At 67.2% G+C, this 55582-nt stretch carries 53 protein-coding genes (2 of these 53 running past the window's edge); 23 read left to right on the top strand and 30 right to left on the bottom strand.

Annotation, left to right across the window (positions count from 1 at the left end; all coding sequences use genetic code 11):
- The 3 genes from C1O66_RS19040 to C1O66_RS19030 form a co-directional block, all read right to left on the bottom strand.
- A protein-coding gene (locus C1O66_RS19040; protein WP_102769339.1) for an ATP-binding response regulator crosses the window boundary here: on the bottom strand, positions 1 to 904 show its 5' end (the start). It extends 923 nt beyond the left edge of the window; the window shows 904 of its 1827 coding nt (coding positions 1-904); the start codon lies at positions 902 to 904; the stop codon falls past the left edge of the window.
- 50 nt (positions 905 to 954) lie between these two features.
- Positions 955 to 1506: a DUF2799 domain-containing protein gene (locus C1O66_RS19035; RefSeq protein WP_102769338.1), complete on the bottom strand. Its 552-nt coding sequence runs from the start codon at positions 1504 to 1506 to the stop codon at positions 955 to 957.
- Between the two features lie 91 nt (positions 1507 to 1597).
- On the bottom strand, positions 1598 to 2185 hold the full coding sequence (locus tag C1O66_RS19030; RefSeq protein ID WP_102769337.1) for an HD domain-containing protein: 588 nt from the start codon (positions 2183 to 2185) through the stop codon (positions 1598 to 1600).
- Positions 2186 to 2414: 229 nt separating this feature from the next.
- On the opposite strand from C1O66_RS19030, the gene C1O66_RS19025 reads away from it, so the two are divergent.
- From C1O66_RS19025 to C1O66_RS19000, 6 genes are all read left to right on the top strand, one after another.
- Positions 2415 to 3005, top strand: a complete 591-nt coding sequence (locus C1O66_RS19025) for a cytochrome b (RefSeq protein ID WP_102769336.1) — start codon at positions 2415 to 2417, stop codon at positions 3003 to 3005.
- A gap of 59 nt (positions 3006 to 3064) precedes the next feature.
- Positions 3065 to 3688 (top strand): YceI family protein, encoded by a 624-nt coding sequence (locus C1O66_RS19020; protein ID WP_102769335.1) that lies wholly within the window; start codon positions 3065 to 3067, stop codon positions 3686 to 3688.
- Between the two features lie 88 nt (positions 3689 to 3776).
- Positions 3777 to 4346: a YceI family protein gene (locus C1O66_RS19015; RefSeq protein ID WP_102769334.1), complete on the top strand. Its 570-nt coding sequence runs from the start codon at positions 3777 to 3779 to the stop codon at positions 4344 to 4346.
- A gap of 285 nt (positions 4347 to 4631) precedes the next feature.
- Positions 4632 to 6071 carry a sensor histidine kinase gene (locus C1O66_RS19010; RefSeq protein ID WP_102769333.1) on the top strand — a complete coding sequence of 480 codons (1440 nt, stop codon included), beginning with the start codon at positions 4632 to 4634 and terminating at the stop codon, positions 6069 to 6071.
- The gene (locus tag C1O66_RS19005) at positions 6068 to 6478 is read left to right on the top strand and encodes a hypothetical protein (protein WP_102769332.1); all 411 of its coding nucleotides are present in this window, start codon (positions 6068 to 6070) and stop codon (positions 6476 to 6478) included. Before C1O66_RS19010 ends, C1O66_RS19005 begins: the two co-directional genes overlap by 4 nt.
- A 30-nt stretch (positions 6479 to 6508) precedes the next feature.
- The gene (locus tag C1O66_RS19000) at positions 6509 to 7348 is read left to right on the top strand and encodes a LytR/AlgR family response regulator transcription factor (protein WP_102769331.1); all 840 of its coding nucleotides are present in this window, start codon (positions 6509 to 6511) and stop codon (positions 7346 to 7348) included.
- Positions 7349 to 7356: 8 nt separating this feature from the next.
- On the opposite strand, the gene C1O66_RS18995 is transcribed toward C1O66_RS19000, so the two are convergent.
- Genes C1O66_RS18995 through C1O66_RS18980 form a run of 4 tightly spaced genes read right to left on the bottom strand, consistent with a single transcriptional unit; the run spans position 7357 to position 11157 of the window.
- Entirely contained in the window at positions 7357 to 8037 is a 681-nt protein-coding gene (locus C1O66_RS18995; protein ID WP_102769330.1) for a CerR family C-terminal domain-containing protein, read from the bottom strand.
- 8 nt (positions 8038 to 8045) lie between these two features.
- Positions 8046 to 8765, bottom strand: coding sequence for an ATP-binding cassette domain-containing protein (locus C1O66_RS18990; RefSeq protein WP_102769329.1), 720 nt, complete (start codon positions 8763 to 8765; stop codon positions 8046 to 8048).
- Positions 8766 to 8767: 2 nt separating this feature from the next.
- On the bottom strand, positions 8768 to 9970 hold the full coding sequence (devC, locus tag C1O66_RS18985) for an ABC transporter permease DevC (RefSeq protein WP_102769328.1): 1203 nt from the start codon (positions 9968 to 9970) through the stop codon (positions 8768 to 8770).
- Complete coding sequence (locus C1O66_RS18980; RefSeq protein ID WP_165794688.1) at positions 9967 to 11157, bottom strand: HlyD family efflux transporter periplasmic adaptor subunit; 1191 nt, start codon at positions 11155 to 11157, stop codon at positions 9967 to 9969. Before C1O66_RS18980 ends, devC begins: the two co-directional genes overlap by 4 nt.
- Positions 11158 to 11357: 200 nt before the next feature.
- Between C1O66_RS18980 and C1O66_RS18975 the strand changes: the two genes are divergently transcribed.
- Positions 11358 to 12251 carry an SPFH domain-containing protein gene (locus C1O66_RS18975; protein WP_102769326.1) on the top strand — a complete coding sequence of 298 codons (894 nt, stop codon included), beginning with the start codon at positions 11358 to 11360 and terminating at the stop codon, positions 12249 to 12251.
- 29 nt (positions 12252 to 12280) lie between these two features.
- Positions 12281 to 12523, top strand: a complete 243-nt coding sequence (locus tag C1O66_RS18970; protein ID WP_102769325.1) for a type II toxin-antitoxin system antitoxin — start codon at positions 12281 to 12283, stop codon at positions 12521 to 12523.
- 24 nt (positions 12524 to 12547) lie between these two features.
- Here the strand turns inward: C1O66_RS18970 and C1O66_RS18965 are convergent, their stop codons facing one another.
- Entirely contained in the window at positions 12548 to 14611 is a 2064-nt protein-coding gene (locus C1O66_RS18965; protein ID WP_102769324.1) for an ATP-dependent helicase, read from the bottom strand.
- 91 nt (positions 14612 to 14702) lie between these two features.
- Here C1O66_RS18965 and C1O66_RS18960 point away from each other — a divergent pair, with 91 nt between their 5' ends.
- Together C1O66_RS18960 and C1O66_RS18955 are read left to right on the top strand one after the other, a co-directional pair.
- Positions 14703 to 15455 (top strand): substrate-binding periplasmic protein, encoded by a 753-nt coding sequence (locus tag C1O66_RS18960; RefSeq protein ID WP_165794687.1) that lies wholly within the window; start codon positions 14703 to 14705, stop codon positions 15453 to 15455.
- Positions 15456 to 15516: 61 nt separating this feature from the next.
- A complete protein-coding gene (locus tag C1O66_RS18955) occupies positions 15517 to 17088 on the top strand; it encodes an alkaline phosphatase D family protein (protein WP_102769322.1) in 1572 nt (523 codons plus the stop codon).
- A gap of 22 nt (positions 17089 to 17110) precedes the next feature.
- On the opposite strand, the gene C1O66_RS18950 is transcribed toward C1O66_RS18955, so the two are convergent.
- Positions 17111 to 18175, bottom strand: a complete 1065-nt coding sequence (locus C1O66_RS18950; protein ID WP_102769321.1) for a serine/threonine protein kinase — start codon at positions 18173 to 18175, stop codon at positions 17111 to 17113.
- A gap of 262 nt (positions 18176 to 18437) precedes the next feature.
- Between C1O66_RS18950 and C1O66_RS18945 the strand changes: the two genes are divergently transcribed.
- Together C1O66_RS18945 and ppk2 (C1O66_RS18940) are read left to right on the top strand one after the other, a co-directional pair.
- Complete coding sequence (locus C1O66_RS18945; RefSeq protein WP_102769320.1) at positions 18438 to 19430, top strand: AEC family transporter; 993 nt, start codon at positions 18438 to 18440, stop codon at positions 19428 to 19430.
- A 119-nt stretch (positions 19431 to 19549) separates the two neighbouring features.
- Positions 19550 to 20698: a polyphosphate kinase 2 gene (gene ppk2, locus C1O66_RS18940; RefSeq protein ID WP_102769319.1), complete on the top strand. Its 1149-nt coding sequence runs from the start codon at positions 19550 to 19552 to the stop codon at positions 20696 to 20698.
- A 67-nt stretch (positions 20699 to 20765) separates the two neighbouring features.
- Here the strand turns inward: ppk2 (C1O66_RS18940) and C1O66_RS18935 are convergent, their stop codons facing one another.
- The 3 genes from C1O66_RS18935 to C1O66_RS18925 all read right to left on the bottom strand — a co-directional run bounded on the left by C1O66_RS18935 (position 20766) and on the right by C1O66_RS18925 (position 24556).
- Entirely contained in the window at positions 20766 to 23327 is a 2562-nt protein-coding gene (locus tag C1O66_RS18935) for a PAS domain S-box protein (protein WP_102769318.1), read from the bottom strand.
- A 4-nt stretch (positions 23328 to 23331) separates the two neighbouring features.
- Positions 23332 to 24027, bottom strand: coding sequence for an HD-GYP domain-containing protein (locus tag C1O66_RS18930; RefSeq protein ID WP_102769742.1), 696 nt, complete (start codon positions 24025 to 24027; stop codon positions 23332 to 23334).
- A 157-nt stretch (positions 24028 to 24184) separates the two neighbouring features.
- On the bottom strand, positions 24185 to 24556 hold the full coding sequence (locus C1O66_RS18925; protein ID WP_102769741.1) for a response regulator transcription factor: 372 nt from the start codon (positions 24554 to 24556) through the stop codon (positions 24185 to 24187).
- Positions 24557 to 24664: 108 nt separating this feature from the next.
- Between C1O66_RS18925 and C1O66_RS18920 the strand changes: the two genes are divergently transcribed.
- From C1O66_RS18920 to C1O66_RS18910, 3 genes are read left to right on the top strand one after another with little or no spacing between them, the layout of a single operon-like run.
- The gene (locus tag C1O66_RS18920; RefSeq protein ID WP_102769317.1) at positions 24665 to 25318 is read left to right on the top strand and encodes a helix-turn-helix domain-containing protein; all 654 of its coding nucleotides are present in this window, start codon (positions 24665 to 24667) and stop codon (positions 25316 to 25318) included.
- Positions 25315 to 26103 carry a response regulator gene (locus C1O66_RS18915; protein ID WP_102769316.1) on the top strand — a complete coding sequence of 263 codons (789 nt, stop codon included), beginning with the start codon at positions 25315 to 25317 and terminating at the stop codon, positions 26101 to 26103. The genes C1O66_RS18920 and C1O66_RS18915 overlap by 4 nt, the downstream gene beginning before the upstream one ends.
- A complete protein-coding gene (locus tag C1O66_RS18910; protein WP_102769315.1) occupies positions 26100 to 26672 on the top strand; it encodes an ECF-type sigma factor in 573 nt (190 codons plus the stop codon). Before C1O66_RS18915 ends, C1O66_RS18910 begins: the two co-directional genes overlap by 4 nt.
- On the opposite strand, the gene C1O66_RS18905 is transcribed toward C1O66_RS18910, so the two are convergent.
- The 3 genes from C1O66_RS18905 to C1O66_RS24135 all read right to left on the bottom strand — a co-directional run bounded on the left by C1O66_RS18905 (position 26662) and on the right by C1O66_RS24135 (position 31663).
- Positions 26662 to 28857 (bottom strand): serine/threonine-protein kinase, encoded by a 2196-nt coding sequence (locus C1O66_RS18905; RefSeq protein WP_102769314.1) that lies wholly within the window; start codon positions 28855 to 28857, stop codon positions 26662 to 26664. The two genes, C1O66_RS18910 and C1O66_RS18905, sit on opposite strands and share 11 nt — an antisense overlap.
- Before the next feature lie 42 nt (positions 28858 to 28899).
- On the bottom strand, positions 28900 to 29766 hold the full coding sequence (locus C1O66_RS18900; RefSeq protein WP_165794686.1) for a PEP-CTERM sorting domain-containing protein: 867 nt from the start codon (positions 29764 to 29766) through the stop codon (positions 28900 to 28902).
- 109 nt (positions 29767 to 29875) lie between these two features.
- Positions 29876 to 31663, bottom strand: coding sequence for a LuxR family transcriptional regulator (locus tag C1O66_RS24135; protein WP_207795986.1), 1788 nt, complete (start codon positions 31661 to 31663; stop codon positions 29876 to 29878).
- Positions 31664 to 31962: 299 nt separating this feature from the next.
- Here C1O66_RS24135 and C1O66_RS18890 point away from each other — a divergent pair, with 299 nt between their 5' ends.
- From C1O66_RS18890 to C1O66_RS24655, 5 genes are all read left to right on the top strand, one after another.
- Entirely contained in the window at positions 31963 to 32610 is a 648-nt protein-coding gene (locus C1O66_RS18890) for a hypothetical protein (RefSeq protein ID WP_102769312.1), read from the top strand.
- A complete protein-coding gene (locus tag C1O66_RS18885; RefSeq protein WP_102769311.1) occupies positions 32610 to 35216 on the top strand; it encodes a hypothetical protein in 2607 nt (868 codons plus the stop codon). The genes C1O66_RS18890 and C1O66_RS18885 overlap by 1 nt, the downstream gene beginning before the upstream one ends.
- Before the next feature lie 59 nt (positions 35217 to 35275).
- Positions 35276 to 35989: a PEP-CTERM sorting domain-containing protein gene (locus C1O66_RS18880; protein WP_102769310.1), complete on the top strand. Its 714-nt coding sequence runs from the start codon at positions 35276 to 35278 to the stop codon at positions 35987 to 35989.
- Positions 35990 to 36164: 175 nt separating this feature from the next.
- Complete coding sequence (locus C1O66_RS18875; RefSeq protein ID WP_102769309.1) at positions 36165 to 36713, top strand: chemotaxis protein CheW; 549 nt, start codon at positions 36165 to 36167, stop codon at positions 36711 to 36713.
- A gap of 57 nt (positions 36714 to 36770) precedes the next feature.
- A complete protein-coding gene (locus tag C1O66_RS24655) occupies positions 36771 to 38558 on the top strand; it encodes a methyl-accepting chemotaxis protein (RefSeq protein ID WP_102769308.1) in 1788 nt (595 codons plus the stop codon).
- Positions 38559 to 38577: 19 nt separating this feature from the next.
- Here the strand turns inward: C1O66_RS24655 and C1O66_RS18865 are convergent, their stop codons facing one another.
- On the bottom strand, positions 38578 to 40701 hold the full coding sequence (locus C1O66_RS18865) for a primosomal protein N' (RefSeq protein WP_102769307.1): 2124 nt from the start codon (positions 40699 to 40701) through the stop codon (positions 38578 to 38580).
- Positions 40702 to 41077: 376 nt separating this feature from the next.
- The gene (hemE, locus tag C1O66_RS18860) at positions 41078 to 42169 is read right to left on the bottom strand and encodes a uroporphyrinogen decarboxylase (protein WP_102769306.1); all 1092 of its coding nucleotides are present in this window, start codon (positions 42167 to 42169) and stop codon (positions 41078 to 41080) included.
- Positions 42170 to 42333: 164 nt separating this feature from the next.
- Here hemE and C1O66_RS18855 point away from each other — a divergent pair, with 164 nt between their 5' ends.
- The 3 genes from C1O66_RS18855 to C1O66_RS18845 are packed head-to-tail and all read left to right on the top strand — an operon-like array spanning position 42334 to position 44487.
- Positions 42334 to 42978 (top strand): LemA family protein, encoded by a 645-nt coding sequence (locus C1O66_RS18855; protein WP_102769305.1) that lies wholly within the window; start codon positions 42334 to 42336, stop codon positions 42976 to 42978.
- 7 nt (positions 42979 to 42985) lie between these two features.
- Positions 42986 to 43951: a TPM domain-containing protein gene (locus C1O66_RS18850; RefSeq protein ID WP_102769304.1), complete on the top strand. Its 966-nt coding sequence runs from the start codon at positions 42986 to 42988 to the stop codon at positions 43949 to 43951.
- Complete coding sequence (locus tag C1O66_RS18845) at positions 43951 to 44487, top strand: TPM domain-containing protein (RefSeq protein WP_102769303.1); 537 nt, start codon at positions 43951 to 43953, stop codon at positions 44485 to 44487. Before C1O66_RS18850 ends, C1O66_RS18845 begins: the two co-directional genes overlap by 1 nt.
- Here the strand turns inward: C1O66_RS18845 and ppk2 (C1O66_RS18840) are convergent.
- The 13 genes from ppk2 (C1O66_RS18840) to C1O66_RS18780 all read right to left on the bottom strand — a co-directional run.
- On the bottom strand, positions 44476 to 45336 hold the full coding sequence (gene ppk2 / locus C1O66_RS18840; protein WP_102769302.1) for a polyphosphate kinase 2: 861 nt from the start codon (positions 45334 to 45336) through the stop codon (positions 44476 to 44478). The genes C1O66_RS18845 and ppk2 (C1O66_RS18840) overlap by 12 nt on opposite strands.
- A gap of 45 nt (positions 45337 to 45381) precedes the next feature.
- A complete protein-coding gene (locus C1O66_RS18835; RefSeq protein WP_102769301.1) occupies positions 45382 to 46254 on the bottom strand; it encodes a D-hexose-6-phosphate mutarotase in 873 nt (290 codons plus the stop codon).
- 161 nt (positions 46255 to 46415) lie between these two features.
- Entirely contained in the window at positions 46416 to 46829 is a 414-nt protein-coding gene (locus tag C1O66_RS18830; protein ID WP_102769300.1) for a F0F1 ATP synthase subunit epsilon, read from the bottom strand.
- Between the two features lie 83 nt (positions 46830 to 46912).
- Complete coding sequence (atpD, locus tag C1O66_RS18825; RefSeq protein ID WP_171828713.1) at positions 46913 to 48337, bottom strand: F0F1 ATP synthase subunit beta; 1425 nt, start codon at positions 48335 to 48337, stop codon at positions 46913 to 46915.
- 45 nt (positions 48338 to 48382) lie between these two features.
- Entirely contained in the window at positions 48383 to 49267 is an 885-nt protein-coding gene (atpG, locus tag C1O66_RS18820; protein WP_102769298.1) for a F0F1 ATP synthase subunit gamma, read from the bottom strand.
- A gap of 62 nt (positions 49268 to 49329) precedes the next feature.
- Positions 49330 to 50883 carry a F0F1 ATP synthase subunit alpha gene (atpA, locus tag C1O66_RS18815; protein WP_102769297.1) on the bottom strand — a complete coding sequence of 518 codons (1554 nt, stop codon included), beginning with the start codon at positions 50881 to 50883 and terminating at the stop codon, positions 49330 to 49332.
- A gap of 92 nt (positions 50884 to 50975) precedes the next feature.
- Entirely contained in the window at positions 50976 to 51509 is a 534-nt protein-coding gene (locus C1O66_RS18810; protein ID WP_102769296.1) for a F0F1 ATP synthase subunit delta, read from the bottom strand.
- A gap of 2 nt (positions 51510 to 51511) precedes the next feature.
- Entirely contained in the window at positions 51512 to 51982 is a 471-nt protein-coding gene (locus C1O66_RS18805; protein ID WP_102769295.1) for a F0F1 ATP synthase subunit B, read from the bottom strand.
- 38 nt (positions 51983 to 52020) lie between these two features.
- Positions 52021 to 52266: a F0F1 ATP synthase subunit C gene (gene atpE, locus C1O66_RS18800; RefSeq protein WP_058721792.1), complete on the bottom strand. Its 246-nt coding sequence runs from the start codon at positions 52264 to 52266 to the stop codon at positions 52021 to 52023.
- 75 nt (positions 52267 to 52341) lie between these two features.
- Positions 52342 to 53232, bottom strand: coding sequence for a F0F1 ATP synthase subunit A (gene atpB / locus C1O66_RS18795; protein WP_102769294.1), 891 nt, complete (start codon positions 53230 to 53232; stop codon positions 52342 to 52344).
- A 2-nt stretch (positions 53233 to 53234) separates the two neighbouring features.
- A complete protein-coding gene (locus C1O66_RS18790; protein ID WP_102769293.1) occupies positions 53235 to 53945 on the bottom strand; it encodes an ATP synthase subunit I in 711 nt (236 codons plus the stop codon).
- A gap of 262 nt (positions 53946 to 54207) precedes the next feature.
- Positions 54208 to 55125 (bottom strand): SMP-30/gluconolactonase/LRE family protein, encoded by a 918-nt coding sequence (locus C1O66_RS18785; RefSeq protein ID WP_102769739.1) that lies wholly within the window; start codon positions 55123 to 55125, stop codon positions 54208 to 54210.
- A 99-nt stretch (positions 55126 to 55224) separates the two neighbouring features.
- A protein-coding gene (locus tag C1O66_RS18780) for a GNAT family N-acetyltransferase (RefSeq protein WP_102769292.1) crosses the window boundary here: on the bottom strand, positions 55225 to 55582 show its 3' portion. The gene runs 134 nt beyond the window's last position; 358 of the gene's 492 nt are visible here — the last part of the coding sequence; its start codon lies off the right edge, out of view; the stop codon is at positions 55225 to 55227.

The raw sequence follows: 55582 nt of genomic DNA, 5'->3' as shown, positions 1-55582 counted from the left end.
GCCAGCTGCTCAGGCAGAACACCTGGTTGGCCACCGGCACCACCTGGGCATCGAGTTTGGAGATGTCCAGCAGCCCGTCCATCTGTGAGGCCAGGGACTGCAGGGCCAGATTCATATGGCGGCCGATCTCGGCGCTCTCAGGATCCAGAGGCCGCCGCACCAGGGCCGAACCGAGCAAGGACAGCGTGTGCATGGGCTGACGCAGATCGTGGCTGGCGGAAGCCAGAAAGCGCGTCTTGGCCTCCATGGCCTGCTCGGCCTTTTGCAGGGCCAGGCGCAATTGCTGGTTGGTCTGGGTCTGTTGCTGGCGGATCAGCACCGACTCCACAAACACTCGGTAGGCATCGCGCCCGAGGCTGGCCAGAATCCAGGCAAAGCCCAGGATCAAGGCCCCCAGGGCCACCTCCAGCCAGGTGCTTTCGCGCCCGCCGGCATGCCAACCCAGCCAGGCCAGGCTGTTGCTGAGGCTGACCGGCAGCAAGAAACTCAGCAGCACCGGCGCCGAGCCGGCCGTGGTAGCCACCGAACCGGCACACAAACCCAGCAGCAGCATGGTCTGCACCATGCGCTGGTAGTCGTCGAAATAGGGCACGAACATCAGCGAGGCGCTGAACACCAGGCCATTGAGCAGGCTCAAGCCGGTGGCCGCGCGCAGGCGGCGGCGCAACGAGAGATGGCGCCAGACGGCCAACTTACCCAAGCCCCACCAGCGCAGCGCCAGCACGCCCACCACCAGGGCCAACCAGAGCATGGCGAGCCAGTGCTGGGTGCCCTGCCAAGCCATGATGGCGATCACGGCGGCGCTGAATCCGACCGGGTACGGCATGCGCCGGCCCTGCTGGGCCAGCAGGCGCAGCAGCTCTTCGTCAACACTGGCCTGTTCGGCCGAGATCGCTCGTGTCATGGAGGTGGGAGAAGGACCGGGGCCAGTATCCCCCGGCCGGATGCCCTGTGTCAGCGCGGCGCGGCCAGATGCAAGCCCGCGATCAGCGCACGCAATCGCAGCTGATCCATGTCAAGGCGGCGCATCTGCTCGCGCAGGCGCGCCCGCTCTTCATCGTTCTTGGAGTCGCGCAGAAGGCGCTCGAGGCGCTGCAGCTCAGCATCGTTGCGAACGATTTGCTGCTGCAAGCCATAGAGCTGCTGGCCGATCTGGTAGTAACGCAGGAACTCGTCCTCACCTGCCTGGCCGCGGCAACCTTCCCAGTAGATTTGGTTGCGCATGCCCTCTCGCCAGCCATTGCTGGCGGTGCAATAACTGCGGATGCCACGCTCCCAACCCTCGGTCCAGGCCTTGCTGTCGGGGCTGATGCCGATCTTGCCGCAGGCTTCGACATGGTCTTCGATGCGCTGGGCGCTGCGACCCTCGCGGCCGTCAGCCAGGCCACGGGCCTGCCAGTCGGCCTGACGGCATTGCGATTCGCTCATGCTGGCGCAGCCGCTCAAGACTGCCAGGCTGGCCAGGATGCACAGGGCCACACGTGGGCCGCGATGGTGTTCGATCATGCTGCGATGCTAGCCCATGCCGAGGCAGGCGAGGCCCGCCCCGCTGTGCACTTGTCGCGCGTTTCGCCCCGGTCGATGTGTGCTGGGCGCTTCAGGCCAGGGCCACCCGGCTGGGCTGGCGCGCGTCCTGCAAGACGCCGTCCAGCAAGTCCAGGTAGTAGCCCAGCGGCGGCGTGCGCTTGCCCGGGTGCTTGGCCAGGTCGTCCCAGCGGCGCAGCTGCAGCGCCCGCGCCGCCTGCGGTTGGGCCAGGAAGAGCAGGCGCTCTTCGGCATTCATGCGGCCGCCTTGCAGGGACAGGGAATGCAGGGAGGCTGCCGACAGGCTGTCGGCATAAGCCGGGTCGCTGCCGACCAGAAAACGCTTGGCCTGCACATGCAGACGGATGGGCTCCAGCACATCGGCCGCGAAGCCACCGCTGGCCAGAAAGACCAGGGCGCGGGTCTCGTGCTGGTCGTCCTGCAGCTCGGCCTCGGCCGGCGCATCCATCAGCTGACCCAGGTCGTGCAGAAAGGCGGCCGCCACCAGGGCGTTGTCGGCATGGGCCCATTCGGCCAGCTGGGCGCATTGCAAGGCATGCTCGAGCGCGCTGACGGCCTCGCGCCGCTCCAGGCGCTGGCCGGTGTAGACCAGGGCGCCGCGGCGCTGAAACAGGGCTTCGATCTTGCTGACGATATCCATGGCGGGGCTCCCGAGAAACGGACGATGCGATCCATCGCCCCCGGCATCTTGTGCTGGCGACCGTGACCCGCACATGACGCTCGCATGTGCCCCCCGTGAAGGTGAAGAATGCCCCGGATGGACATTCAAATTCCCTGAACCCTGGCATCAAGCGCCATGAACCGCCAGGCCGGGGCCACGGCGCACACTGCCAACATTGCGACACACCGGCGCCCCGCGCCAGACCGCCATGACCGCTTCAGCCCCAGCCTCCGCCCCCGAGTCCACACCTGAGCCCGCACCCAGCGCCGCCGTGCCGCGCTACAGCCCGGTGGCCATGGCCCTGCACTGGCTGCTGGCCCTGCTGATCATCGCCACCTTTGCCTTCGGCGTGTACATGGCCGACCTGCCCTTCTCGCCCAGCCGCATCAAGCTCTACAGCTGGCACAAATGGGCGGGCGTGACCATCCTGCTGCTGTCCACCCTGCGTCTGCTCTGGCGCCTGGGCCACCGCCCGCCGGCCGATGCCCCCATGCCCGCCTGGCAAGCGCGTGCGGCCCACGCCACCCATCTGCTGCTCTATGTGCTGTTCTTCGCCGTGCCCCTGGCCGGCTGGGCCTACAGCTCGGCGGCCGGCTTCCCCATCGTCTGGTTTGGCGTGCTGCAGCTGCCTGACTTCGTGCCGGTGGACAAGACCCTGGCCGACACCCTCAAGGAAGCGCACAAGCTGCTGGCCTTTGCCATGGCCGGCCTGGTGCTGATGCACATCGCCGCTGCGCTGAAGCACCAGCTGCTGGACCGCGACGGCCTGCTGCTGCGCATGATGCCGGCGCGGCGCTGAAGCCTTCGGCCCCTGCCTGCCTCACCTCTTTTTTCGAAACCGAAGCGAAAGGCTTTGCGATGAAACCGATCCGTTTGATGGTGATGACCGCCCTGCTGGCCAGCCTGAGCAGCAGCTGGGCGCAAACCAAGCCCAGTGCCGCAGCAGCCAAGCCGGCTGCCGCCGCCCCGGCCCCCGCCGCCGCGCCGCAGTTGCAGGCGGCTGGCAGCGAGCTGCTCTTCGTCAGTCGCCAGATGGGCGTGCCGGTGGAAGGCCGCTTCAAGAAATTCGACGCCCAGCTCAGCTTTGACCCCAAGAAACCCGAGGCCGGCCGTGTCGCCTTCACCATCGACCTGGCCAGCGCCAGCCTGGGCGCGCCCGAGTTCGACGCCGAGCTGGGCAAGGCCGCCTGGTTCGACAGCAAGCGCCTGCCGCAGGCCAGTTTTCAGAGCAGCGCCATCAAGGCCTTGGGCGGCGGCAAGTTCGAGGTCAGCGGCAAGCTGAGCCTGAAGGGCCAGACCCGCGACCTGAGCGTGCCCATCAGCTTGAGCCAGGCCGGCGGCATCACCACCGCGAACGGCAGCTTTGTGCTCAAGCGCCTGGAGTTCAAGATCGGTGACGGCGAGTGGGCCGATACCTCCATGGTCGCCAACGAAGTGCAAGTGAAGTTCAAGCTGCTGTTCAGCGGCGTGGCCCCACTCTAAGCCTTTGCGGCAAAGCAGATCGCTGCCCTCCCCCGATTTCCCCCGACCCTTTTTCCAACTTTTTTTGACCCAGCAAGGAAGCCCTGAGATGAACAAGACCCTGATCGCCGCCCTGGCCCTGGCCGCCTCCAGCTTCGCGCAAGCGGAATCGGCCACCTACGCCATCGAGCCGACCCATACCTACGCCACCTTCGAGATCTCGCACTTCGGCGTGTCCACCAACCGCGGCCGCTTCGACAAAAAGGAAGGCACGGTCACCCTGGACCGCGCCGCCAAGACCGGCCGCGTCGAGCTGACCCTGCAAATGGCCAGCATCAACACCGGTTCGGCCGCTTTCGACAAGCATCTGCAAAGCGAAGACATCTTCGACGCTGGCAAGTTCGCCACTGCCAAGTTCGTGGGCGACAAGTTCAGCTTCAGCGGTGACAAGGTCACCGAAGTGGCCGGCGAGCTGACCCTCAAGGGCAAGACCGCCCCGGTCACACTCAAGGCCGTCAACTTCGGCTGCTACCAAAGCCCCATGCTCAAGCGCGAAGTCTGCGGCGGCGACTTCGAAGCCACCCTCGACCGCACCCAGTGGGGCGTGGACTATGGCCTGGCCTGGGGTTTCCCCAAGGCAGTGAAGCTGGTGATCCAGGTCGAAGCCGTCAAGCAGTAAGCCCCCTCGGCCCTGCACCCGCCCTGCCTCCGGCCGGGCTGATCACCCGCCCGCCAGGCCTCACCAGGCCGGCGGGCTTTTTCATGGGCACGGGCGCTTCGTGATGCAGTTCACGCCCGCCATGCAACCGCCGCGCCCTCGTGGCGAGCCCGGCTGAAACCCGGCCGCCGGACTGTCGCTCGTTCCTGCAATTCAGCCCCTTGCCAGCACGGCGCGTCGCGCTGCCGTCGCTCGGCTCGTGCAGCTTGCGTACAGTGCGTGCAAAGACCCAAGGTTTCCTCCGCCATGTCCCCCTCGCCCTCGCTCCCTCCTACCTTGTTGCAGCGCCTGCAGCATTTCTACGCCCAGCTGCTGCGTTGGTTCCATATCTACGCGGGTTGGCTGGTCAGCATCAGCTGGAAGAACTTCATCATCTTCTCGGCAGCGCTGATCATCGGCGCCAATCTGATTTCCAATCTGCCCTTCTTCACCTGGCGCATCACCGAGGAAGTCGAAAGCGGATCGGTGCCCTACAACAAGCTGCCGCGTCTGCCGCCGGCTGAGAAGCCGGAGAAGCGAGAGAGGGCCGAGAAAGCCGAGAAGACCGACAAGAGCGGCAAGGGCATCCACTACGAGATCAGCATCGACGAGCGTGGCGTGCGCGTGCAGCCGCGCGCGGCCTCGGGCGACAAGGCCGCGTCGGAAGCCGGCAGCGAGGGCGCAGGGCCGGGCGTGAACATCCGCTTCCCTGAGTCGGCCGAGCGCGAGGACATCCGGCGCGCCGTCGAAGACGCGCGGACAGCCCTGGAAAAAATCGCCGAGGAAGCGCGCGAAGCCCAGGAGAAGGCCGAACAAGACGCTCAGCAGGCCGAGGAAACCAAGCAGGCCATCGAAGAAGCACGCGCCGAGACCGAGCGACTGATCGAAGAGGCCCGAAGCGGCGGGCCGAGATCCCGCGTGCGCGTCATCCATGCCGGAGACTTCTTGGTTGAATGGGCGGTGTTCTGGGTTGCGGCCTCCCTTTTGATCAAGATCACCTACAAAGGCCGCATCCAGGCCGAGGTGAAAGCCGCCAAGGCGACCGAGACGGCGGAGGCCGAATCGCTCAAGCGCCAGGTCATCGAAGCCCGCATGGCCGCCATGCAGGCCCAGGTGGAGCCGCATTTCCTGTTCAACACCCTGGCCTCCATCGACCACCTGATCGAAACCGACCCGCCGCGTGCCTCGCAGATGCAGAAGAACCTGATCGCCCTGCTGCGCGCCTCCATGCCCACCATGCGCGAGGCCAATGCCAGCGGCGTGCGTGACCTGGGCCGCGAGCTGGCGGTCATCAAGCCTTACCTCGAAATCCTGCAGATGCGCATGGAAGAGCGGCTGCAGACCGAGATCGATGTGCCCGAGGGCCTGCTCTCGGCCGAGTTCCCGCCCATGATGATCCAGAGCCTGGTCGAGAACGCCATCAAGCATGGCCTGGAGCCCAAGGCCGAAGGCGGCCTGCTGCGCGTCAAGGCCGAGGTGCTGCACGGCAAGCTGGCCGTGACCGTGGCCGACACCGGCCTGGGCTTCGGCCGCGCCGCCACCGCCGGCACCGGCGTGGGCCTGGCCAATATCCGCGAGCGCTTGATGATCCTCTACGGCTCACGCGCCAGCGTCACCGTCACCGAGAACCAACCCAGCGGCACCGTGGTGACCATCACCGTGCCTTACCGCAGCCGCGCCGACGAGCACGAAGGAGCCTCCGCATGAAAAGCTTTGCCAAGTTCACCCTGGCCCTGAGCCTGGTTCTGGCCCTGGTGGCCGCCGTGTCCGGCGTCTGGCTCTGGCAGGAAATGTGGAGCCACCCTGGCGTCAGCATCAGCATCAATGGCGAAGACCTGTACCTCGGCGAGATGGCCTCCGGCCATTGGGCCGAGCTGCTGGTCGGCGGCCTGATCACCGGGGTGGTGCTGCTGTTCGTGCTGCCCCTGGTCTTGCTGCTGGGCGTGGGCCTGCCCCTGCTGATCGTCGGCGGCGTGCTGGTCTGCGTGGTGGGCACGGTGCTGGCGGCGCTGTTCAGCGTCGGCGCGGTGCTGGGTTCACCGCTGATCCTGCTGGGCCTGGTGCTCTGGCTGCTGCTGCGCGACCGCCGCCCCAAGCGCAACGCGCAAGCCTGAACACCTCCGAAGCCGACTTAACATCCGCGCATGAACCAGCCCAACACCCCCACCCGCGTGCGCGCCGTTCTGGCAGACGACGAACGCCTGATGCGCGAACAGCTGCGCAGCCGCCTGACCGAGGTCTGGCCCGATCTCGACATCGTTGCCGAGGCCAAAAACGGCCTGGAGGCGGTGGAGCTGGTGCGCGAACACCGGCCCGACCTGGTGTTTCTGGACATCCGCATGCCCGGCCTGACAGGCGTCGATGCCGCCCGCCAGATTGCCCAGCTGCCCGAGGATGATTCCTGGCTGGTGCCCGAGATCGTCTTCATCACCGCCTACGACCAGTACGCGGTCGAAGCCTTCGAGCAGGGCGTGGCCGACTATGTGCTCAAGCCCGCCGAACGCGAGCGCCTGCTGGTGACGGTGCAGCGCATCAAGAAGCGCCTGGCCCAGCGCCAGGACGGCGCCAGCGTGCCCGATGTGGCCGAGCCCGCGGGCGCACCGTTGCAGCAGCTCTTGCACAAGCTCTCCGGCCAACTCAACCCGGGCGCCAAGCCCAACTACCTGCAATGGATCCAGGCCACGGTCGGCCAGGCCATCCAGATGATCCCGGTCGAGGACGTGCTGTTCTTCATCAGCGATGAAAAGTACACCCGCGTGCAGACCGCCCGCATCGAAGCCCTGATCCGCAAGCCGATCAAGGAACTGGTGGACGAGCTCGACCCCAGCCTGTTCTGGCAGATCCACCGCTCCACCCTGGTCAATGCCCGCGCCATCGACGGCATCACCCGCGATTTCCGCGGCCGCCAAATGGTGGGCGTCAAAAGCCTGAGCGAAAAGCTCGAAGTCAGCCGCAGCTACACGCACCTGTTCAAGGGCATGTAAGCCGGCGGCTAGGCCGTGCTCGGCTGCCCCAGGATGGCAGCGAGGTGGCGCCGGATCATGGCTTGCATCTGGGCCTGCTCTTCGGGGCCGACGCTGCGCCATTCCAGGTGCCGCATCACTCCGGCCCGGGCGACACGAAACACCACCATTTGCCCGAGCAGGGCGACCACCGTCAGCCGAGCCTCCAGCGCATCGCGCGTGGGGTCGGCGGTGCGCACCAGCTGGGTCATGGTGGCCAGCACGCGGCGCATGAAGCGCTCGTACACCAAGTCGAAGGCAGCTGTCGGCGCCTGTTGCTCGCGCATGATCAAGGCAGCCCAAGGACCGCTGCCGGGGTCGGCCAGCATGGCCACCATGGCATCGCACAGCTTGCCCAGCGAGGCCATGGCACGCACCGCGGCGTCATTCTTGCCGCCGCGCGAAGCCAGCATCTGCTCGATCTGATCCAGGGCCGGCCCGATGCGCTGCTCCACCGTGGCTGCGATGTGCTCAAAGACGGCCAGGTACAGGCCTTCCTTGCCACCGAAGTGGTAGCCGATCAGGGCCGGGTGCACCTCGGCGGCAGCGGCGATATCGCGGGTGCTGACCGCGTCGAATCCGGCGCGCGCGAAGGCCTCGGTGGCAGCCTGGATGAGGGCGGCACGGGTGACTTCACTGCGCGACTGAGTGGCATGAGGGGTTCGGGCCATGACCCGAATTAGAACCCAGCCGCTGAGCGGCGATCATCGACCAGCCGGCCTTGCTCCATGGTGATGATGCGATCCGCGAGTGCGAGCACCTTGCTGTCGTGGGTGACCATCACGACCGTGGTGCCGCGCTCGCGCGCCAGTGCCTTGAGCAGATGCACCACCTGCAGCGCAGATTCGCGGTCCAGGGCCGCTGTAGGTTCGTCCGCCAACACCACGACGGGGTTGCCCACCAAGGCCCGCGCAATCGCCACGCGCTGCTTTTGCCCCCCGGACAGCTGGGCGGGCACATGGTGCAGGCGCTCCGCCAGACCGAGCTGCGCCAACAGATGACGACCGGCCTGCGCCCAGGCTTGAGCGGCCTCTCCACCATGCACCGCCAGGCCAAGCCGGACGTTCTGCAGTGCGCTGAGGCTTTCGTGCAGGTTGTGCGCCTGAAAGATGAAACCGAGTTGGCGGCGCATCTGCACCCGTTGCGCTTCGCTCGCGCCACACAGCTCTTGACCAAGAAGGCGAACACTGCCCTGCTCGACACTGCGCAGGGCGGCCACGAGCGTGAGCAGGGTTGTCTTGCCCGAGCCCGAGGCGCCCATCAGCACGGTCAGCTCGCCGGCATGGATGTCCAGATCGATGTCGAACAGGACCTGCTTGCGTGCCTCTCCAAGACCGAAAGCATGCTGCAAGCCGCGCACCGCCAGCGACACCGGGCCCACATCGTGTGGCTCAGCCATGTTCAGAACAACTCCGCTGGATTGGCGCGGGCCAGGCGCCGCGTGGCGATTGCCCCCGACAGTGCGCACATGGCCACCGTACCCAGCAGGACGGCACCGGCCCGCGGCGCGTTCATCGCCATTGGCAGGCCGGTCTTCCATGCCACCACCGCATACAGCCCGCTGGCGATCAGCAAGCCCGGTACAAAACCGAGCAGGCCCAGAATCACCGCCTCCTCGAACACGATGCCCAGGAAGAAGCGCTGCGGGTAGCCGATCGCCTTCAAAGTGGCGTACTCCTTCAAATGGTCGGCCACATCGCTGGACAGCACTTGGTAGACGATCACGACACCCACCAGCAGACCGATGACGATGCCGAAGCCGAAGATCAGGCCGATCGGGCGCTGAGTGCTCTGAAAGCGCTGGTCCTCGGCAATGACGGCATCGAGGCTGCGCACCTTCACATCCCCCGCATCGCGAAAGCGCTCGCGCAGCAATGCCGCCACGACAGCAGGATCGGCCCCCGCTTGCAGCTGCACCAGGCCCAGATTGGGCGCGCCCGAGCTGCGGTTGGGAAAGAGGCGCAGAAAGGTCTGATCTGAAGCCAGAAGGTAGCCATCGGCCGAGAATCCGCCTCCGATGGCGAAGTGCCCGGCCACCTTCAGGCTGCGGGCGCGCAGTTCCAAGAGCCAGGTGGCATCGGGCTTTGCAGACAGGACAGGCGCTGCGTCGATGTGTCGAGTGCGCGCATCCATCAGCACGGTGTCCACCAGGTTCAGCAGTCCCTGCTGACGGCGAATCTCAACGTCATGCAGCGGCGCCTCCGAGGGGTCGAAGCCCAGCACATCCAGGGCCCGAACGCTGCCATCGGGCTGGCGCCAGTCGAGGCGCCCCAGGAAGACGGCGCTGACCTGATCGACGCCCGGCACAGCCGCGGCCTGCAACAGACGCACCCGCGGCAGCGGGCTGGCATCGGCCAGGGTGTTCATGTCCGCGGCACTGATCAAGAGTTGCGCATCCATGGCTCGGTAGGGCAAGGCCACGCTGCCCAGCAAGGCGCCATGGAAACCCAGCTGCATCAGCACCAGCAGGCTGGCAAAGGAAACGCCGCCGAGTGCCGCGTACAAGCGCGTTCGGGAATGGCTCAGCTGCAGCCACCCGATTGGCAAACGGCCCAGCAGGCGCTCCAGCCAGAGCTCAGGCCAGGATCGCAGTGAGCGGCTCATGGCGCCACCGGCGCCAGCGCAATGCGGGCACGGAGTTCAAGGCCGACCAGGCTGCGCGCGCGCGCCGACGAGGCCGGATCCAGCTGCACAGTCACACGCAGCACCCGCGCGTCGGTATTGGCGGCCGGGCTGGCTTCGGTCAAACGCTGCCGCCCGACGGACAGGCCGATCTGGCTGATGTGCCCCTGCAAGCGCGTGTCCAGGGCCGACGCCTCCAGGCTGACCGGCAGGCCCGCGCGCAGATGCCGAACCTCATCCTGATGAACCTCCAGCTCTGCCGTCATCACCCGGGTGTCGCCAAACTCCAGCACGCCAGACGCTCCAGGGCGCTCGCCCACGCGGCTGCGCAGGGCGATCACCGTGCCCTCATGAGGCGCCCGCAGCACGCTGCCGGCCAGGTCTTGCCGCGCCCGATCAAGCTCGGCCCGGGCCGCCTCCACGCCTTTCTGCGCCAGGCGCAGATCGGGTTGCGTGGCCGCATCGCCGGCGTGTCGCGCCTGGCCGGCCTGGGCGCGCGCCAGCAGTTCCAGCGCTTCGTCCCGCTGCGTGCGGCGCTGGTCGAGCGCCGTGGCCGACACAAAGTCCTGCGCGGCCAGGGCCTCCCAGCGCTGGTAGTCCTGGGCGGCTGCCCGCGCCACGAGCTCGGCCCGGCGCAGCTCCGCGGCGACCTGGGCCTGGGCCGAGGAGACCTCGCGTGCAGCCTGCTGCAAGGCTGCCTCACGGCTGGCCAGCTGGCGCTCGGCCACCAGCAGCGCCGCCTGGCGGGCCTCGGAGTTGCCAAAGGTGACCAAGCGCGCACCCGCGGCCACCTGCTGCCCTTCGTGAACATGAAGCTCGGCGACTGGCGCATCGCCGGCGCCAAACGGTGCGGCCAGCAGGCGCAGTTCCCCCTGAGGCGCCAGCCGCCCCAGGGCCAGGACCTGGGTGGGCGGCGCCAGACCAGGCGGCGCGGCCTTGGTGGCGGACGCCGCCCACCACGAACGACTTGCCAGCACGGCACCGAGCAGGAGCAAGGCGAACGCGGCGGCACCCAGTGCGGCCGGCCAGCGCGCGACAGCCAGGGCCACCGAGGCGGATTCAGCCCGGTGCGCGCCAGCGCCGCCGCTCCGATCCACCACCAACAGGGGCAAGCAGGGCGAGGCGGGAGCGGCAGGCGCTGGCGGGCAAGCGCGGGATTCGGCAGACATGGCAAACCTTAATTTGTCCATTTGATCAAATTGTACAGCTGGACAAATTAAAAGCACAAGATGCGTCCATCGCGACGGGCGCACGCCCACTCACACCAGCTGAACCGCCATCCAACGGGCCTCTCAGCAGCCCATCTCCGAAGCGCTTGACAGTCGTCATTTTGCGATTAAAGTGATATCACCTTTAATCGGAGGACGCGATGAGAACCCAGCAAGAATTTCGCACCGAAACTGCCGCCCGCACCCACAGCGGCGCCCTGGCCGTGGGCCTGGCCCTGATCGGCCTGGCCGGGGGAACGGCCTTGGTGATCAGCACCGTGGCCCTGGGCCCCTGGGCTTTGCTGCCGGGATTGGGCCTGGTGCTGGTCGGCATCCTGGCCCTGGCCGGGCTGTACATGCAGCAGCCCAATGAGGCGCGCATCCTGACCCTGTTCGGACGCTACTGCGGCAGTGATCGGCGCGAAGGCCTGCGCTGGGCCAACCCGCTGATGCTCAAGCGCAAGATCTCGCTGCGCTCGCGCAACTTCAATGCGCCCACGCTCAAGGTCAACGACAAGCGCGGCAACCCGGTGGAGATCAGCGCCGCCGTGGTCTGGCGGGTGCAGGACACGGCGCGCGCGGTGTTCGAGGTCGATGATTTCGAGGTCTATGTACGCATCCAGGCCGAGGCGGCCATCCGCCATCTGGCGGCGCAATTCGCCTACGACGAGGGTGACGACATCCATTCGGGCGAAATAACCCTGCGCGCCGGCCAGGACGAAGTGGCCGCGGCACTGGTCAAGCAGTTGCAGGAGCGTTTCGGTGACGCGGGCGTGGAAGTGCAGGACGCCAAGATCACCCACCTGGCCTATGCGCCCGAGATCGCCCAGGTGATGCTGCGCCGCCAGCAGGCCGAGGCCATCATCAGCGCCCGCAAGAAGATCGTGCTCGGTGCGGTCAGCATGGTGGAAGAAGCGCTCAAGGGCCTGAGCGAGCGCTCCATCGTCGAGTTGGACGACGAACGCAAGGCCGCCATGGTGTCCAACCTGCTGGTGGTGCTGTGCTCGGACAAGGAGACGCAGCCCATCGTCAACACCGGCACGCTGTACAACTGAGGCCCGCCCAGCCGCAGCCCTGATCCACCATGGCCAGCCCCGACAAAAAAAGCTTCGCCCTGCGCCTGGACCCGGCGCTCTGGGCCGAGGTCGAGCGCCTGGCCGCGCAGGAGCTGCGCTCAGCCAATGCCCAGATCGAATACCTGCTGCGCGAAGCGCTGGCGCGGCGCGGCATCAAGCCCGCCGTGAACCGCAGCCCGCGCGGCCGGCCACCCAAGGAAGGCAGCGGCGCTGAGCCGGGTAGTGAGTCAGCCGAATCCAGCGAGGGCTGAGCCCGCCGCTACCGCCTAAAACCCTCAGCCCTGGTCTTTCTGCGCCTGGGCCTGAGCGGCCGCCGAAGCAGCGCCCTTGGCCGCAAAGGTCTCGCGCAGGCGCTTGAGCTTTTCGCGCGGGTCTTCCTTGACCTCGCTCTCGTTCAAGCGCATCTCGGTGATGAAGCGGCTGGGAATGCCCATCACCAGCTCGCGGCTCTTCTTGCGGCGGCGCAGGGTGCTCACGGCCAGGGTCTTGCGCGCGCGGGTGATGCCCACATACATCAGGCGCCGCTCTTCCTCGAGGCGCTGGGCCGTCATCTCCTCATCGTCGGCCTTGAAGGGCAGCAAGCCCTCGTTGACGCTGGCGAGAAACACATGCGGCCACTCCAGGCCTTTGGAGGCATGGAGCGTGGTCAGGGTGACCTGGTCCTGCTCTTCGTTGCGCTCGGACAGCGAGATGATGACGCTGATGGTCTGCGCCACCTGCAGCACAGATTCCTTTTGCGCCTCCATGGTGACACCACCGTCGTTGGTGACCTGGCCGCCGCAGCGTTTGGCCACCCAATCGACGAAATCGAGCACATTGTTCCAGCGGGCCATGCCCACTTTTTCATTCTCTTCGCTCTCGATCAGGTGCTGCTCGTAGCCGATGTCCTTGAGCCATTCCAGCAGCAAGGCCTTGGCCGGCTCGGCGCCCTCGGTGTGGCGAGCGCGGTATTCCAGCTCGTTGACATAACGGCCAAACTCGTGGAGCGAGCCGATGGCCTTCTTGCTCAGCACCGTGCCCAGGCTCTCGGCGAACAGGGCCTCGTACATGCTGCACTTCCACTGCCCGGCAAACTGGCTCAGCGCGCCCAGGGTCTGGTGGCCGATGCCGCGTTTGGGCGTGGTGATGGCGCGCAGAAAGGCCGGGTCGTCGTCCTGGTTGACCAGGAGGCGCAGCCAGGCGCACAAGTCCTTGATCTCGCTCTTGTCGAAGAAGCTCTGGCCGCCGGAGACCTTGTAGGGGATGTTGGCGCGGCGCAAGGCCTGCTCGAACACCCGCGCCTGGTGGTTGGCACGGTAGAGGATGGCGAATTCCTTGAAATCCTTGGCCTTGCCGTCGCCACGCAAGGCCTGGATGCGCGCGACGGCGCGCTCGGCCTCGTGGTCCTCACCATCGGCCTCGACCAGCACGACCGGGTCGCCGTCACCAAAATCGCTCCACAGCTTTTTCTCGAACAGCTTGGGGTTGGTGGCGATCACATTGTTGGCGGCGCGCAAGATCGCGCCGGTGGAGCGGTAGTTCTGCTCCAGCGGGATCACCTTGAGGTGCGGAAAGTCCACCGGCAGGCGCTTGAGGTTTTCGATGGTGGCGCCGCGCCAGCCGTAAATGCTCTGGTCGTCATCACCCACGGCGGTGAACATGGCCCGCGGCCCGACCAGGGCCTTGAGCAGGTCGTACTGCACCGCATTGGTATCCTGGTACTCGTCAACCAGCACATAGCGCAGCTGGTCTTGCCAGCGGCCGCGCGCCTCGGCGTCCTCGGTCAGCAGGCGCAGCGGCAGGCTGATCAGGTCATCGAAGTCCACCGCCTGGTAGGCCGCCAGACGATCCTGGTAGCGCTCCATGACGATGGCGGCGGCCCTCTCATTGTCGTCTCGCGCCATGGCCAGGGCTTGCTTGGCGGTCAGCCCCTGGTTCTTCCACATCGAGATGGTCCATTGCCAGGACTTGGCCTGGTTGGCATCGGCCGTGCCGCCGGCATCGCGCAGCAGGCCCAGCACATCGTCGCTGTCGAGGATGGAGAACTGCTCCTTCAACCCGACCCGCGTGCCCTCCTGGCGCAAGATGCGAACGCCCAGGCTGTGGAAAGTCGAGATCACCAGATCCTTGGCCGCCCGTGCGCCCACCAGATGGCGCGCCCGCTCGCGCATTTCCTGCGAGGCCTTGTTGGTGAAGGTGATGGCGCCAATCTGCTTGGGCGCATAGCCGGCCTGCAGCAGGCGCGCGATCTTCATGGTGATCACCCGCGTCTTGCCCGAACCCGCCCCGGCGATCACCAGACAAGGGCCATTCAGGTGGTGAACGGCTTCGAGCTGGGCGGGATTGAGGGTGTCGGACATGATGGGCGCGAGGGAGAACGGGCGATGATAGCCAATCACCCGCGGCGTGGGCTTCGCCCTCCATAATCGCCCCAGCATGCGGAACAACGCCTTGACTCGAAACTGGGCCCTGATGCTGCTGTGCGCCCTGCTGTTCGGCGGCGCGGCGCAGGCGAGAGAACTGCTGGCCGTGGGCACGCAGTTCCCGCGCATCCTGGAATTTGATGCCAAGGGCATCGCCCGCGGTCTGGCCGTGGACCTCTTGACCCGCGCGGCTGCCCAACAGGGCCACACGGTTCGTTTCGAAAGCCTGCCCTGGGCGCGGGCCCAGCTGGTGGTGGAGCAGGGGCTGGCCGATGTGCTGGTGGGCCCCTACCGCAGCCCTGAGCGTTTGCAACGCTTCTTGTTTTCACAGCTGGCGTTCTACGAGGACGCCCTGGTGTTCTACGCCAGCCCCGCCAAGGCGGAGCTGTGGCAGGGCGACTGGAGCCGCTCGAGCGGGCGCTCGGTCGGCCTGGTTCTGGGTTGGGCCTACGGCGACGCGATGGAGCAGGCGCGCAGCAGCCTGCTGATCAGCCACCCTGGCGATGTGGCCACCGGCCTGCGCATGCTGCAGCGCGGCCGCATCGACCTGCTCGCCAGCAATGAACGCAACACCACGCCGGTGCTCGAGGCCATGGGCCTGAGCGCCCAGTTTCTGGTGCTGAAGCCACCGATCGCGGTCCAGACCGGCCACTTCGCCTACAGCCGCAACGCCAGTGGCGAGGAGCTCCGCGTCAACCTCGATCGCAGCCTGGAGGCGCTGCGCAGCAACGGCACGCTGCGTGAGCTCGCGCGGCAATGGGCTGTGCGGATTCCGGATTGACGGATTGAGGCACTGCTTGTGAAGGCAGTTTGCGCCATTTTCTTTCGCTATCCTGCTCGCAATGAGCTCGAGACCGCCCCACCCTGCCCTGCAACGACGTCAACTGCTGCAAGCGGCCCTGGCCGCCGGCAGCGCCCCGCTGTGGATCCGCCACGTCCATGCGGCCGACACGGTCGAGCGCTTCGCCCTCGGCATCGCCTCGGGCTGCCCGAGGCCCAGCAGCCTGGTGCTGTGGACCCGGCTGAGCGGGCCGACGCTGCCGGCCCAGGTGGCGGTGGACTGGGAGCTGGCCGAGGACGAGGCCTTCAAGACCGTGGTGGCCAAGGGCCAGGAGATGGCGCTGGCGGCCGATGCGCACAGCGTGCATGCCGAGCCGGCCGGGCTCAAGCCCGATCGCTGGTACTGGTACCGCTTCACCGCCCTGGGCGCGCGCAGCCCGGTCGGGCGCACGCGCACGGCGCCGGCGCCTGACGCCAAAGTCAGCTCCCTGCGCTTCGCCATTGCCTCCTGCCAGCGCTGGGACCATGGCCGCTACGCCGCCTGGGCCGATATGGCACGCCAGGACCTCGATCTGGTGCTCTTCCTCGGCGACTACATCTACGAAAGCGCGGCGATCTCCAACGCCTCGGCCAGCGGCCCGGCGCCGCGCGTGCATGTGGGTGGCCTGTGCCGCAGCCTGGACGACTACCGCCAGCGCTACGCCCAGTACAAAAGCGACCCGTCCTTGCAAGCCATGCATGCGCGTGCGCCCTGGATCGTCACCTGGGACGACCACGAGGTCGACAACGACTGGGCCGGCGACCACTCACAAGGCCTGGAGGCTGACTTCCCGCAGCGCCGCATCACCGCCGCCAAGGCCTACTGGGAGCACATGCCCTTCCCCAAGGCCTTGCGCCCGAGCGGCAAGGACATCCGCATCCACGAGCACTACGACTGGGGCCAGCTGGCGCGGCTGATCAGCGTGGACGGCCGGCAATGGCGCGATCCGCAGGTCTGCCCCAAACCCGGTCGCGGCGGCTCCAACACCTTGTCGCTCAAAGACTGCCCGGACTTTCTCGACCCGCGCCGCAGCCTGCTGGGCGCCGCCCAGGAGCAATGGCTGGCGCAAAGCTGGGACGCCTCACGGCCCTGGAACCTGCTGGCCCAGCAGACCCTGATGGCTCGCATGAACTGGCAGACCCAGGCCGGCGAGCCGGGTGTCTACTGGACCGATGGCTGGGATGGCTATCCGCTGGCGCGCCAGCGCCTGCTGCGCGATATGGCGGCGCGCAAGCTGCGCAACACCGTCGTGCTGGGCGGGGATGTGCACGCCAACTATGTGGCCGATCTGCGCGCCGATTTCGATGCGCCGGTGAGCGCCGCCAACCCGCTGCTGGCCACCGAGTTCTGCGGCACCTCGATCAGCAGCCAGGGCCTGGACCAGAGCCGCATCGAGCGCGCCCTGCCGCACAACCCGCATCTGCGCTACGGGCACGCCGATCAGCATGGCTATGTGCAATTCCTGCTGCGCCCGGACCGCCTGGAGGCCGAGCTGCGCTCGGTGCAGGAGCTGTGGAAGGCCGACAGTGCGCTCGAAACCTCGGCCCGCTTCACGGTGGAGAGCGGGCGGGTCGGGGCGATTCAGGGCACTTGAGCCGCCAGCGCGGGCGCCGCGCTCAGGTGCGCGCCAGCGAGGTGTTGGTCGGCGCGCTCTGCGCCGTGGCCGGGCCCTGCAGGTACTGCTTGCCCAACCAACCGCCCACCAGCAAGGTGGCGGTGATCACACTGGCCAGGGCCAGGCGGCGGCTCCAGCGCGGCTCGCTGCCGGCCGTGGCCGTCTCGGGCAAGGCCGACAGGGTGTCGGGCCCGTCCACCGCGTCAGCACCGATTCCGGCGACCGGCATGGGGTTCAGGGTCAGGGCCGAGTGGTTTTCACCGGCCAGCCAGGCGCGCAAATCATCGGCCAACGCTTCGGCGCTGACATGGCGGCGGTCGGCGCGCGGCGCCACGGCCTTGTGCAACAAGGCATCCAGACTGAACTGCTCGGCGCCACTGAGGTTGGACCAGCTGGCCGAGGGCGAGGCCTCGTCCACATCGCCGCCAAAAGCCGAGGGCAGGCGGCCATCGACCAGCATGTAAAGCAAGGCGCCGAGGCCAAAGACTTCGCTGCCCAGGCTGGGTGGCTCGCCGGCCAAAGCTTCCGGGCTGGCGTAGCCAGGCACCGAGCCCAGGCCCATGCCGCGCTCGAACGGATCTTCCGGATCGGGCATGCGCATCAGGCCCATGCCCATCAGGGTCAGACGCTGGTCGGGCGTCACCCAGATCATGCCGGGATCCACCTCGGCCAGCAGCCAGCTTTGCTGGTGGGCGTAGCGCAGCACCTCGCAGAGCTTGACGATCAGGTTCAGGCGTGCGCGCAGCGGCAGGTGGGAGCAGGCCCGCACGATGGGCTGGCCTTCGGCCCAGCGCAAGATCATGTAGGGCTGGCCCAAGGGCGTGACGCCGCTGTCGCTGGGCACGGAAATGCTGGGGTGCGAAAGCTGGCCCATGTCCAACGCCTGGTCGGCGAAGCGCAGCATCACGCCGGCGGCGCGCTCGCTGCGCGGCAGCACCAGCACGGCCGCGGCCTGGTCAGCAGCCAAGGCATGCTGGGCGCGGTACCACTGGCCGCTGGGGCCGCCATCGGCGCCATGCAGCGCGGTGGTCAGGCGCCAGACGCCCAGGACAGTGCCTTCGCTCAACGTGGTCGGAGCTGCCGGGGGGGGGAGGGCAAGTTCGGGCATTCGCATAGGGTTTGTGCTGACATGCTAGGGGATAGCGCCCCGCTTGGGGAAGCGCATCAGCCCTTGAACCGGGGGGCGATGCGCATTTGCTCACGCGATTTGGGGCTTATTCACGCCCCCCAAAGCGGTGGTCGGCCCACGCCAGGCGCCCACCAGCCCGCCCAGCGGGCCAAACGCGCTGCGAAGTGAGAACCTGACCCTTGCGATACTGAAGCCTCATATGAGCGCCATTCTCGCCGTCACGCTGCCCTTTTTCGCCCTGGTCCTGTGCGGTTATGTCGCTGCCCGGCAAGGCCTGCTGGCCGAGACGGCGATTCCAGGGCTGAATGGCTTTGTGCTTTTCTTCGCCCTGCCCTGCCTGCTGTTCCGTTTCGGCATGAACACGCCGGTGCTGCAGCTGCTGAATCCGACCGTGCTGGGTGTCTACCTGGCGGCGGCCTTGCTGATCGTCGGCCTGTGCATCGCCTGGACCCTGTCGCCGCGGGTGCAACTCAAAGATGCAGCGTTCGGCGCCCTCGTCGCCGCCTTTCCCAACACCGGCTTCATGGGCGTGCCCCTGCTGGTGGCCCTGCTCGGGCCGGCGGCGGCCGGGCCGGTGATCTGCACCATCCTGGCCGATCTGTTTGTGACCAGCTCGCTGTGCATCGCTCTGGCGCGCGCCCACGACGCGGTGGCCGGCGCGCCCGGCCGCAGCGCCGCTCGCCTGGCGGCGGCGCAGGCCTTGCGCGGCGCCCTCTCCAACCCCCTGCCCTGGGCGATTGCGCTGGGCGCGCTGGCCAGCGCCACGGGCTTGCGGCCGCCCGGACCGCTGGACCGCGTCATCCAGATGCTGGCCGATGCGGCCTCGCCGGTGGCGCTCTTCACCATCGGCGCCGTGCTCTGGCGCGCGGGGCAGCATGCCCACAGCCGCACGCCGCCGGCGCTTTACCTGCCGGTGGCTGCGCTCAAGCTGCTGCTGCATCCGGCCCTGATGCTGGGCCTGGGCCTCGCCGCGCAGCGCCTCGGGGCGGGGCTGGGTTCCTTCGAGCTGACGGTGCTGACCCTGGCCGCCGCCCTGCCCAGCGCCAGCAATGTCTCCCTGCTGGCCGAGCGTTATGGCGCCGACAACGGCCGCATCGCCCGCATCATCCTGGCCAGCACCAGCCTGGCCTTCCTCAGCTTCAGCGGCCTGGCCTGGTGGCTGCAGGCCCATCCCCTGGGCCCGGCGGTGTGACGCACTGCGCAGCCGGCCGCCGGCTGCGCCCGCACAAGCGCCGCTTCTTGAGTTGCATCAAGACAAAGCAGCCAGAAGGGTGAGAATGTGACGGATTCATGACAGCACCCCCACCCGCCATGAGCACCAGCGCAGCCAAGACTTCGAACACCCCGGCCCCACGCGCCGCACGCAAGAAAAGCGTGCCCCGCCCCAGCCGCAGCGGCGACACCACCAGCGGCCACAGCAGCCAGGGCATCGCCCGCCAGGTGATCCAGAAAGCCGTGGATGCCGCCCAGGCCCGCGAGCTGGAGGCGCTGAAAGACATCGTCGCCAGCCAGGGTCCGGCGGCCCTGGCGTCCTCGGTGCGGGCCATCGTCGCCGGCTGCGCGCCGGACGATGCGCAAGCCCTGCGCCAGGCCCTGCTGCAAGAGCTGCAAGCGCCCGAAGATGGCGCAGCCGGCCCCGACCCCGACCAGGTGCTGTCCAGCCACTGGCGCAGCGGCGCCTACCCCTACAAGAACCTGCTCTCGCGCAAGAGCTACGAAAAGCAGAAGTACGCGCTGCAGGTGGAGCTGCTCAAGCTTCAGGCCTGGGTCAAATCCAGCGGCCAGCGCCTGGTGATCCTGTTCGAAGGCCGCGATGCGGCCGGCAAGGGCGGCACCATCAAGCGCTTCATGGAACATGTGAACCCACGCGGCGCGCGCGTCGTGGCGCTGGAAAAACCCAGCGAGGTCGAGCGCGGCCAGTGGTACTTCCAGCGCTATGTCCAGCACCTGCCCACCGCGGGCGAGATCGTGCTGTTCGACCGCAGCTGGTACAACCGCGCCGGCGTCGAACGGGTGATGGGCTTTTGCAGCCAGGACGAGTACACGGAGTTCATGCGCCAGGCGCCCGAGTTCGAGCGCAATCTGGTGCGCAGCGGCACCCATCTGGTCAAGCTCTGGTTCTCGGTCAGCCGCGAGGAGCAGCGCCGCCGTTTCAAGGAGCGTGAGGCCCACCCGCTCAAGCAGTGGAAGCTCTCGCCCATCGACCTGGCCTCGCTGGACAAATGGGACAGCTACACCAAAGCCAAGGAGGCGATGTTCTTCCACACCGACATCGCCGAGGCGCCCTGGACCGTGGTCAAGTCCGACTGCAAGAAGCGCGCGCGCCTCAACGCCCTGCGCCATGTGCTGCACCAGCTGCCCTACACCAACAAGGACCTCAGCAAGATCGGCCCGCTGGACCCGCTGCTGGTGGGCCGGGCCAATGTGGTCTACGAGCGCGGCGAGGGCCGCGGCGGCTGAAACGGCAGCCCCGGGCGCGCAGGAGGCCTGATCGGCAAAGCATGCCCGGCGCGCTCGCCGTCCGCGCTCAGTCCAAGGTGCTCATGACCTGCGAATCGCCCTGCTGGCGCAGCGGCAGCAGGATGTGGAAGGCCGCGCCCGAGCCCTCGCTGCCGGGTTCGCCCAGGTTCTCGGCATAGATGCGGCCACCGTGGATCTCGATGATCTTGCGGCAGATGGCCAGGCCCAGGCCGGTGCCACCCGAACCATCCTTGGTCTGGCTCGATTGAACAAAGGCATCGAAGATCTTCTCCAGCTCCGCCGGCGGGATGCCCGGCCCCTGATCGGCCACACGGATGTGGACCTCGCCTTGCGGCGACAGCTGAGCCCGCACATCGAGCGCACCGCCCTCGGGCGAGAACTTGATGGCATTGGCCATGACATTGCGCACCACCTGCTGAAAGCGCAGCGGGTCGACCTTGGCCGCCAGCGGCGTGGCAGGCTGGCGCAGCGACAAGCGCAGATGGCGGCGCGCCATCAGCGGCTCCAGCTCGCGCATCACGCCCTGGATCAGGCCGCGCAGATCGCAGCGCTCCAGGTCGAAGGTGCCGACCGAGCTTTCGATCTTCGAGACATCAAGCAGATCGTTGACCAAGGCCAGCATGCGCTGACCGGCCTGCTGGATGTCGCTGAACATGCTGGCCAGCTTGGGCGCATCACGGCCGCGTGCCATGCCCAGCTCGGAGAAGCCCAGGATGGACTGCAGCGGCGTGCGCAGCTCATGGCTGATATTGGCCACGAACTCGCTCTTGGCGCGCGAGGCCTCCTGGGCCACATCGCGCGCCTCGCGGGTGGCGCGCTCGGCGGCGCGGAACTCGCTGACATCTTCCAGCGTGCACAAGATGCCGGCCACACCGCCGTTCTGGTCGGGCACGCGCACCTTGGTGATCAGCATGTCGCGCAGGCTGCCGTCGCGGTGCTGGATCTGCGTCTCGTAGCGGATGCGGCCACCCTCGCGCAACAGGCGCGCATCCTGCTCGTCGTGCACCAGGCGCTCGGCCTTGGGCATGAAATTGCCGACCGGCTGACCCAGCGTCACCTGCCGGCTGCGCCCGGTGAACTCTTCCCAGGCCTGGTTGACGGTGACGTAGCGGCCCTCGGCATCGAACATGGACACCGGCAGCGGACTCATCTCCTGGAGCAAGGCGCTGAAGGCGAGCTGGTGCTGCAGGCTTTGCTGGGCCACCCAGCGCTCGGTCACATCGACCGCGCTGCCGGCAAAGCCGCTCAGGGCCTGGGTCTGTTCGTCGCGCAAGGGCAGCACCGAGATTTCAAAGCGACGCATCTGCCCATCGGGCGCCTGCAAGGCGAACTGCGTGCTGCGCGACTCGCCTGGCTGACCTTCCGGCGCAAACAAGGCCTCCATGCGCTGGCGGTGCTGTGGCGCTACCAGATCGGGCAGGCGCAAGCCCTGAGCCTCACGGATGGGCAAGGCACTGAGGGCGGACCAGCGCGCATTGACGAAGGTGATGCCGCCCTGTGCATCGGTGCGGAAGACAAACTCCTGCAGGCTCTTGAGCAACACGCGCAAATCATGCTCACGGGCGGCCACGCGCTGGTGGGCGCGGTCCAGCGCCGCGCGGGCGCGCGCCCCGTTGCTGAGGCTGCGCAAGGCCACCCAGGCCGCGCCCGACACCAGCACCAGGCCGGCGCCAGCCACCGCCAGCAGCACATGCATCAGCTCGCGCCAACCCTGCAGGGCCAGGTCCAGGCGCTCCTCCACCAGCACCACCAGGGGTCGGGTGCGGGAAACGCGGAAAGCCACAACCTGGGTGCCCGGCTGGGCGCCCACGCCGACATAGCTGCCGTGCTCACGGGACGGCAGCCACTGGGCGAACACCGGATGGTGGCTGAGGCGTGTGCCGGGGTCCTGGCTGACCGACTCGCTGGCGGCCAGCAGCTGGCCATCGAAGCTGCTCAGCAGGGCCGAGCCTTTGGCGTCCGCCAAGGCCTGACTTTGGTAGTTGGCCAGTGCATCCGGGTTGATCAAGGCCAGCAAGAGGACATGGCGACCTCCTGGCAGTCGATGCTGGCGCAGCAGGGGCAGCATGAACACCGGCGAGGCCGGAGCTCCGAGGCGCAGATCGCGCAAGCCACGTCCCGGCAACAAGGCAGCCAGTCGGTCGCCCCCCTCTGGCGGCAGGGCGCCCAGCAAAGGCAGGCTCAGCTGCAGGCCGGCTTCGCCCGCTTCCGAGCTGGCCAGCACCTGGCCTTGCAGACTGAGCACCGCCACATTGCGCAAGACCGGCTGGCCTTGCAGGGTCTGGCTCAGTTGCTGGCTCAGCGCTTCACCGGCCGCGTGGCCCTCGCCGCCGGCCAGGGCGGCCGCCAGGGCCGGGCTGTCACCCAGGCTGCGCAGGCCTTGCGCGGCACTCTCCACCGCGCGGGTGATCTGGTCTTCCAACACCCGACTCATCAGCCGGCTGCGGTCCTGGGCCGCATCCACCGCCTCGCCGCGCTCGTACCAGGCCAGGCCGGCCAGGGACACCAGCAAGGCCAAGCTCAGCAACACCGCCGCCAGATAGACCGCCAGGCGCTGCCGATCCACGGTGGGCCGGTGTTCCTGGAGCACAAGGGCGTCGAGCTTCATGGCCTCAGCTCGCGTCGATCATGGACTCGAAGCTGGGCGGGTCGCTGTTGATGCGCTCGCGCAGTTCGATCAACTCGCCGGCATGGGCCAGCACCAAATCCACCAGATGCGGGTCGAAGGCCAGGCCGCGCTGCGCGGTCAGCATCTCGAGGGCTGTGGCGTCGTCCAGCGCCGGGCGATAACAGCGGTCCATGGTCAGGGCGTCGAAGAAATCCACAACCGCCACGATACGCCCCGACAGCGGAATCGCCGCACCAGCCAGTCCCATGGGGTAGCCGCTGCCATCCCAGCGCTCGTGGTGGTTCATGGCCACCTCGGCCGCCAGCTGGAACAGCGGGATGCGCGAGCGACCCAGGATCTGCGCGCCGATCAGCGGATGGCGGTTCATGATCTGGCGCTCTTCGGGCGTGTAGGCACCCGGTTTCTTCAGCACATGGTCGGGCACACCGATCTTGCCGATGTCGTGCATGGGCGCGGCCCAGCGCAGCATCTGGGCGGCCTGAGGCGTCTGCCCGGCCAGCAGGGCCAGGGCCTCGGCCAGGAAGCCGATGCGCACGATGTGCACACCGGTGTCGTCATCGCGGAAATCGGCGGCCCGGGCCAGACGCAGCAAGGCCTCGTGATGGGCTTGCGCCACCTCGCGCAAGGCTTCGTTGCGCTCCTGGTACATACGCCCCAGGTCGGAAAGAATGCATTCCATTTGCGCCGAGGCCATGGCATCGAACTGGCGTGCGCCGGCCGCCAGGCGCTCGGGCTCGGCCAGCAGATCGACAGGGGTGTCGTTGGGTTTCATGGCCATCAGATCCGCGAAGTTGGAATTCTGGTGGAAGCCAGACCGGTCCAGAGTTGCCATGGCTTCAGTCCACCAACCAGAGCGAGGCCAGCGCGTCGATCAGACGCAGCGGGCTGAAGGGCTTGACCAGATAGTCATGCGCGCCGGCCTTGAGACCGGCCTCCTTGTCCTGCGCCTGGCCGCGGGCGCTGAGCAGGATCACATGGGTGTTGCGCAGGCTGGGCTCGGCGCGGATGCGGCGGCAGGCTTCAAGGCCGTCCATGCCGCCAGGCATCATCACATCCATCAGTACAAAATCCGGCTGCAGGATCAGGGCTCGCTCCAAGGCGCTGTCACCGTTGGCGGCCTCGTGGATCTCGTAGTCCTCGAACTCCAGCGTCATGCGGATCAGGCGGCGAATGTCCGCGTGGTCATCGACGATCAAGATCTTTTTCATGGCGGGCTCCTGCAAACTGAACTTCAGTGCGTTCAATTTATCATTTGTATCAATTGAAGTGCGATAAAAAAACGCATGCCCGTCGGGCAAATTCGGCAAAATCACACAATGCCTGAATCCAAACACAGCAAAGACATGGACAGCCCCGACTACAGCACCATGGAGGTGGCCCGCATGCTGGGCCTGGCGGTGCGCTCGGTGCAGCTGATGGTGGACCGCGGCGAACTGACCGCCTGGAAAACCCCCGGCGGCCACCGGCGCATCTCGCGTGAATCGGTCGAGGCCTGGCAGCTGCAACGCCAGGGGCCGGGCGCCCTGGCCCGGGCCGCCGGGCGCCTGCAGGCCACGGTCGCGCAGGAGAGCAGCGCCGGTCGGCCGCGCCGCGTGCTGGTGATCGAAGACTCGGTGCACTACCAGAACCTGATCGCCATGCTGCTCAAGCAGCAGTTCCCCGATGTGGAGCTCCACACCGCGCACGACGGCATCGTCGGCCTGGCCATGGTGGGCCAGTTGCAGCCCGAGGTGCTGATCGTCGACATCCTGCTGCCCGGCATCGACGGCGCCACCCTGATCACCAGCCTGCGCTCGCATGTGCAGTTCGCGCACAGCCGCCTGGTCGTCGTCACCTCGCTGGACGAAGACCAGCGCCAGCCCTATGCCTTCGCCCTGGCCGGAGTCCCCCTGGTGCACAAACCGCGCCTGGTGCTGGACCTGCCCCAGGCCCTGCGCGAAGCCCTGGGCGCGCCGGAGCAGACGGCATGAGTTCGCGCCGGGTCCTGCTGATCGAAGACGACCCCTCGCTGCAGCGCTTTGTCGCCATGGTGCTGGAAGACCTGGCGGTGCAACTGCGGGTCTGCGGCAATGTCGGCAGCGCCCTGCAAGCCCTGGCCGAGCAGCCGGTGGATCTCCTGATCACCGACCTGATGCTGCCCGACCGCTCGGGCCAGGACCTGCTGGCCGAGCTGCAGGCCCGCCCCGCCCTGCGCGGCCACGCCCATCTGGTCGCCTTCAGCGCCGGCCTGCAGCCCCAGGTGCGCAGCCAGCTTCAGACCCTGGGCGTGGAGCGCATGCTGTTCAAGCCCTGCTCGGTGAACGAGCTGGAAGCCTGCGTCGAAGAAGCCCTGGGCCCGGTGCCCCTGGACCAGCCGCCCGCGGCGGCCGCACAGACCTTGCCGACAGCTGCGCCCGAGCTTGGCGCCGCCCCCACGCCCGACCTGGAAGCCATCCAACGCAATTTCGGCGGCGATATGACGCTCTACCGCGGCTTTCGCGCCGCCAGCCTGCAGCAGTTCGCCATGGACCGCGCCGAGGGCGAGCGCGCCTGTGCCGCCCGCGAGCTGGCCACGGTGCGCCGCCTGGCCCACAGCCTCAAGAGCGTGCTGCTGATCCTGGGCCTGGAGGCCAGCAGCGATCTGGCCGGCCGCCTGGAGCGCCAGCTGGAAGCCGCCCTGGCCGCCGGCCAGCCCTGGCCTGCTGGCGCTGAAGCCCTCTGGGCCGAGCTGAACGCCCAGTTGCAAACCTTGAGCGCGGAAACTGTCACGCCATGAGCGCCGGCGAGGCGCCCGCCACGCGCGACGACGAGCTCCCGAGCTCGCAACGCTTCGCCGCGCTGTACAGCGAACTCAAGCTGATCGCCCGAGCCCGCCTGCGCCGGGCCGGCGCCGCCCAGCTGCAACTCAACACCACGGCCCTGGTGCACGAGAGCTATCTGCGCCTGCTGCGCAGCGAGGCCGCCCCGGCATCCGCGGCGCCCGAGTTCGCCAGCCCCGGCCATTTCCTCGCCTATGCCGCGCGGGTGATGCGCTCGGTGGTGGTGGACCTGGCGCGCGAGCAGGCGGCCGAACGCCGCGGCGGTGGCCAGGGCGCACTCAGCCTCGACACCGAGAGCCTGGCCGCCCTGCCCGACCCCGCGCCCGAACCCGAGGCCCTGGCCGTGCACGAGGCCTTGCTCGCCCTGCAGGCGGTCGAGCCGCGCCTGGCCCAGGTGGTGGAGATGCGTTACTTCGGCGGCCTCAGCGAAAGCGAGATCGCCGCAGCCCTGGGCCTGACCGAACGCACCGTGCGGCGCGACTGGCTCAAGGCCCGCGCCCTGCTGCTGAGCATGCTCAGCGCCTGAGCCCGCAGGCTTCGGCCTGGGCCAGCAGCGGGCGAGCGCGCGCATCACGGCTGGCCACGACCGCGGGCTGCAACTCCTGCCACAAGGCCTCGGCCTGGGCCTGCATCGCCGCCCCACCCTTGCAGAAAAACCCCAGCTGTTGCCCCAGCAAGGCCCAGCCCAGCGGATTGGCCAGCCCCAGGCTGCCACGCAGCAGGCGCACGGCCTCGGCCAGATCGCGTGCCTGTGCCTCAGGCTGGCCCTCGGCCGCCCAGAGCTCGGCGCGCAAGCCCAGCAGCCGCGCTTGGTCGAGGGCAATCGGCGGCTCGGCACGTGGCGCCAGGGCCAGGGCCCGGTCCAACCAGGCCTTGGCCTCAGCGCGCTCACCCTGCGCCAGATGCCAGCGCGCCAGATGCCCCAGCACCACCACATGGCCGCTGTCCAGCGGCGCCTCGCCCTGGTAGCGCTGCAGTGCCTGCTGCAGGGCATCCCGTCGCGCGGCCGGCACGGCGCCCTGTTCGTCCAGCACATCGTGCCGCGCCAGCCACCATTCCGCGCGCAGCAGGCCGCGCGCCGGCAGCTGCCTGTCGAGCAGTGCCAAGACCTCGGCCGCCTGCGCGCGCTGCCCGCCCGACCACAGGGCCCAGAACCAGCTGAGGCCGGCCTCACCGCTGCGCGGGTGGCCGGGGCCTAGCCTTTGCTGCAGCAGGCGCCAGCGCAGGCCGGCCAGTTCCAGGCTGCGGGCCTCGTCACTGAGGTAGGTGGCCACCGTGCTGCTCAGGCGCAGCAAGGCATCGGCGGTCTCGGGGTCTTGCGGCAGCTGCTGCTCGATCTGCGACATCTGCTGCTGCAGAAGGCGGCGCATGGCGGCAGCCGGATCCTGGGCATCGCTCTCACGCGGGTCCAGGGTGCGGAAAAGACCCAGCAAATAACGCTGAATCGCCTCGGCACGCTGGGCCTGCCGCTGCGCTTGCTGGGCCTGCCAGGCCGTGCCCGCCAGACCCAGCGCCAGGCTCAGGATCAGGGCGGTGAGCAGGGTGGCCATCAGCCAGTGGCGCCGCCAGGCCAGACGCAGCCGCGACCAGGCGCCGATGCGGCGCGCCTGCAGCGGCCGCCCGGCAAGGTGGCGGCGCAGGTCCTCGCTCATGGCCTGCACGCTGCCGTAGCGGTCTGAGGGGTTCTCGGCCAGGGCCTTGGCCAGCCAGGCATCGAGATCGCCGCGCAAAGCCCGCTGCAGCCGGCGCCGGCTCAGGCCGCAGCATTCGGCCTGCCCCTCGCTCACGCTCTGCGAGGCCAAACGATCGCCGCCGCCGCGCACTGGCGGCTGGCCGCACAGCAAGGTGTGCGACAAGGCGCCGAGGGCAAAAACATCGGTGGCCACGGTGATGGGGCTGCCGTTCAGCTGCTCGGGGGCGGCATAGGCGGGCGTGGCCATCAGCAGGCGGGTGGCCTCGGCACCGCCCGACGCATCGCCCTCGGCACCAAGCAGCTTGGCGATGCCGAAGTCCAGCAGCTTGACCTGGCCCTGGGCCGTGACCATCACGTTCGACGGCTTCAGATCGCGGTGCACCAGCAGCCGGCCATGGGCATGCTGGACCGCCTCCATCACCTGCAGCATCAGCAGCAGGCGCTCGCGCAGCGGCAGGCGCCGGGCCTTGCAATCCTCGGCGATGGACTGGCCCTCGACATACTCCAGCGCCAGCCAGGGCTGGTCCTGGCCCGCGGCGTCCTCGGCCGTGCCGGCATCGAAGAACTGGGCGATGTGGGGGTGCTGGAGCGCGGCCAGGATGTCGCGCTCGCGGGCAAAGCGTTGCCGCCCCGGGCCGGCCAGGGCCTGGGCATGGGGCAGCTTGAGCGCCACCTGGCGCTGGTAGGCGCCGTCGCAGCGCTCGGCCAGCCAGACCTCGCCCATGCCGCCCAGGCCCAGCCGGCGCAGAAGGCGCCAGGGGCCGAGAACCTGCTGGGGCTGCAATTCGATGCCAGGCCCCTTGTCTTCCCCCATCCCGGCCAGATGCGGCAGCTCCAGCTGCGGCGCACCCGGCTCGTCCTGACGCAGCACCCGGCTCAGCGCCGACCGCAGGTGCGCGGACTCCGGCGGCAAGCCCTGCAGCCAGGCGGCCCGCTCGCCGGCCGGCAGCTCCAGGGCGGCATCGAGCAGGGCCGAGAACTCGGTCCAGTGCTCGGGCGCGCAGGGCAGGCGTGTCATGGCGGGCCATCATGCCAGGACCGCGCCCGGCGACTCCAAGGCTCAGCGCCGACGCCCTTGCAGCCAGCCCAGCAAGCTCAGCAGCCCGGCGCCCAGCAGCAGGCCCGAGCCCGGCTCGGGCACGGCGCTGATGTTGAAGTCATGGCCGCTCATCCCGGTGGTGTTGAGCCCGGGCTCCGAGGTCTGCAGGTAGTAGCGCGCGGTGTGGCCAAAGTCGGCCACGACCTCGCGCGCCAGGGTGGCGCTGGAGGAGATGTCGGCCCCGGCGTAGAGCATGCCGGTGATCATGAGGTCATGCCCGACCACGGTGTCGAGGCCGATGCGGTACCAGCCGGTGGCGTCGCGTTTGGCGTCCCAGCTGAAGCTCTCACGCAGATTGCTGCTGCGGTCGATCAGCTGCATCTGGGCCAGGCCGTTGGCATTGAGGACACCCCCGATCTCGAGGTTGGGGCTGCTCAGCTGGCCGTCGATCCACAGGCGCAGCTCATAGCGCACCGGCGTGCCCACGGCCAGACCCGCGCCCTGCACGCGCACCGTGTCGGCAAAGCTCGCCTGGGCGGTGCCGAAGGCATAGCCGTAGTAATGCGGCTCCGGGATGCCGCTCGGATAGGCCGCATGCGCAAAGGCGCGCAGCTCACCCATGCCGGCCGAGAGCGTGGCCCGGCCAAAGCCTCCGTTGCTGACCTGGGAGAACTGGTCCAGGGACTGCAGCACCCGTGCCTCGGGCCGGTCGTACCAGTTGAAATCAGCGGCATGCTGCTGGTCCTCGCGCGGGCCGGGCGAGAACAGGGCGGCGAGGGTGTTGACGTTGCCGGTGATCTGGTAGTTCTGCGCCCGGGCGGGCGCAGCCGGCACAAGGGTGCTGGCAAGGACAAAGCTCAGCCCGAGGCTGGACAGGCGGTTTTTCATGGTCATGGCTCCTGGAGTCTTGAAGGGCGCACCTTGCGCACTCAGGGAAAGCCAACGGCAGCACAGCAGCCGAACCGGACATGCCGGCGTCCATGAATTAGGGGGGCGATCAGGCGCTGCTGTGCAACATGCCCAGCGTGCGGGCTTTGGTCACCGCATGGCGGCGCGAGCCCGCAGCCAGCTTGCCGTACAGGCCTTTGAGGTGCCACTTCACCGTCTCGGCGCTGACGCCCAGGGCCTGCGCAATTTCCTTGTTGGAGTAGTTGCGCGCCAGCAGTTGCAAGATCTCGCCCTCCTTGGGCGTGAGGGACTCGGCGCCGGCGCTGAGCGGCCCCGGCGCCGGCAGGGTGGGTTCCGCGGCCGGCCGCAAGAGCGGGGGCGCCACCGGCTCGCTGGCCCGCGCGGCCAGCAGGCTGCGGTAGCCCAGCAGGTGCAGCATGGCGCGCGGGTCCTTGAGCTTGAGGGCGTCGCCCTGCTCATGGGCCAGGCGGGCCAGGCGGGCGTAGGAATAGGCCTGGGCCATCTCGTCGGCCTCGGCCCAGGCGTCGGCCAGATAGGCCAGCAGGGCCGGCGGCGGCTTCCAGCCCGGGATGCTCATGCCGCGGTGCAAGGCGGTCTGGGCGAAATGGATGGTGGCGCTGGGCGCGGTCATGCCGGGCGGCGGCGGCAGCTTGGCGCCGCCGTGGCGGTGCACCTCGGCCAGGGCCTCGTCCAGCTCGACGGCCAGGGCCGTGTAGCCAAAGCGTTCGATCAGTGCCTGCGCCTCGCCAGCCGCGGCCAGGGCCGCCTCGGTGGCGCCCAGCTGGGCCTGGGCGCGGGCCTGGCGCACCAGGTTCAGCGCCAGGTTCACATTCGACTGGGCGGCGCGGTAGAGGGCGATGGCCTCGTCCATCACCGCCACCGAGGCCGGCGCCTGGCCCAGAGCCAGCAGGGTCAAGGCCAGCTCGCTGCAGGCAAAGGCCTTGATGGTGCCGGGCGGCGCCACCCGCAGCAGGGCCAGGGCTTCGTGCAGCACGGTCTGGCTTTCCTCGAAGCGGCCCAGATGGCGCAGCACCCGGCCGATCTGCGTCTGGCTGGTGCCCATCAGCACCGGCCAGCCGGTGCGCGCGGCCAGCTCGGCCGCCTGCTCGAAGCAGCTGGCGGCATTGTTCAGGTCACCGAGCTCCAGCCAGGCATTGCCGGCATTCATGGTGACGATGCAGACAAAGCGGCGCATGCCCATGCCGCGCGCCAGCTCGGCCGCGCGCAGGAACAGACCGGCCGCCGTGGCCGGCTCGCGCAGGCACAAGGGGAAGGCCTGGGCCGCCAGCTGCCAGGCTTCGGCCGCCGGGCCGCCGGCGACCGGGGCGCCACTGGCGGCGGGCGCGTGTTCATCGGCCGACTGGCTGATGCTGAACTCGCTGCAGGCCACGCCGCGGGCAATGCCGGCGCGCTGGGCGTCGCCGCTGGCGGCACAGACCGCCTCGGCCTGGCGCAAGGCCTGCAGCTCGCGGCTGCGCTCGCCGCTCGCCTTGGCCAGGGCCGCCTCGACCAGCCAGCAATCACCCACGGCCCAGGCGTAATCGACCTCGCTCAGCCCGAGCAGGCAGGCGCGCGCCCGGCGCAGCTGGGTGTGGGCCTCGTCCAAACGACAGAAATGCACGGCGATCTCGCTGGCCGCCAGGGCCAGACGCAGGCCCAGGCGCGCGGCCAAGGGCGGCGGCAGGGGCTTGCCGGCGGCCTGGGCAATGGCCAGGCGGCGTTCGCTCTCGGCAATCAGCTTGAGGGCGCGCAGGCTGTCGCGCTGGCGCAGATGCCAGGCCATCTCGGCCAAGGCTTGCAAACGGGCCAGGCCGCCGGCGTCCTCCAGCTCCTGCTCCAGCCCGGCCAACTCCTCATCGCACAGCTCGAACTTCATGGCCAAAGTCTAGGGGCAGCCCCGGGGCCGCTGCCTCAGGCAAAGCCCCCACCCATGGGGTCCGGCCGGGCCTCCAAAACCCTTGGGGTCCACCCCAGTCCGCACCGGGTTGCACCACTTTGCACCAGGGCGGTGCCCGGCACGCCCGCAGGGGCTCAGGTTTTCCCGGGTGGGCCGTGGCCACCCCACCACCCGCGGCGGGGGGGGTGGCGCCCGACCCGGCTGGCTAAGGTGCGGGCTTGCACTGGGCCGGCCCGGCCCTCCCTCGCAAGCACCGAACCGCAACGGAGGATTCCCCCATGAACCACAGCCCCCTGGCCGGGAGCGCGCGCCTTGGCGCCGGCCTGGCCCTGATTGCAGGCCTGACCCTGCTGCAGCCGCAAGCAGCCCAGGCCACCCAGCTGCCGAATCAGAACCTGGCCCAGCTGATCGGCCGTGCCGACCTGATCGTCAATGGCCAGGTCACGGCCGTGAAGGACGGCATCCAGGACGGCCTGCCCTACACCGAGATCACGCTCAAGGTCAGCAGCAGCGCCAAGAAGACCCTGGCGCCGCAAAGCGCCTACACCTTCCGCCAGTACGGCCTGCTGCGCGCCCGCAAGATGGACGATGGCCGCTACCTGCTGCCGGCCAAGATCGAAGGCATGCCGAACTGGCAGGTGGGCGAGAAGGTCATGGCCTTCATGAACAAGCCGGCCGCCCGCTCGGGCTTCAGCACCCCCGTGGGCCTGGCCCAGGGCAAGCTGACCATCAATGGCAACAAGGCCACCAACGGCTTCAACAACGTCGGCCTGTTCGAGGGCCTGGAAGTGACGCCGGGTCTGCTGCGCCGCAATGAGGCCCGCATGCTGGAAAGCCGCGCCGGCGGCGTGGACCTGAACACCTTGCAAGGTCTGGTGCAACGCACCGTCAAGAACAACTGGCTGGCCACGGGAGCGATGCGCTGATGAACACCTTCTTCACCCCCCCCATTCGCAAACCCCTGCGCCGCACGGTGCTCGCGGCACTTCTGCTGATGGCCGCCGGCAGCCAGGCCGCCGGCCCGCTTTACCTGAACGACAAGCCCGGTGACCCGCAGCCCCTGCGCTGGGACACGACGCAAGGCCCGATCAAGGTCTACACCGATGTCGGCGTATTCACGCGCAAGAACGACGGCAGCGTCTTCCTGAGCGCCGAGCAGGCCAATGCCGTGACCGCGTTTGCACTCCAGCAATGGAGCTCGGTGGCCACCTCGACCTGGCGCGCCCAGACCAACCCCGCCCAGTTCACCCCCTTCACCGCCGTGCCCAGCATCGGCCGCGACGTCAATGATGCGGCCAGCGCCCAGCTGGTCTACGGTCAGTACAACCAGGGCGGCTTCTACGTCATCTACGACGAAGACGGCCGGGTGCTGGAAGACTTTTTCGGCGTGCCGCGCGACCAGGTGCTGGGCATCGCCATGCCCGAGTTCGCCGAAGACCGCGATGGCGACGGCTACCCCGAGACCATCGTCAAGGCAACCGCCTTGATGAACGGCTGGATGGTCAGCCACGAGAACCCGCCCATCGGTCAGCGCTCGGCACCGCCGGCGGACGTCAAGGGCGCGCGTTATGCCGGCGTCTTCACCCACGAGTTCGGCCACGCCATCAACCTCTCGCATTCGCAGGTCAATGGCCAGCTCGCCTTCATGAGTCAGCCCACTTACAACCGCGACCTCTACCCCGGTGTGCCCGGCTGCGTGGCGCCGGTGCACCACTGGCTCTACGGCCCCGCCGCCAGCCACATCGACCCCAAGCAGGTCGAGACCATGTTCCCCTTCATCGATCCGCACAATGTGGCCAAGGGCCGCTCGATCGGGCAGGAGATGAGCACGGTGGACCGGGCCGATGACATCGCCGCCATCTCCAACCTCTACCCCACGGCCGATTACCTGGCACGCAGCGCTTCCATTGCCGGAAGCCTGCTGCTCAAGGACGGCAAAACCGGCTTCAGCGGCATCAATGTGGTGGCGCGCAATGTGCGCGACCCGCTGGGCGACGCGGTCTCGGCCATGTCGGGTGACCAGAGCCAGGGCAAGCTGGGCCCGGACGGGCGCTTCCGCATCAACAACCTGAAGCCGGGCGAGCGCTACCAGCTCTACATCGAGGAAATCAGCGGCGGCGGCTACCCGACCCGGCCGGCCATGCTGCTCTCGCAGGCCGAATACTGGAACGCTGGCGAAAGCCACGATCCGGCGCTGGATTCGCCCTGCAAGGCCAGCGCCATCGAAGTGCAGGCTGGCCAGGTGGCCCAGGCCGACATCGTCTTCAACGGCCATCGCGACGGCGTGCAGTACGACTTCATCGGCGGCGTGTTCCTGAGCAGCCTGTCGCTGGACGGCCAGCGCGCTGGCGGCGGCTACGGCTTCGGCTACCCGCTGTACTGGGACGCCAAGGACGGCATCCAGCTCTTCCCCGACAGCCTGGACCTGCTCGCCTCCTCGCGCAGCAACCTCTCGGCCGATGGCCGCAAGATGCTGGTGGAAGCCAATTTCGACGGCATCGTCCACACCGACCCCGATGGCTACAGCTACACCATCAAGCAGATGGCGCTGTGGGATTTCGACACCGGCCAGGCCAGCCCCATGGGTGCGCTCAGCGATGCGTGCGGCCTGGGCGGCGCGGCCGGCGTGACCAGCAGCTACGGCTTCAGCATGAATGCCACCGGCACGGCCGCCGTGGGCTACAGCGGCCACCAGAACCCCGATGGCAGCTGCGTCGTGCACGACTGGAACACCGATCTCGGCCTGCAAGTCGTGCCCTACCGCTGGACCGCCGAAGGCGGCGGCCAGGCCCTCAAGCTCGACGGCCTGGACCTGCGCGGCCTGCCCTGGATGCGCGCCGATGGCATCTCCGGCGACGGCCGCGTGGTGGTGGGCACGGCCAATTTCGACCGCGCCATCGCCTGGGTTGGTGACGCCAATCCCGTGGACCTGACCGCCCTGACCGGCGCAGCCAGCGCCGAGGTGGTGAACTACGACGGCAGCCGCGTGCCCCTGGCCACCGCCCAAGGCATGGTGATGTGGAATGCCCTCAAGGGCACCGGACCCGATGCCTTCACCCCGCGCAGCAGCCCGCGCTACTGCATCGACATGCCCTTCATCAGCTGGGACGGCATCGACCACTGCGCCGTGGAAGGCGCCGACTGGGTGGAAGCCAATGCCGGCCGCCCGCCCATCAACATCAGCGCCATCAGCGATGACGGCCGCGTGGTGCTGGCCCGGGCCGGGGACTTCTTCACCATGTTCGCCGGCTTCATGTGGGTGGAAGACATCGGCTGGATCGGCCTGAACGACTTCCTCAAGAAGCAGGGTGTGGTCGAGGCCGAGAAGTACGGCCTGGAGAACCCCATCGCCCTGAGCGGCAAGGGTCAGGTCTTGATGGGCGGCATGACCGGCGTGCAAGCCACCTGGCGCATCGACCTGAGCACGGCCTACGTCTGCCGCGCCGGCCAGTCACTGCCGACCCGCTTCCCCGATGAGTTCCGCGACCAGGTCAAGGCCGGCGCCCGTATGGGCCGCTGCGAAAAGTTGTGAGCCGCGTTGATCCCGCGCACCGCCCTTCCTCTTCACATGAAACCAAACAGGCACTACGCATGAATCTCTTCTTCACACGCCTTGCCGCTCCGGCCCTGGCCTGCGCCGCCCTGCTGGGCAGCGCCCTGCCCGCCCAGGCGGACATGCGCTTCTACAGCTCCCAAGCCGCCTTCAACGCCGCCATCTCGGCGCCGGTCACGGACAGCTTCAACGACCTCTTCTGGGCCCAGGGCCCGAGCTCGCTGTACCGCGAACCCGGTGGCGGCTACAGCTATGTGGTCAATGCGCTGAAATTCGACGGCAGCGACTACTCGAGCTTCTACAACGCCGGCAGCGACAGCGATGTCTGGCTGTCCACCGACCAGGCCACCGATGTCATCAGCTTCGACTTCAACTACACGGACAAGGTCTACGGCGTTGGCGGCTTCTTCTTCGGCACCGATGCACTGGGCGCCTTTCTGCCGGGCCAGAGCATCAAGCTCAATGCCCTCGATGCCGACGGCATCGAGCAGGTGGTGATCATCGAGAACGCCCAACCGGGCACGTTCTACGGCTTTGCCTCAACCAGCCAGATCCGCTACTTTGAGATCAGCGCCGTGCAGCCCAGCGATGGTCTGACCTGGGTGGCGGCCAACGACCTGGTCTTGGGCCAGGTGGCTGCCGTGCCCGAGCCGAGCAGCGCGGCCCTGCTGCTGGGAGGCTTGGGCCTGTTGGGCTGGGGGCTCCGGCGTCGCACGCAGCCCGGCTGCACGCCGAGAACACCGCAAATCTGACAAGCCAGCGCAAGCGGCCGGGCCAGCGCCGGCCCGCCAAACCGCGGCGCATGAAGGCCGCCTGAACCTGCGTGAACAAGCGCACGGCAGGCGGTCTTATCATTTAGCAAAGCTGGTTTTTATCATTTTGATTATTTAAAGTGGAGGCCTGTACCGACCCACCGAGGACTCCGACATGAGCGCGCTTCAAGTGATCCCTGAGACCAGCAGCCACACGCTGTCCGTGATGCAAGAGCATCTGGACCGTGGTCGCAGCCAGGAGTTCTTGAGCTGCCAGCTGGGTGGCGTGTCCTACGGCATTCCGCTGCGCTGCGTGCAGGAGATCCGTTCCTACGAAGCGCCCACCCAGATTGCCAACGCGCCCGCCTGGGTCAAGGGCATCGTCGATCTGCGCGGCGTGATCGTGCCCATCGTCGACCTGCGCATGAGCTTCGGCCTGCCCCAGGTGAACTATGACGCGCTGACCGTGACTGTGGTGCTGCACTTGCGGGAGCGCGTGATCGGCGTGGTGGTCGATTCGGTCAGCGATGTGCTGGCCCTGAGCGGCCCCCAGATCAAGCCCGCACCGAGCTTCAGCCAAGCGCTGGATGCAGGCTACATCGCCGGCATCGGCACACCAGATGCCGAGGACACCCAGCGCATGCTGATCCTGCTCGACATCGAGCGCCTGCTTGGCGGTGCGGCCATGGGCCTGCTGCCGGCCGAAATGCTGGCCTTGAACTGATGTGCACCGTGCTCCACAACACGCCCTGAGTTCGCCTTTTCACACCGGAGTCCCGCAATGAAGCTGATCGCCTCGCTGGGCATCACCCAGCGCCTCTACCTCGTCTCCGCGCTGGTGTGCAGCAGCCTGGCTGCCGTGACGGTCTATGCCTGGTCCAATCTGGGCTCGGTCACGGCCACTGCCCGGCAGACCGAAACCGTGCGCGTTCCGCAACTCTCGCGCATGAGCCAGATGGAGCTCAATATGACGCGCGCCTCCTTGCAGCTGCGCCATGCCATCCTGGCGCGCAGCCCCGAGGAGCAGGCCAAGGCCCTGGCCGACATCAGCACCCGCCGCCAACTGATCCAGGAAGAGCTCGATGGCTTTGAAAAACACCTGAGTACCAGCCAGGGTCGGCAGATGTTCGCCAGCCTGCCCGCCAAGCTGCAGAGCTTCTGGCAAACCGCGGAGCAGGACATCCGCCTGCTCGAAGCGGGCCAGAAGGCCGAGGCCTTCGCCCATCTGGCAGAGCAGACCGTGCCCAAACGCAACGAGGTGTTGGCCGTGCTGGAACCCTTGGTCGACTACCAGACCGAGCTGCTGGTCCATGACCTGCAAGACGTCGAGACCCGCACCGCCCAGATTGAGCGCGGACTGGAAGCCCTGGTCATCGGCTGCATCGTCCTGCTGCTGAGCTCCACCTTTCTGATCGGCCGGGGCTTGCGCCAGCGCGTGGGCCTGGCCCGCCAGGTGGCCGAGCGTGTGCGCGACGGTGACCTGAGCCCCGTTCCTGCCGACGAGCGGCGCGATGAGTTCAGCCCCTTGTTGCAAGCGCTGCAGCAGATGCAATCCGGCCTGTCCGAGCTGGTCACGCAGGTGCGCGGCAGCTCGGAGAGCGTGGCCACGGCCAGCAACGAGATTGCGCAAGGCAATCTGGAACTGTCCAGCCGCACCGAGGAGCAAGCCAGCGCTCTGCAGCAAACCGCGGCCTCGATGGAACAGCTGGGCGCCACCGTGCGCCAGAACAGCGAAAACGCCCAGCAGGCCAATCAGCTGGCCCAGGGCGCCAGCCTGGTGGCGACCAAGGGCGGCCACGTCGTCGGCCAGGTGGTCAGCACCATGAAGGAGATCAACGAGGCCTCACAGCGCATCGCCGACATCATCAGCGTGATCGACGGCATTGCCTTCCAGACCAACATCCTGGCGCTGAACGCCGCCGTCGAGTCGGCCCGGGCTGGCGAGCAGGGCCGCGGCTTCGCCGTGGTGGCCAGCGAGGTGCGTCATCTGGCGCAGCGCAGCGCCGAGGCGGCCAAGGAGATCAAGAGCCTCATCACCGCCAGCGTCGAGCGGGTGGAAAAAGGCACGCTGCTGGTGGACGAGGCCGGCGCCACGATGGACGAGGTGGTGCGCGCCATCCAGCGTGTCACCGACATCATGGGTGAGATCAGCGCCGCCAGCGTTGAACAGAACGCCGGCATGAGCCAGATCAGCGACGCGGTCACCCAGATGGACCACACCACCCAGCAGAACGCCGCCCTGGTGGAGGAAAGTGCGGCCGCGGCCGACAGCCTGCGCTCGCAAGCGGCCGGTCTGGTGCAATCGGTGGCGGTGTTCCGCCTGAGCGAGCAGGCGCAACAGCCTGCGGCGGCCGAATTCAAAGCCGTGGCCCACAAGCGCACCTTCCAGCCCGCGGCGGCCGCCAACGCCGGCTGGGCTGGCCAGGAACGCCGCAGCGCCGAGCGCGCGCAGAACGTGGTCCGGCCCGAGTTCAAGGCCTCCTCGGCTGCCCCGGTGGCAGCGCCCCGGGCTCAGGCCAGCAAATCGGCCGCCACCGGCACCCACGACGCGCAGTGGGAGAGCTTCTGAGGCCGCACGGGGGTGCGGCTCAGATCGCCAGCGGGTCCACGTCCAGCGCCCAGCGCAGCAAGCCCTTGTGCTCGCGCTTGAGGGCATGCAGCTCGGGCATCCAGTGCCAGAGCAGGCGTTGCAGGGCGCCGCGGCTGCCGGCTTCGACCAGCATCTGCATGCGCTCGACATTGGCCACCCGAGCCACGCTCATGGGAATGGCCGGATAGACCAAGCAGCCCTGAGCTTCGGGCATGGCCTGGGCAAAGGCTGCGGCGGCCTTCAAAAAGCCTTGCGCGGCCTCGACCGTGCGCCCCTCGGCGCGCAGCAGGGCCAGGTGGGCAAAGGGCGGCAGGCCGGCCGATTCGCGCTCGGCCAGCTGGCTCTTGGCGAAGGCTTCGAAGTCATGCTGCTTGAGCGCCTGGTAGAGCGCATGCTCGGGGTGCCAGGTCTGCACCCACATCTCGCTGCGCGCGGCCGCCTCGGCATCACGCCCGGCCCGGCCGCCGGCCTGCATCAGCAGGGCGAACAGGCGCTCGGGCGCGCGGAAATCGCTGCTGAACAAGGCGCCATCGGGGTTGACCGCGGCCACCAGGGTGATGCGGCGGAAGTCGTGCCCCTTGGTCACCATCTGCGTGCCGACCAAGATGTCCACCTCGCCGCTGTGCACGGCGGCCAGCTGCGCCTCCAGCTCGCCCTTGTGCTTGGTGCTGTCGGCATCGATGCGCAGCACGCGGGCGCCGGGCAGCTGTTCCTGCAACTGCTCTTCCAGGCGCTCGGTACCGCGGCCCAGCGGGGCAATGTCTTGGTTGCCGCAGCTCGGGCAGGCGCTGGGCACCCGCTCGGTGAAGCCGCAGTGGTGGCAACGCAGGGTGCGGTCGCCCTTGTGGAACACGCGCCAGGCGCTGCAGTGCGGGCAATCGCTTTTCCAATTGCATTCGGCGCAGTGCAGCACCGGGGCGTAGCCGCGCCGGTTCAGGAAGATCAGGCTTTGCTCACCGCGCTCCAGGCGCAGGCGCAGGGCGTCCAGCAGGGGCGTGGTCAGCGCCGTCGTGACGCCTTTGCTCAGCGGCATGCGCTTCATGTCAAAGAGGCGCACGCGCGGCAAGGCGCCGCCGCCGATGCGGCCCGGCAGCAGGAGGCGCTTGTAGCGCCCTTCGTTGGCGCGCTGCCAGCTCTCCAGCGAGGGCGTGGCCGAGCCCAGGATGACCGGGATCTTTTCCTGATGGGCGCGGTAGATGGCCAGGTCGCGGGCCGAGTAGCGCGCGCCATCCTGCTGCTTGTAGGACGGGTCATGCTCCTCGTCCACCACGATCAGGCCCAGGCGCGGCATGGAGGCGAACACCGCCAAGCGCGTACCCAGCACCAGATCGGCTTCGCCCAGATGGGCGGCCAGCCAGTTGCGCAGGCGCTGGGCCGGGGTCAGGGCGCTGTGCAGGGAGACGATGCGATGCGCGGCGCCGCCGCTCGCGGCTGAGCCGCCAAAACGCTCGGCGAAGCGGGCCTCCAGCTGCGGCGTCAGATTGATCTCGGGCACCAGCACCAGCACCTGGCGGCCTTGGGCCAGTGCATGCTCAGCGGCGCGCAGATACACCTCGGTCTTGCCGCTGCCGGTGATGCCGTAGAGCAGCACGGGCGCGGGGGCGCTGTTGCGCGCGGCATCGAGCAGCGCGTCGAGTTCGTCCAGCACCTGCTGCTGGGCCGGGCTCAGGGTCGGTCGGCCGGCCGGGGCTTCCTCCGCCTCCGGCGCACTGCCCTGCGCCTCGGCAGGGCTGGCGAGGAACTTGCCCAGCTTCTTCAGCCGCGCCCGCAGCTGGGTGTTGTCCAGCTCGCGCAGCTGGGGCGGCAGCACGGCCAGGGCCAGCTCACCGATGCTGCGCTGGTAATAGCTGGCGGCAAACTCGACCAGCTGGCACCAGCTGGCGCTCAGCGGCGGCAGGCCGTCCAGCTCGGCCAGGATGGGGCGCAGGGCGGCCGCCTCGGCGCCCCCGTCGGGCTCACCGGGCCAGACGATGCCCATGAGCTCGCGCCGCCCCAGCGGCACCCGCACCAGGCTGCCCGGTGCGAGCGCACGCTCACTCAGATAGTCCAGCGGGCCGCTGAGGCCGCTGTGCTGCGGCGCCTCCACGGCGACGCGAATGCGCTGCACCGGCAATTCAGCCATGGCGCCGGCGCCGAAGCGGTCGCTCCTGCGAGTTTGAATGAGCTTTGAGGCCTAAGTGCATGATTTGAAAGGGCTCAGAAAACAATGCACCAAAACTGTGGATAACTTTGTGGGGAACGTTCGAAGAAGCCGGCCGCAGCCGCTATGTCACCCAGCGTACCGATCACAGACCATTCTCGTGCTTGGGTCCCGGACTTGTTATGAATCAAGCACTTAGCCTTCAACCGGGAAAACACGGAGCTGCAGCGCAGCATGAAAGCGGGGCGTGTCCCGCTTCGGGATTTGTGGGGATAAGTCTCTACCCTGAGTGCTTACTTCACGTTTTGTGGCCGTGTTTTTTGGCCCGGCACGCAGCGCGGCCGGGCCCTGCGGTCACTCAGGCGCCTTGGCGCAGCCGACGCGAATGGGCATGCACCTCGTCCACCAGGGCGGTGACATGCTCGGGGGGGGTGTGCTGGCTGATGCCATGTCCCAGATTGAACACATGGCCGTCCCAGCCGCCATCGGCACGCTGCGGATTGCCGAAACTGTCCAGCACCGAACGGACCTGCTCGCGGATGGCGTCCGGCGGCGCGAACAGCACGTTCGGGTCCAGATTGCCCTGCAGGGCAACCCGGCCACCGACCTGGGCGCGAGCACGGCCGAGGTTGGCCGTCCAGTCCAGGCCCACCACATCGGCGCCGGCATCGGCGATTTCGTCCAGCCAGAGCGCGCCGCCCTTGGTGAACAGGATGCGCGGGATGCGCTGGCCTTCATGCTCGGTCTTGACCTGGGCCAGCACCCGGCGCGAGTACTCCAGGCTGAAGCGCTGGAACATGCCGTCGGCCAGCACGCCGCCCCAGCTGTCGAACAGCATCACGGCCTGGGCGCCGGCTTCGATCTGGGCGTTCAGGTACTGAGCCACGGCGTCGGCATTGACCTGCAGGATGCGGTGCATCAGGTCGGGGCGGGCGTACATCAGGCTCTTGACCTGGCGGTAGTCGTCCGAGCCGCCGCCTTCGACCATATAGCAGGCCAGGGTCCAGGGGCTGCCGGAGAAACCGATCAGGGGCACGCGGCCGTTCAAGGCCTTGCGGATGGAGCTGACCGCGTCGAAGACATAGCGCAGCTTGTCCATGTCGGGCACGGCCAGGGCGGCCACGGCGGCCTCGTCACGCACGACCTGGGCGAACTTCGGCCCTTCGCCGATGGCAAAGGAGAGACCCAGGCCCATGGCATCGGGCACGGTCAGGATGTCGCTGAACAGAATGGCTGCATCGAGCTGGTAGCGCTCCAGCGGCTGCAAGGTCACCTCGGTCGCATAGTCGCGGTTGGTGGCCAGACCCATGAAGCTGCCGGCCTTGGCCCGCGTGTCGCGGTACTCCGGCAGGTAGCGGCCGGCCTGGCGCATCAGCCAGACGGGGGTGTAGTCGGTGGGCTGGCGCAGGCAGGCGCGCAGGAAGGTGTCGTTTTGCAGAGGTGCATTCATGCACGGATTATCCGATGCCCAACGTGCCTGATCTTGCTGCAGAGCAAGCGTGTCACACCAGCCCTGTCATCGCACGCTGCGATACTGGGGCAGCACTTGATTTCGCAGAGCGGGCCGCCACCTGAAGCGCTGCCCCTTGAACGATTCCACACCGGAGGATTTCCATGACGGCCATCTCGAAGACCTCACGCAACGCCCGCAACACCCGCAGCGCCCTCAGCGCCGCTGCGGCACTCGCCCTGACGCTCTCGCTCAGCGGCTGCGGCTACAACGAATTCCAGACCCTGGACGAGCAGGTCAACGCCAACTGGGCCGAGGTGCTAAGCCAGTACCAGCGCCGCGCCGACCTGATCCCCAACATCGTCAACACGGTCAAGGGCGAGGCCAACTTCGAGCAAGAGACCCTCACCAAGGTGATCGAGGCGCGTGCCAAGGCCACCAGCATCCAGGTCACACCCGAGCTGGCCAAGGACCCGGAGGCGCTGAAGAAGTTCCAGGCCGCCCAGGGCGAGGTGTCGAGCGCGCTGTCACGCCTGCTGGTGGTCAGCGAGAACTACCCCAACCTCAAGGCCAACCAGGGCTTCCAGGATCTGCGCGTGCAGCTGGAAGGCACCGAGAACCGCATCACCGTAGCGCGCAACCGTTACATCAAGTCGGTGGCCGACTACAACGTGCACACCCGCCAGTTCCCCAACAACCTGACCGCCAAGGTGTTTGGTTATGAGGTCAAGCCCAACTTCACGGTGCAGAACGAGGCGGCGATCAGCAACGCCCCGGCCGTGAGCTTCGACAAACCGGCGTCCAAATAAGCCCGCCATGAGCAAGGCACTGCGGCTGCACCCGCTGCTCCTGCTCGGCGGGCTGCTCAGCCTGCTGCTGGCACTGGCCGGCGGGCCGGCGCGCGCGCAGGAGCTGCGCCCCGTGCCTGTGCTTACCCAGCAGGTGATGGACCAGACGGGCACGCTCAGCGCCGCGCAGCGCGAGGCCTTGACGAGCAAGCTGGAGCGCTTCGAGCGCGAGAGCGGCTCGCAGCTGGTGATCCTGATCGTGGCCAGCAGCCAGCCCGAGGACATTGCCGCCTTCGCGCAGCGCGTCGGCGATGCCTGGAAGATCGGCCGCAAGGATGTAGGCGACGGCCTTCTGATCGTGGTGGCCAAGAACGACCGCAAGGTGCGCATCGAAGTGGCCAAGGCGCTGGAAGGTGCCGTGCCCGATCTGGCCGCACGCCAGATCATCCAGAACGCCCTCAGCCCCGCGTTCAAGGCGGGTGACTATGCCGGCGGCTTGAACCTGGCAGTGGACCAACTTCAAGCACGCATCCGCGGCGAAGCGCTGCCCGCGCCCGCGCCCGGCGCCACGCCGGCCCGAGGCACGGCGTCCGGCGATGGCGGCCTTGATTTCGAAACCCTGGGCGCCCTCTTCTTCATCGGCGTACCCATCTTGGGGTCCCTTCTGAGCAGCATCTTCGGGCGCAAGCTCGGCAGCCTGTTCACCAGTGCGGTGGCGGGCTCGGCGGCCGGCTGGATGGCGTCCAGCGCGCTGATCGGCGGCTTGGTGGGATTTGTGGCCTTGATCGTGGTGGGCGTGATGGGCTTGGGGGGATCGCGGAGCCACAGCGTTCGCCGCGGTGGCCGAGGCCGCAGCGACAGCGGCCCCGTCATCTGGGGAGGGTCGGGCGGATCTTGGGGCGGAGGCGGCGGCGGCAGCGACAGTGGCGGTGGCGGTTTCAGCTCGGGCGGCGGCGGCGACTTTGGCGGCGGCGGCGCCTCGGGAGACTGGTGATGAACGCTGGATCGACAAGCAAGACAAGAAAGCAGGGCTGGCTGCGCTGGTGGCGCCACCGCTGGATGGACAGCCGGGATGCCGAACGCGCCCTGCCCGATGCGGCACTGGCGCGCATCGAGGCCCTGGTGCGCGCCAGTGAGGCCCGGCACCAAGGCCAGATCTGCGTCTGCGTCGAAGCCGGCCTGCCCACCTCCTATTTGTGGAAAGGGCTGCAGGCGCGTGACCGCGCGATCACCTTGTTCGGCAAGCTGCGGGTCTGGGACACCGAGGCCAACAACGGCGTGCTGATCTATCTGCTGCTGGCCGACCGGGCCATCGAGGTGGTGGCCGATCGCGGCCTCAAGCCCTGCGTGAGCCCGCAGCAATGGCAAGCCCTGGTGGCCTCGCTTGGTGAGGCCTTGAAGGCCGGCCAGTTCGAGCCCGGACTGGCGGCCGCGGTGAACGGGGTGAGCGAGCTGCTTTGCGAGCATTTCCCGTTGCGCGAAGGTGAGACCGCCCGCAACGAACTGCCCGACGCCGTGCTACGCCTTTGACCCTTTGCCTGCAGCCGCACCGCCCTGAGCTCGAAGCGGCTTGAGCCTGCCGCTGAACGTCTCCGTCAGCGGCTTGTGCCCCAGCGGCGGAAACTTGAGCTTGGCCTGGGGCACGCGCACATCGGGCAGCTGATCGAGCAGGTGGCGGATCAAGGTCAGGCGACCCAGGCGCTGGTCGTTGAAATCCACCAGGGTCCAAGGCGCGTAGGTCTTGTGCGTGGCCGCCAGCATGCGCTCACGGGCCTGGCCGTACTCGGCGTAGCGGGTGCGCGCCTCCAGATCGATGGGCGAGAGCTTCCAGCGCTTGAGCGGGTCGGCCAGGCGCTCGGCAAAGCGCAGCTCCTGCTGCTCCTGGTCCACGCAGAGCCAGTACTTGAGCAAGAGGATGCCGTCGTCCACCAGGAGCTTCTCGAACACCGGCGCCTGCTGCAAAAAGGCCTCGGTCTGGGGCGGCGTGCAAAAGCCCATGACGCTCTCCACCCCGGCGCGGTTGTACCAGCTGCGGTCGAACAGCGCGATCTCGCCCGCGGCAGGCAGGTGCGGCACATAACGCTGAAAGTACCAGGCGCCCTGCTCCCGCTCGCTGGGCTTGCCCAGGGCCACGGTGTGGCACTGGCGCGGGTTCAAGGTCTCCGAGATCGCCGCGATCGTGCCGCCCTTGCCAGCCGTGTCGCGCCCCTCGACCAGCACCACCAAGCGCTTGCCACTGTGCTGCAGCCACTGCGCCATGGCATTGAGCTCCAGCTGCAGCGGCGCCATGCGCTCGAGGTATTCGGACTTGCTGAGCTTGCTCGGTTCAGACCTGGGTTTGGTCTTGCTGCTGTTCTTGCTGTCTTTCTTGCCGGCCATGACACCTCCGAGATCGGTCTGAGGCGGCCAGCATACGTGCTCAGCTCAAGCCTGCACGAGCGTCTGCATGCCCACCCAGCTCTCACCGGGCGCGAGCTGCACGGGCTGGCGGATCTGGGCTGCTTCGATGCAGAGCATGTGCTGGTAGCCATCGGCCGGCATGTCCGGCAGCTGGGCGCATTTCTCGGCACCGGGGTTCCAGACCACGGTGTCCTCAAAACCCTGCTGGCGGATCAGCAGCTGGCGGCCGCGGTTGATCAGCTGTTCCTTGAGGGTCAGGTCTTGCTTGAGACCGTGGTAGATGCGGTCGAGATCGCCGCCCGGCAGCAAGAGTTCGACCCGCTGGCGCTTGAGCTCGCCGCCGGCAGCGCTGTCCTCGTACTGCAGGCCGCTCAGCCCTTCGACACTGCTGGAGTCCAGATCGTGGACGCGCAAATAGGTGTGCAGCGCGCTGGTGAAGTCGAAGGCGGTGTCGCCCTTGTTCTCACAGGCCAGCTCGATCTGCAGCTCGCGGCCGCTGATGCGCACGCTCAGCTCCAGCTCAAAGGCGTGGGGCCAGAACATGCGACTGGCAGCATCGTCGGTCAGGCGCAGCACCGCCAGCGCATCGTCCGCGCCCTGCTCGGCCGACACCAGCTGCCAGGGCTTGCTGCGGGCGAAGCCATGACGCTTGAGCGGGCCGCGGGTGGAGAACTGCGGAAAGATCACCGGCACGCCGCCGCGGATCGCCTCGCCATTGGCATAGGCCGTCTTGGGCGACACATAGAGCTGCTCCTCGCCGCCAGCGGGCACCCAGGAGAGCAGGTGCGCGCCGTGCAGCAGCACCGTGGCACGCGCGCCATCCGGCGACTTCAGCTCGATCGCATCGAGGCCCTGGTGGCGGGAGATGGCAATGGGTTGGGGCGTGGCGGCGGTCATGGCGGTTCTCTCGGCGGCAGAAGGGCGAAGGGAGGCGAAAGGAGGAGAAAAGGGAAAGGGGGAATGGAGAACTTCAAATGGACAACGCCCGCCGGACTTGCGTCGGCGGGCGCTGAGGTTCCGGCCGGCAACATGAGTTCCCGGCGGAAGCGTCTTGCAGATTACTTCTGACGGAACTTGCGCAGCGCCGCGATCTGGGCCGCCATGGCGGCGAACTCGCTTTGCGCGGCGGCAAAGTCGATGTCGCTCTTGGCGTTCTTCATCGCTTCCTCGGCCAACTTCTTGGCTTCGGTGGCCTTGGCTTCGTCCAAGTCCTTGCCGCGGATGGCGGTGTCGGCCAGCACGGTCACCGTGCCCGGCTGCACTTCCAGAATGCCGCCAGCGACGAAGACGAACTCTTCGCTGCCATCGGCCTTCTCGATGCGCACGGCACCCGGCTTGATGCGAGTGATCAGAGGGGTGTGCTTGGGCAGGATGCCCAGCTCACCACCTTCACCCGGCAGCGCGACGAACTTGGCTTCGCCGGAGAAGATCTGCTCTTCGGCGGAGACCACGTCAACATGAATGGTTGCCATGATTTGTATCGTCCTTAGCGTTGAAAAAGAGAGTTAGAGGGAACTGCCGCCGAGGGCTTGAGCCCCGCGGCGGCGAACTTCCATCAACCCAGCTTCTTCGCCTTTTCGAACGCTTCGTCGATGGTGCCAACCATGTAGAACGCTTGTTCCGGCAGGTGATCGCACTCGCCAGCCACGATCATCTTGAAACCACGGATGGTTTCCTTCAGCGGCACGTACTTGCCCGGCGAGCCGGTGAACACTTCAGCGACGTGGAAGGGCTGCGACAGGAAGCGCTGGATCTTACGGGCGCGAGCCACGATCAGCTTGTCTTCCGGTGCCAGCTCGTCCATACCCAGAATGGCGATGATGTCGCGCAATTCCTTGTAGCGCTGCAGGATGCCCTGCACCGCACGGGTGGTCGAGTAGTGCTCTTCGCCGATCACGTTCGGGTCGATCTGACGCGAGGTCGAGTCCAGCGGGTCCACAGCGGGGTAGATACCCAGCGAAGCGATGTCACGCGACAACACGACGGTGGCGTCCAAGTGGGCGAAGGTCGTGGCAGGCGAGGGGTCGGTCAAGTCATCCGCTGGCACGTAGACGGCCTGGATGGAGGTGATCGAACCGACCTTGGTCGAGGTGATCCGCTCTTGCAGACGGCCCATTTCCTCGGCCAGCGTCGGCTGGTAGCCCACGGCGGAAGGCATACGGCCCAGCAGTGCGGACACTTCGGTACCGGCCAGGGTGTAGCGGTAGATGTTGTCCACGAAGAACAGCACGTCACGGCCTTCGTCACGGAAGGATTCCGCAATGGTCAGACCGGTCAGGGCCACGCGCAGACGGTTGCCCGGAGGCTCGTTCATCTGACCGTAGACCATGGCGACCTTGGAGTCTTCGAGCTTCTCGAGGTTCACGACGCCCGAATCGGCCATCTCGTGATAGAAGTCATTGCCCTCACGGGTACGCTCGCCCACACCCGCAAACACCGACAGACCGCTGTGGGCCTTGGCGATGTTGTTGATGAGTTCCATCATGTTCACGGTCTTGCCCACACCGGCGCCACCGAACAGACCCACCTTGCCGCCCTTGGCGAACGGGCAGATCAAGTCGATCACCTTGATGCCGGTTTCCAGCAGGTCTTGCGAGGGGCTCAGTTCGTCGTAGGCGGGAGCAGCGCGGTGGATCGAAGCGATTTGCGCTTGATCAACCGGGCCACGCTCGTCGATGGGCGAACCCAGCACGTCCATGATGCGACCCAGGGTGGCCTTGCCGACCGGCACCTGGATGTTTTCGCCGGTGTTGTACACCTGCGAACCGCGACGCAGACCGTCCGACGAGCCCAGAGCAATGGTACGCACCACGCCGTCGCCCAGCTGTTGCTGAACTTCCAGCGTCAGGGCGGAGCCTTCCATCTTCAGCGCGTCATAGATCTTCGGCATTTGGTTGCGCGGGAACTCCACGTCCACCACGGCGCCAATGCACTGAACGATCTTGCCAACCGCGTTGGTTTGAGTGTTCGACATATCGATTCCTTCAATCAGTATTCGTTGCGTATGGTTTGGCGAGCAGCGGGATCAACCCACCGCGGCCGCGCCACTGACGATTTCGCTCAGTTCCTTGGTGATGGCGGCCTGGCGGGTCTTGTTGTAGACCAGCTTCAGCTCACCAATCAAGGTGCCGGCGTTGTCGGTTGCGGCCTTCATCGCCACCATGCGTGCCGATTGCTCGGACGCCATGTTTTCCGCCACAGCCTGATAAACCAGCGCTTCGGTGTAACGCACCAAGAGCTCGTCGATCACGGTCGCCGCGTCGGGTTCGTAGATGTAATCCCAAGCGTGCGAGGCCTTGGAGCCTTCAGCGCCACCAGCCAGACCCTCGGTGCTCAGCGGCAGCAGCTGCTGCACAACCGGCTCCTGCTTCATCGTGTTGATGAAACGGGTGTAGCACAGGTAAACCGCCGAGAGCTTGCCTTCCGCGTACGCGTCGAGCAAAACCTTGACCGGGCCGATGATCTTCTCGATGTGCGGCTGGTCACCCATCTGCGTCACATGCGAGACGACCTTGGCGCCGATGCGGTTCATGAAGCCCAAGCCCTTGTTGCCGATGGCAACGACTTCAGCCTTCTGACCGCCCGCTTCCAGGTCTTTCAACTTGGCCGTGGCTGCGCGCAACAGATTGGTGTTCAAACCGCCGCACAGACCCTTGTCCGTCGTGACCACCACGAAACCGACCTGCTTGGCCGACTCGTTCGTCACCATGAAGGGGTGCTGGTACTCGGGGTTGGCCTTGGAGAGATTGGCGGCGATGCTGCCGATCTTCTCGCTGTAGGGCCGAGCCGAGCGCATCCGTTCCTGCGCCTTGCGCATCTTGGACGCAGCGACCATTTCCATGGCCTTGGTGATCTTCTTGGTGTTCTCGACCGACTTGATCTTGCCGCGAATTTCCTTGCTTGATGCCATGATTTCTCCTGTTCAGATGGGGCGGTTCAGCGCGTGGTGCTTGTTCCGCCCCGTCATGGGCATTAAGCGAAGGACTTCTTGAACGTCGTGATGGCGGCGTTCAACTCGGCTTCCGCATCCTTGTCCATGGCCTTGTCGGCTTCCAGCTTGGCCAGCAGAGCGGCGTGGCTGGTCTTCAGGAACTGGTGCAGGCCGTGTTCGAAAGCCAGAACCTTCTTCACGTCCAGGCTGTCCATGAAGCCCTTGTTCACCGCGTACAGCGTGGCAGCCATCAGGCTGATCGGCAGCGGCGAGTACTGAGCTTGCTTCAGCAGTTCGGTCACGCGGGCACCGCGGTCCAGCTGCTTGCGGGTGGACTCGTCCAGATCGGAAGCGAACTGCGCGAACGCAGCCAGTTCACGGTACTGCGCCAGATCGGTACGGATACCGCCGGACAGGCCCTTGATCAGCTTGGTCTGAGCAGCGCCACCGACGCGCGACACCGAGATACCGGCGTTGATCGCGGGGCGGATGCCGGCGTTGAACAGATTGGTTTCCAGGAAGATCTGGCCGTCGGTGATCGAGATCACGTTGGTCGGCACAAAGGCGGACACGTCACCGGCTTGGGTTTCGATGATGGGCAGCGCGGTCAGCGAACCGGTCTTGCCCTTCACTTCACCCTTGGTGAATGCTTCGACGTAGTCGGCATTCACGCGAGCGGCACGCTCCAGCAGACGGCTGTGCAGGTAGAACACGTCGCCCGGGTAGGCTTCACGGCCCGGCGGACGGCGCAGCAGCAGCGAGACCTGACGGTAGGCCACAGCTTGCTTGGACAGATCGTCATAAATGATCAGCGCGTCTTGACCGCGGTCGCGGAAGTACTCGCCCATCGTGCAGCCCGAGTAGGCCGAGACGTACTGCATGGCCGCCGATTCAGACGCAGAGGCGGCCACGACGATGGTGTAGTCCATCGCACCGTTGGCTTCCAGAGCCCGCACCACGTTCTTGATCGACGAAGCCTTCTGGCCGATCGCGACGTAGATACAGGTCATGTTCTGACCCTTCTGGGCCAGGATGGCGTCGATGGCGACGGCGGTCTTGCCGGTCTGGCGGTCACCGATGATCAGCTCGCGCTGGCCACGGCCGACGGGCACCATGGAGTCGATGGACTTCAGACCGGTTTGCACCGGCTGGTCCACGGACTTACGTGCGATCACGCCAGGCGCGACCTTTTCGATCACGTCGGTCAGCTTGGCGTTGATCGGGCCCTTGCCGTCGATCGGCTCGCCCAGGGCGTTGACGACGCGACCCACCAGCTCGGGGCCGACGGGCACTTCCAGAATGCGACCCGTGCACTTGACGGTGTTGCCTTCGGAGATGTGCTCGTAAGCGCCCAGAATCACGGCGCCGACGGAGTCGCGCTCGAGGTTCAGAGCCAGGCCGTAGGTCGGCTTGCCATCGGCACCGGCCGGGAACTCCAGCATTTCGCCTTGCATCACGTCAGACAGACCATGGATGCGGCAGATGCCGTCGGACACGGACACGACCGTGCCCTGGTTGCGGACGTCCGTCGATGCACCCAGACCCTCGATGCGGGACTTGATGACTTCGGAAATTTCAGCAGGATTCAAATTCATTGCTATGGCTCCCATCTGGACTAGCGTCTGTTGCCAGAGCGGTAGACACAGGGATGAACGAAAGGGGGTGGCGTTGCGCTCGTGCCCGAAACTCAGGCGGTGAGCGCCACTTTCATGCGCTCCAGGCGGGACTTGACCGAGGTGTCGAGCACCTCATCGCCAACCACCACCCGGATGCCGCCAATCAATGCCGGCTCCAGCGTGACTTGGGCTTGCAGCTTGCGAGCGAAGCGCTTTTCCAGCGCCGCCACGACCTCGGCCAGCTGAGCCGGCTCGATCGGGTAGGCGCTGTAAATGGTCGCATCAGCCACACCTGCAGCGGCATTGGCGAGCGCATGGAACTGCGCTGCCACGGCCGGCAAGGCTGCCAGGCGACCATTGGCGATCACTTCACGCAGAAAGCTCTGCATGCCGTCGGCCAAGGCCAGGCCCGTGGCTGCCGTCATGATGGCAAGCACTTGCTCGGGCTGGGCCTTGGGGCTGTCAGCGAACTGGCGCAGCTCGGCGTCTTGCGCCACCTGGGCCAGCGCAGAAATCTGCTGGCCCCAGGCCTTGACGTCAGACTTCAGCGCCACTTGGTAGAGCGCTTCCGCGTAAGGACGGGCAATGGTTGCGAGCTCAGCCATGATTACAGCTCCGTCTTCAGACGGCCCAGCAACTCGGCATGGACGCTGGCGTTGACCTCGCGCTGCAGAATTTGCTCGGCACCCTTGACGGCCAGTGCGGCGACCTGCTCGCGCAGGGCCTCACGGGCACGTGCGGCTTGCTGCTCGGCTTCAGCCTTGGCAGCGGCCACGATCTTGGCGCCTTCTTCTTCTGCACGCACTTTGGCAGCGTCCACGATGGCAGCGGCACGCTTTTCAGCGTCAGCCAATTGCTTGGTGGTTTCACCGCGCGCTTGGGCCAGTTGCTCGTCGACCTTCTTGTTGGCCGTGGCCAATTCAGACTTAGCCAGTTCAGCCGCCTTCAGACCGTCGGCGATCTTCTGCGCACGCTCATCCAGCGCCTTGGTGATCGGCGGCCAGATGAAGCGCATGGTGAACCAAACAAGGATCGCAAAAACGATCGCTTGCAGGAACAGGGTTGCGTTGATATTCACAGCACGATCCTTTCAACCGTGAAAGGTTGGCCGTTCAATTAGATGGCGAAGGGCTTGGCGAATGCGAACAGCAGAGCGATAGCCACGCCGATCAGGAAAGCAGCGTCGATCAGACCAGCCAAGATGAACATCTTGGTTTGCAGTTCGTTCATCAGCTCAGGCTGGCGAGCCGAAGATTCCAGGAACTTGCCGCCCATCAGTGCGATACCGATCGAAGCGCCCAGAGCGCCCAGACCAACGATGAGACCGCAAGCCAGCGCGACGAGACCGAGGATGTTTTCCATGATTAGCTCCAGAAGGGATAGAAAAAAGAAAAGGGAAAGGGAAAGGTCAAACGAAAAACTACAGACTGACTGCGATCAGTGCGCGTCGTGCGCCTGGCCGGTGTAGATCAGGGTCAGCATCATGAAGATGAAGGCCTGCAAGGTGATGATCAGGATGTGAAACAGCGTCCACACCGTGCCTGCCACCAAGTGACCCAGACCCAGCCAGAAGCCGCCCGACAAGGGGTTCAGCTCCCAGGCCCACACACCGCCCATCAAGGCAATCAGCATGAACACCAGTTCGCCGGCAAACATATTGCCGAACAGTCGCATGCCGTGAGACACGGTCTTGGCCGCGAACTCGATCATCTGCATCAGGAAATTGATCGGATACAGGAACCACTTGTCGCCGAAGGGCGCAGCCAGCAGCTCATGCGTCCAGCCGCCGATGCCCTTGATCTTCACGCTGTACCAGAAGCACACCAGCAGCACGCTGGTGGACAGGCCCAGGGTGGTCGACAGGTCGGCCGTCGGCACGACACGCATGTAGGCGTGGTGTGCGTCATGGCCCATGGCGGCGTAAGCGTGGGTCCAGGCAGCCGGCAGCAGGTCGACCGGCAGCATGTCCATGAAATTCATCAGGAAGATCCAGACGAAGACGGTCAGCGCCAGGGGCGAGATCACCTTGCGGCTGGCGGCGTTGTGGATCACGCCCTTGGCCTGGTTCTCGACCATTTCAGCCAGGATTTCCACGGCAGCCTGGAAGCGGCCCGGCACGCCCGACGTGGCCTTGCGCGCGGCGCGCCACAGGAAGAAGCAGCCGATCACGCCAAGCAGCACTGAATAGATCAGCGAGTCGAGGTTGAACAGGCTGAAATCAACAATGCTGGTTTGCTTGACCGCTTGGCCCGCAAAGTTCACTTGCATGTGCTGCAAGTGATGCTGGATGTATTCGCCCGCGTTCGGCGCGTGTCCTTCGGCTGCCATTGTCAGTTTCCGTCCCGCTTGGCGTGGCTTGCGGCCACGCGATTTTTGCTGAAACGACCCTGCAGAAGCAGGGCCACCCAATTAACTTTCAAACACCCGATCAGCCCAACCAGCAATGCTGGCCAGTACAGCCCGGGCATCCATTTCGCAGCCGCTGCCAAGATGGCAACGGCCAACATGATCTTGATCAACTCCCAGAACATGAAGCCCAGCACCGCAGCGCCAGGAATCCCCCTGAAGAGCCCGGTCATGCCCCATGCCATCAAGGCATTGGGCAAAACCACCGCGGCCACGCCACACAGGGCCGACCGCGCTTTCTCCATTCCACCGAGGCTGCTGTCGCCCATCAACCAGGCACCCAGCCCCCAGAGCATGGTCAGCAGCACACCGATCACGGCCTGCGCCCCCACCACCCGCCAGGGCGACAAAGGCGGATGCTGCGCCACCAGGGCTTGAGCCTCCTCACGCGTGAGCGTCTTGAAAGCAGCCTCGGCGGCCCCATCCTGGGAACCATCCTCAGACACCTCGTCATCCCAAGCCAGCTGCCTGAACTTGCGCTCAGGCGATGACCCCGGCGACAGAGTCAGCGAACTTGCAGGCTGGGCTGTTTTCGAACCTTCGACTGGACCGGACGTTGGCGATCGCTCTGATCGCTGATCCCCTGCCCTGGCACCCGAATGTCCGCCCAGTTCATCGCCTTCAAATTCGCTCATGAATGGATGACGGCTGTCGGCAAAACCCAAAGATTATATGTGGAAACCCGTAGCCTGGGAAAGCCAGCGCCACCGGGAGCCCTCCCAAACCCCTGCCGCAGCCCCTCGCCCGAGGCCGAAAGACCGATGCCAAGCTAGCTTCAAAGCGCCCGCCGGCCGGCCTTTCCAGGCCCGGCGGCATGATCTTCAAGGACCATGACTTTTGGCTGACAGCCCTGCAAGTCCGAGGGGCATGGGCGCCCGATTCTGGGGCGCCAGCGGCTCAGAGCTTGAGTTGATGGGGCGCCCAGCCGGGCACCTCCACCCGCATCTGCAGCACGCAACCGGCCCAGGGCTGGGCCGCGCGCTCCTCGGCCGGGCGGCCATCGCTGGCGGTGGTGATGTAGAGCGTGCGCAGATCGGCCCCACCGAAAGTCGGCATGGTCGGGCAACTCACCGGCAACTTGACCTCCTTCAAGACCTGCCCCTCGGGCGAGAGCCGCAGCAGGCGCTGGCCTTCGTACATGGCCACCCAGTAGCAGCCCTCCTGGTCCACGGCTGCACCGTCGGGCCGTCCGCCGTAGCTATCCAGCGACTGGCCGGCCGCACGCGGCTCGAAACGCACCCAGGTCTGGCGCGCTCCCAACGCACCGGTCTCGGCATCGAAAGGCAGGCGGTAGATTTCATGCGCCTTGGTGTCGGACCAATACATCCAGGCCTGATCCGGGCTCCAGGCCAGGCCGTTCGAGGTGGTGATGCCGCCTTCGGCGCGCACAAAGCCGGCTGACCCATAACGGTACAGCGCAGCGTCAGGCGCGCGGGCATCGTCGATGCCGCCGACCCAGAGCCGGCCCTGCGCATCGGGCTTGCCGTCGTTGAAGCGCTGGCGCGCCGGGTCGTACGGCGGCGGCGCCAGCAGACTGCAGGCACCGCTTTCCAGATCCAGTCGGAACAGCCCCTGGCGCTGCGCCACGGCCAGTCCGCCGCCCTCGATCAGCGCGATACAGCCGGGCTCACTGGCCATGGGCCATTGCCGCAATTCGCCCGAGGCGGGGTGCAGGCGCAGCACCTGCTTGGCAGGAATGTCGACGTAGTAGAGCGCCTGCTCCTCCACGCTCCACAGCGGCGATTCACCCAGCAAGGCCGGCGTCGGGCCGGCGGGCGTGATGGTGTAGGGCGGGGTCGAGGCTTCTGAATTCATGGCGATCGAGGCGGGGGCAGAGGCGAGATGCAAGAGCCCATGCTACGACCGTAACCCGATGAAACTCAGACCCGCGCCGCGATTGCTGTGCGGCGACCCTCAGGCCAGTTCGACACGGAGGTAGTGCGCACCCGGGATCGGGTTGAAGTAATACGGCGGCACGGCCTCGAAACCCAGACTCTCGTACAGGCCGCGAGCGGCCTCCATATCGTCCAGGGTGTCCAGCAGCATGCTGGAATAGCCGGCCTGGGTGGCGCGGTCGATCAAGGCCTGGGCCAGCATGCGCCCGAGGCCGAAGCGGCGGAAGGCCGGGCGCACAAACAGGCGCTTCATTTCGCAGGCGTTGGGGTAATCGACCTCAGGCAGGTTGCGAAACCCGCCGCAACCGGCCACGGCGCCATCAACCAGCGCCAGCAGCATCAAGCCGCCGGGCGGCTCATACTGGCCGGGCAGCGAG

The organism is Paucibacter aquatile (assembly GCF_002885975.1).
GTDB classification, from domain to species: domain Bacteria; phylum Pseudomonadota; class Gammaproteobacteria; order Burkholderiales; family Burkholderiaceae_C; genus Paucibacter_A; species Paucibacter_A aquatilis.
The sequence above is the reverse complement of the archived record's forward strand: the minus strand, read 5'-3'. Positions and strand labels throughout refer to the sequence as shown.

Excerpts from the sequence above, each read along its gene's own strand:
- C1O66_RS19035 (WP_102769338.1), bottom strand. The coding sequence starts at position 1,506 with ATGATCGAACACCATCGCGGCCCACGTGTGGCCCTGTGCATCCTGGCC.
- C1O66_RS19030 (WP_102769337.1), bottom strand. The coding sequence starts at position 2,185 with ATGGATATCGTCAGCAAGATCGAAGCCCTGTTTCAGCGCCGCGGCGCC.
- C1O66_RS19025 (WP_102769336.1), top strand. The coding sequence starts at position 2,415 with ATGACCGCTTCAGCCCCAGCCTCCGCCCCCGAGTCCACACCTGAGCCC.
- C1O66_RS19020 (WP_102769335.1), top strand. The coding sequence starts at position 3,065 with ATGAAACCGATCCGTTTGATGGTGATGACCGCCCTGCTGGCCAGCCTG.
- C1O66_RS19015 (WP_102769334.1), top strand. The coding sequence starts at position 3,777 with ATGAACAAGACCCTGATCGCCGCCCTGGCCCTGGCCGCCTCCAGCTTC.
- C1O66_RS19010 (WP_102769333.1), top strand. The coding sequence starts at position 4,632 with ATGTCCCCCTCGCCCTCGCTCCCTCCTACCTTGTTGCAGCGCCTGCAG.
- C1O66_RS19005 (WP_102769332.1), top strand. The coding sequence starts at position 6,068 with ATGAAAAGCTTTGCCAAGTTCACCCTGGCCCTGAGCCTGGTTCTGGCC.
- C1O66_RS19000 (WP_102769331.1), top strand. The coding sequence starts at position 6,509 with ATGAACCAGCCCAACACCCCCACCCGCGTGCGCGCCGTTCTGGCAGAC.
- C1O66_RS18995 (WP_102769330.1), bottom strand. The coding sequence starts at position 8,037 with ATGGCCCGAACCCCTCATGCCACTCAGTCGCGCAGTGAAGTCACCCGT.
- C1O66_RS18990 (WP_102769329.1), bottom strand. The coding sequence starts at position 8,765 with ATGGCTGAGCCACACGATGTGGGCCCGGTGTCGCTGGCGGTGCGCGGC.
- devC (WP_102769328.1), bottom strand. The coding sequence starts at position 9,970 with ATGAGCCGCTCACTGCGATCCTGGCCTGAGCTCTGGCTGGAGCGCCTG.
- C1O66_RS18980 (WP_165794688.1), bottom strand. The coding sequence starts at position 11,157 with ATGTCTGCCGAATCCCGCGCTTGCCCGCCAGCGCCTGCCGCTCCCGCC.
- C1O66_RS18975 (WP_102769326.1), top strand. The coding sequence starts at position 11,358 with ATGAGAACCCAGCAAGAATTTCGCACCGAAACTGCCGCCCGCACCCAC.
- C1O66_RS18970 (WP_102769325.1), top strand. The coding sequence starts at position 12,281 with ATGGCCAGCCCCGACAAAAAAAGCTTCGCCCTGCGCCTGGACCCGGCG.
- C1O66_RS18965 (WP_102769324.1), bottom strand. The coding sequence starts at position 14,611 with ATGTCCGACACCCTCAATCCCGCCCAGCTCGAAGCCGTTCACCACCTG.
- C1O66_RS18955 (WP_102769322.1), top strand. The coding sequence starts at position 15,517 with ATGAGCTCGAGACCGCCCCACCCTGCCCTGCAACGACGTCAACTGCTG.
- C1O66_RS18945 (WP_102769320.1), top strand. The coding sequence starts at position 18,438 with ATGAGCGCCATTCTCGCCGTCACGCTGCCCTTTTTCGCCCTGGTCCTG.
- ppk2 (WP_102769319.1), top strand. The coding sequence starts at position 19,550 with ATGAGCACCAGCGCAGCCAAGACTTCGAACACCCCGGCCCCACGCGCC.
- C1O66_RS18935 (WP_102769318.1), bottom strand. The coding sequence starts at position 23,327 with ATGAAGCTCGACGCCCTTGTGCTCCAGGAACACCGGCCCACCGTGGAT.
- C1O66_RS18930 (WP_102769742.1), bottom strand. The coding sequence starts at position 24,027 with ATGGAATGCATTCTTTCCGACCTGGGGCGTATGTACCAGGAGCGCAAC.
- C1O66_RS18925 (WP_102769741.1), bottom strand. The coding sequence starts at position 24,556 with ATGAAAAAGATCTTGATCGTCGATGACCACGCGGACATTCGCCGCCTG.
- C1O66_RS18920 (WP_102769317.1), top strand. The coding sequence starts at position 24,665 with ATGCCTGAATCCAAACACAGCAAAGACATGGACAGCCCCGACTACAGC.
- C1O66_RS18915 (WP_102769316.1), top strand. The coding sequence starts at position 25,315 with ATGAGTTCGCGCCGGGTCCTGCTGATCGAAGACGACCCCTCGCTGCAG.
- C1O66_RS18910 (WP_102769315.1), top strand. The coding sequence starts at position 26,100 with ATGAGCGCCGGCGAGGCGCCCGCCACGCGCGACGACGAGCTCCCGAGC.
- C1O66_RS18905 (WP_102769314.1), bottom strand. The coding sequence starts at position 28,857 with ATGACACGCCTGCCCTGCGCGCCCGAGCACTGGACCGAGTTCTCGGCC.
- C1O66_RS18900 (WP_165794686.1), bottom strand. The coding sequence starts at position 29,766 with ATGAAAAACCGCCTGTCCAGCCTCGGGCTGAGCTTTGTCCTTGCCAGC.
- C1O66_RS24135 (WP_207795986.1), bottom strand. The coding sequence starts at position 31,663 with ATGAAGTTCGAGCTGTGCGATGAGGAGTTGGCCGGGCTGGAGCAGGAG.
- C1O66_RS18890 (WP_102769312.1), top strand. The coding sequence starts at position 31,963 with ATGAACCACAGCCCCCTGGCCGGGAGCGCGCGCCTTGGCGCCGGCCTG.
- C1O66_RS18885 (WP_102769311.1), top strand. The coding sequence starts at position 32,610 with ATGAACACCTTCTTCACCCCCCCCATTCGCAAACCCCTGCGCCGCACG.
- C1O66_RS18880 (WP_102769310.1), top strand. The coding sequence starts at position 35,276 with ATGAATCTCTTCTTCACACGCCTTGCCGCTCCGGCCCTGGCCTGCGCC.
- C1O66_RS18875 (WP_102769309.1), top strand. The coding sequence starts at position 36,165 with ATGAGCGCGCTTCAAGTGATCCCTGAGACCAGCAGCCACACGCTGTCC.
- C1O66_RS24655 (WP_102769308.1), top strand. The coding sequence starts at position 36,771 with ATGAAGCTGATCGCCTCGCTGGGCATCACCCAGCGCCTCTACCTCGTC.
- C1O66_RS18865 (WP_102769307.1), bottom strand. The coding sequence starts at position 40,701 with ATGGCTGAATTGCCGGTGCAGCGCATTCGCGTCGCCGTGGAGGCGCCG.
- hemE (WP_102769306.1), bottom strand. The coding sequence starts at position 42,169 with ATGAATGCACCTCTGCAAAACGACACCTTCCTGCGCGCCTGCCTGCGC.
- C1O66_RS18855 (WP_102769305.1), top strand. The coding sequence starts at position 42,334 with ATGACGGCCATCTCGAAGACCTCACGCAACGCCCGCAACACCCGCAGC.
- C1O66_RS18850 (WP_102769304.1), top strand. The coding sequence starts at position 42,986 with ATGAGCAAGGCACTGCGGCTGCACCCGCTGCTCCTGCTCGGCGGGCTG.
- C1O66_RS18845 (WP_102769303.1), top strand. The coding sequence starts at position 43,951 with ATGAACGCTGGATCGACAAGCAAGACAAGAAAGCAGGGCTGGCTGCGC.
- ppk2 (WP_102769302.1), bottom strand. The coding sequence starts at position 45,336 with ATGGCCGGCAAGAAAGACAGCAAGAACAGCAGCAAGACCAAACCCAGG.
- C1O66_RS18835 (WP_102769301.1), bottom strand. The coding sequence starts at position 46,254 with ATGACCGCCGCCACGCCCCAACCCATTGCCATCTCCCGCCACCAGGGC.
- C1O66_RS18830 (WP_102769300.1), bottom strand. The coding sequence starts at position 46,829 with ATGGCAACCATTCATGTTGACGTGGTCTCCGCCGAAGAGCAGATCTTC.
- atpG (WP_102769298.1), bottom strand. The coding sequence starts at position 49,267 with ATGGCATCAAGCAAGGAAATTCGCGGCAAGATCAAGTCGGTCGAGAAC.
- atpA (WP_102769297.1), bottom strand. The coding sequence starts at position 50,883 with ATGAATTTGAATCCTGCTGAAATTTCCGAAGTCATCAAGTCCCGCATC.
- C1O66_RS18810 (WP_102769296.1), bottom strand. The coding sequence starts at position 51,509 with ATGGCTGAGCTCGCAACCATTGCCCGTCCTTACGCGGAAGCGCTCTAC.
- atpE (WP_058721792.1), bottom strand. The coding sequence starts at position 52,266 with ATGGAAAACATCCTCGGTCTCGTCGCGCTGGCTTGCGGTCTCATCGTT.
- atpB (WP_102769294.1), bottom strand. The coding sequence starts at position 53,232 with ATGGCAGCCGAAGGACACGCGCCGAACGCGGGCGAATACATCCAGCAT.
- C1O66_RS18790 (WP_102769293.1), bottom strand. The coding sequence starts at position 53,945 with ATGAGCGAATTTGAAGGCGATGAACTGGGCGGACATTCGGGTGCCAGG.
- C1O66_RS18785 (WP_102769739.1), bottom strand. The coding sequence starts at position 55,125 with ATGAATTCAGAAGCCTCGACCCCGCCCTACACCATCACGCCCGCCGGC.